The organism is Rhizobium sp. YTUHZ044 (assembly GCF_051123975.1).
Lineage (GTDB): Bacteria > Pseudomonadota > Alphaproteobacteria > Rhizobiales > Rhizobiaceae > Rhizobium.
On the sequence record NZ_CP101426.1, the window covers coordinates 3829986 to 3882500 of the forward strand.

Sequence of the window (52515 nt, forward strand, 5' to 3'; positions counted from 1 at the left end):
GCATGTTTCGACAGCGGATAGGGAAACGTGTGCGGAATGATCGTGAAGGCGTGCGTGGAGGCGATGTTGAGGATGACGCCGCCGCCGCGCTCGATAAACCCGGGCAGCACCGCCTTGCAGCAATTCCAGGCTCCCTTCAGATTGATATCGAAGCAGCGGCTCCACTCCTCGTCGGTCGTGTGGAGCGGTTCGGCAAAGACATTGACGCCGGCATTGTTGACGAGCCCATTCAATGGGCCGATCTCGTCGTTCGCCTGAGCAACCGCTCTCGTGATCGTTCCGGCATCGGTAATATCGGCCGGCAGATAACCAACCTGGCCGCCTGTGCTTGCAAGCACTCCCGCTGCCTGCGCCAGCAGCGCTCCATCGCGATCGACGAGATAAACCGCAGCATTTTCCCTGAGGAAAGCCTTGGCGATCGCAAGGCCGATGCCCTGCGCAGCGCCGGTGATCAGAATATTTTTGCCCTGCAGGCGATCGCCCATCTATCTTCCCTCCGGCTGACCCGGCAGCGCCGACAGATCGATCGTGACCCTGCCTGAAAGAACCTCGCCTGGCTCAAGAGGCTTGAGCCCTCCGAAATCCGGCAGATGATGCCCATTCGGCAGGTGACTCATCGGTTCCAGGCAGAAGAAATCTGTCCGGTCGAGCCGCAGGTACAGCATGAAGCGATTGAGTGCACCATCGGCTTCCAGCGCCGCCTGGATTCCAAGTTCCGGCCAGGTGATGGCTGCCCGTCCGTTCCATCCCTCGAAAGCGTTGTTCATCCATTGCCGCGGCAACGGCGCACCGGACGTGAAATTGAATTCAGCGGGTACCGGGCCGGGTGCATCAGGGAGATGGTCCGACCGTTCGCTCCAGAAGCGGTCGGCTGCGATGGTCAACCGTGTTTCCGGCGTCCGTGTGAAGAAGGGATGCTGCCCCAGCCCGAAGGGCAGGACCGCCTCTCCCCTGTTCTCCACCGAGAGCGTCAGCGCCAGCCGATTGCCGCTGAGACGGATCTCTTGCCGACTAAGATAGGCATAGGGCGAGACCCGGTCGGCATCACGCGAAAAGCAGAGCTGCGCGTGCTTGGAACTCGATTCTTCCACCTGCCATGGGCTGATCCAGCCATCGCCATGCAGGTAGAGCAGGTCGTGGCAATTTCGCTGGAAGGCATAGTCGCATCCGCCGAAGGACATGGCATTGCCTTCCACGCGATTGCCGAACGGGACCAGAGGAAAACTCGCAAAGGTCCCATCCGGGCCACCTGTCGAAACGAGGAAAGGCTTGCCCCGGAATGTTGCGGCAGTGACGGCCGCGCCCTGGCGGCTGATCCTCACGGAGAGATCGCCGTGGCTCAGATCGATGCTGTCCCCGCCATGCCCTTTGCTCATCCGCGCCGCCCCGTTGCCGAAGACCTGAGATTGTCGAGCAGCACGGCGATCAGCAGGATCAGCCCGCGCACGACATACTGATAGAATGCCTGAATATTCAGGAGGTTCATAACGTTTTCGGCAATGCCCATGATCAGCACCCCGACGATAACACCGCTCATTGTCGCCCGGCCGCCGGCGAGCGAAACGCCGCCGAGGACGCAGGCCGAGATCACCGAGAGCTCGAGCCCCGTCGCCGCGTTCGGCTGGCCGGAAGTGATGCGCGAAGCAAGCAGAATGCCGGCAATTCCGCAGACGAGACCCTGCAGTGCAAAGATCCAGACGCGCATGGTGACGACATTGACGCCGGCAAGCCGCGACGCCTCGGGATTGCCGCCGATCGCCAGCGTGTTCTTTCCGAAAACGGTGCGGTTGAGCACGAAGCCGAAGAGGAGGAAAAGGATCAGCATGATCCAGATCGGCATCGGCACGGTCAGGAATCGCGATAGCGCAAGCTGGTAGAAAGCCGGATCGTTGATGCCGACGGCGCGGCCGTCCGAGGCGATCAGCGCCAGCCCGCGCACGATCTGCATGGTCGCAAGCGTCGTGATCAGCGCATTGATGCGGAACCGGGCGATGACGATGCCGTTGACGAAACCGACGACGGCGCCGCAGAGCAGGGCGGCCAAGAGCCCTACGGGAATGGAGCCCGTCGCGTTCGAGACCATTACTGCGGCCATGCCGGAGAAAGCGACGATCGATCCCACCGAAAGATCGAAATCGCGGGAGGCCAGGCAGAACATCATCGTGCAGGCGACGATGCCGATCGTGACGACCGATTGCAGCAGCCCCAGCATATTTCGCTCGGTCAGGAAATTCGGAACGAAGAGCGAGACGATCACGAAGGCGGCGGCGAAGATCACCACCAGTCCCTGTTCGCCGAGAAGGATTTTTTTCAACGAAGTCATCGTCCGTGTTCCCAGTCTTAAATGATGCCTGCGGCGTTCTTGTCGGGGAGTGCCGCCGTCAGGATGCTGCTCTCGTCGAAATCCGGGCGGGCAACATTGGCCGCCACCCTGCCCTGACACATCACCATGATGCGATCGGAGATGCCCATGACCTCGGGCAGCTCGCTTGAGATCACGACGATCGCCATGCCGCCGGCCGCCAGCTCATAAAGGATTTCATAGATTTCCGACTTCGCCCCGACATCGATGCCGCGCGTCGGTTCGTCGATCACGAGAACCTTGATACCCTGCTCGGAGAGCCAGCGGCCAAGGATGACTTTCTGCTGGTTGCCACCGGACAAGTTGATGATGTCCTGCTTGCGCGACGGCGTGCGCACCCGCAGCCGGGCGATGAACTGATCGGCCAGCGCCGCCTCCTTCTTCGGGTTCAATATGCCGAAGGGCGAGAAATGCCGGCGCGACGAGATCGCGATATTCTCTTCGATCGATCGGCCCTGGACGATGCCGTCGAACTTGCGGTCCTCCGGGCAGAGCACCATGCCGGCCCGGATCGCCGTCGTCGGATCGTTCGGCGAAACGGCAATACCGTCGATCGTTACCTCGCCCCGATGCCTGTGGTCGGCGCCGTAAAGCAGCCGCGCCATCTCGCTGCGGCCGGCGCCGACCAGCCCGAAGAAGCCGAGAATCTCACCCTGGCGGACCGAAAAACTGATTGGATTGCGCAGCCTCGGTCCCGACAGGCCCTTGACCTCAAGCCTGACGCCGCCGAGCGGGCGCTCACGCCATCCCCAGACATTGCTGATCTTGCGCCCGACCATTTCGGCAATGATCTGCTCGCGCGTCGTCTTCGCGATCTGGGCATGATGGGCGGCAAGCCTGCCGTCGCGCAGCACGGTCAGGCTGTCGCAAAGCCGAAAAATCTCGTCGAGGCGATGCGAAACATAGAGAATGACCGTTCCCTTCGCCTTCAACCTGTCGATGAGTGAAAACAGGATTTCGCTTTCACGCGAGGAAAGCGATGAGGTGGGCTCGTCGAGCGCGATGACCCGCGCCTCGAACATGACCGCCTTGGCAATCTCGACCATCTGCCGCGCGCCGATCGAAAGCGAAGCGACCTTGGCCGACGGATCGACATCGATGCCGATCTCTTCGAGTTTCGACCGCACCGTCTCGATCAGGGTTTTGGCATCAATCACTCCGCCCTTGCCGGGAAAGCGGCCAAGCCAGAGATTTTCGGCCACCGTCAGCTCCGGAACGAGCTGCAGTTCCTGATGGATGACGATGACGCCGGCATGGAGGGCGTCGCGCACCGAGACATATTTCTGTTCTGCGCCATCGATGAGAATGCTGCCGGCATTGGCGGCCTGATCGCCCGACAGCACACGAATCAGCGTCGATTTGCCCGCGCCGTTCTCACCCATTAGGCCGTGGACGGCGCCCTTCTCGACTGAGAAAGAAACGTCCGACAGCGCCTGTACGCCGGGATAGCCCTTTGAGATATGTTTGAATTCGAGAAAAGCCATCATCACTCCACCGAAGGTTCCGGCGGCACGCTCAAGCGGCCGCCGGAGATGCATTATCGCGGGCGATGATTACTCGATGCCGAGTTCCTTGCGGACCTTCTCATAATCGCCGCGCAACGCCAGCGAACCTGCCGTCAAGGTCAGCTTTTCCGGCTCCTTGCCCTTGGCGATCCAGTCGTACATGTTGAGCGCCGTCTCATAGCCGTGACGCTTCGGCGAGATGATGACCGTGCCGAAGAAGCCCGTCGCTGCCGGCTTCTTGAACTCGTTGATCGCCGATTCCGCGCCACCGATGCCGACACCGATCACGTTGGTCGCCGGAATACCGACCGATTCCGAAGCGCGGACGGCGCCGAGAACGGCTTCGTCGTTGAGGCCGAAGGCCACCCAGTATTTCACGTCGGCATGCTTGTTGAGGACGGTGGTCGCCGCGTTGAGTGCTGCCTCGGTATCCGTCTTCGCCTGCGGCGCATCATAGATGTTCTCAGCCGGGAACCCGGCGGACTTCAGGACCGAGATCGCACCTTCGACGCGGTCGACGGCGGTCGGCAGCTGATCGTAGGAAACCCGGATCGCGCCGACATTCTTCATGTCCCAGCCGCGCTTCTTGATTTCGTCGACGATGGCCTGTCCGACGGTCTCGCCGATCTTGGTGGCGGAAATGCCCATATGCGGCACGTCTTCCAGCGGCTTGCCGTCGGCACTGACGAGGCGGTCGTCGACCGTCATCAGCTTCAACTGGTTGGCTTCGGCCTTGGCGACGATGCCGGGGCCGAGTTTGACGTCGGGCGTGCAGATGATGAAGCCTTGCGCACCCTGCGCGCCGAGATTGTCGATCGCCGACTGAACCTTCTCGCCGTCTTCGGCGCCGATCTTGACGACCGTGAAGCCTTTATCCTTGGCGGCCTGGTCTGCAAATTTCCATTCGTCCTGGAACCAGGGCTCCTCCGGCTGCTTGACGATGAAACCGATCTTGACGTCCGCGGAAAATGCCGAGCCGGTGCTCAGAATGGCGAACGTGCCAGCCAGAATAGCTGCTTTGAACAAGCGCATGTCTCTCTCCCTAAACTCTGAAATCGAGCAGCTGCCTCCCAGGCAGCGCCCAATGAATTATGTTAAATCATCATACCAGTCAATTGCTAATGTATGATGATTAGAATAATAGGGTAGTGGCGAGAACGGATGGACCCGTCGCAAACTGGATCGAATTCGGTTAATCAGGTTCGGTTGCTGCCCGGGAGAGAGCGCGGAGAGGTGAAGTTGGAATCGACTGAGGAACAAGGCCGAACGGAAAGCTCCGGCAGCGAACGCCGGCCGCGCGTACGCCGCAACGTGACGGCGGCCATCGCTCAGGACATCTGCGCCGACCGCTATCCCTCGGGCTCGCCGCTGCCGCGCGAGAACGACCTCTGCGAACTCTACGGCGTTAGCCGCACCGTCATTCGCGAATCGCTGAAAGTGTTGGAATCCAAGGGGCTTGTCCGTGGCAAGCCGCGGGTCGGAACGACCGTTTGCGACCGGGATGAATGGAACATCCTGGATGCCGAGGTGCTCGACTGGATGGGGCCTTACATCAAGGACTTCGACCTGCTGGGATGCATTCTCGAAGCCCGCCGCACCATCGAACCGGCGGCCGCCGAATATGCCGCCGAACGCGCCAGCGCCCAGGAGATCGCCGATCTCGACAGGGCCTGGCGGCAGATGCGCGACAGCGCAGGCGATCCGGAACGCTTCACCGACGCCGACGTGATGTTTCATACGGTGCTGCTGACCGCCAGCCACAACCAGGTGTTCCGCCGCCTGTCAAGCGCCATCCATGCTGCGCTGAAATATGCGCTGCATGCCTCCAACATCGCCGTCGAAAACCGGGAGGATGCGGTGCTCGTTCACGGCGAACTCGTCGAGGCCTTGCGCATGCGCGACAAAACAGGCGCGAGGGAATGCGCCAATCGTATGCTCGACCTTGCGGTACGCGACCTTGCCGCCGCAGAGAAGGCAATCGGCAGGGCGAAATGATCAATCACGAAAAGCCGTGGACGCGCTGCCCCATCGCAAATCCGAGAAGAGATTAAGAACCACGATGAAGATCACCAAACTCACCACCTATATCGTTCCGCCGCGATGGCTGTTTCTGAAGGTCGAGACCGACGAAGGCATCGTCGGCTGGGGTGAACCGGTCGTCGAGGGGCGTGCGCTGACCGTCGAGGCCGCCGTCCACGAACTGGAAGACTACCTGATCGGCAAGGATCCTTTCTTGATCGAGGACCATTGGACGGTGATGTATCGCGGTGGTTTCTATCGCGGCGGCGCGGCCCATATGAGCGCCATCTCGGGCATCGACCAGGCGCTCTGGGACATCAAGGGCAAGGCGCTCGGCCAGCCGATCCATTCCCTGCTCGGCGGCCAGCTGCGCGACCGCATCAAAGTCTATTCCTGGATCGGCGGCGACCGCCCCGCCGATGTCGCCAACAATGCCAGAGACGTCGTCGCCCGCGGCTTCAAGGCGATCAAGCTCAACGGCTGCGAGGAAATGCAGATCGTCGACACCAACGAGAAGGTGGAAAGGGCGGTCGAGACCATCGCCGCCATCCGCGAGGCGATCGGCCCGCATATCGGTATCGGCGTCGATTTCCACGGCCGCGTCCACAAGCCGATGGCCAAGGTTCTCGCCAAGGAGCTCGAACCCTACAAGCTGATGTTCATCGAGGAACCGGTGCTTTCGGAAAACAAGGAAGCGCTGCGCGACATCGTCAACCATACCTCGACACCGATCGCGCTTGGTGAGCGGCTCTATTCGCGCTGGGATTTCAAGCAGGTGCTTTCGGACGGCTATGTCGACATTATCCAGCCGGATCTTTCCCACGCCGGCGGCATCACCGAATGCCGCAAGATCGCGGCGATGGCCGAAGCCTATGACGTCGCCCTGGCCCCGCATTGCCCGCTCGGCCCGATCGCGCTCGCTGCCTGCCTTCAGGTCGATGCCGTCAGCTATAATGCCTTCATCCAGGAACAGAGCCTCGGCATCCATTACAACACCGGCAACGATATCCTCGACTACATCTCCAACAAGGAGGTGTTCGAATATGCCGATGGTTTCGTTTCGATCCCGCAGGGGCCGGGCCTCGGCATCGAGGTCGACGAGGCCTATGTCAGCGAGCGCGCCAAGGAGGGACATCGCTGGCGCAACCCAATCTGGCGGCACGCCGACGGCAGCTTTGCCGAGTGGTGAGAGAATGAAGGGTCGCGCAAGCGGCCCTTTTTCATTCGCAGTGTAGGATATCGGCCACCTCCTGCGTCATAATGGCAGCTCAAAAGGAGGTTTCCCATGGCCAGAGCAATCGTAATCATCATCGCCCGCTTCATCTTCAGCCTCATCTTCTTCATGGCCGCCGGCTTCAAGTTTGCCGATATCGGCGCCACGGCGAGCTACATTGCCGCCGCCGGTTTCCCGATGGCGACCTTCCTCACCTGGGTCGCGGCCCTTTTCGAGATCGCGTTGGCCCTTGCCTTCATATCGGGCGCTTTCTTCACCGAGGCGAGCCTACTGGCAGGCATCTACGTGATCTTCCTTGCCTTCGCCTTCCACGGACCGGCCCACTGGCAACAGAACCAGGCCGAGTTCGGCTTCTTCGTCGATCACTTCACCTTCCTCGCCGGCCTGCTCTTTGCCGCCGTCCACGGGCCGGAGAGATGGGCCTTGGGGCAAACGTTCCTCCGTTAGGCTTTTCCCTCCGGAACGAACTGCCGCGCCAAACATTGGCCTATCTGCAGAACGTCACGGAGGGTCGCCCATGGAGCTGAAGGACAAGGTCGCGCTGGTCACTGGTGCCGGTTCCGGCATCGGCAAAGCGGCCGCATTGAAACTCGCCGCCGAAGGTGCAAAGGTCGCAGTCCTGAGCCGGACGGCAGACGAGGTCGAGAAGACCTGCGCCGAGATCAAGGCCGCCGGCGGCCAGTCGATCTCGCTGACCGCCGACACCAGCGACGAAGGCCAAATGCGAGCTGCGGTGCAGAAACTCATAGAGACCTTCAACGGCCTCGACATCGTTGTCGCCAATGCCGGGATCAATGGCGTCTGGGCGCCGATCGACGATCTGAGTCCGGATGAATGGGACAAGACGATCGCCGTCAATCTGCGCGGCACCTATCTGACCCTGCACTTGACGGTTCCGCATCTGAAGCGCCGCGGCGGTTCGATCGTCGTCGTCGCATCGATCAACGGCACCCGCACCTTCACTACGCCGGGTGCCACCGCCTATACCGCAACCAAGGCAGGCCAGGTCGCCATGGTCCAGCAGCTCGCCCTGGAACTCGGCCGCCACGGCATCCGCGTCAATGCCGTCTGCCCGGGCGAGATTGAGACCAATATCAACGCCAATACCGACAGCCGTCATCGCGAGGAGACGGAGGTTCCGGTGATCTGGCCACAGGGCGACATCCCGATTGCCGGCGGGAAGGCAGGCAAGAGCGAGGATGTTGCCGAAACGATCCTCTTCCTTGCCTCCGATCGGGCCCGGCACATCACCGGCACACCGATCTGGATCGACGGCGGCCAGGGCCTGTTGCGGTAGTCCTCGGAGGTTTCGCGAAAAAGTCAGCCGTTCAGCCGGGCGCTGTCGAGTGTATAGAGTTCCTGGGCACGCTGCACCCCGCGCAACGCATAACGTCCGACGCATGCCAGCGCGGCGCGCTCTTCCGCCGGTATGGCCGCGGCGAAATCGGAGGAGATCAGCAGGTTAAGGTCGACCGAACGGCACATGGAGGCGATCCGGCTGACCTCGTTGACGGCAGGGCCGATGACGGTGAAGTCCAGCCGGTCCTGGCTGCCGATATTGCCGTAGAAGACATCGCCAATATGAAGGCCGATATAGACGTCAGTCGTCGCGCGGCCGTCGGTAGCGCGCGCGGCATTCAGCTTGGCGAGCTTTTCCCGGAGCAGCGATTCGGCGCGAAGCGCCGAACGGCAGGTTTCGGCCGGCACCTCGCCCTTGAAGATGGCCAGCACACCATCGCCGATCAGCTTCAGCACATTGCCGCCGGCCTCATGGATCGCCGAGATGGCGACCTCGCTGTAATCGTTGAGCAGCGGAATGATTTCCTCCGGCGGCACACGGTCGGAAATCTTGGTGTAGTTCAACAGATCCGAAAACCACAGCGCCGCCGAGATCCGCTCCGATTTGCCGCGGCTGATCTTGCCTTCCATCACCTGGCGCGCCGCATCCTCGCCGAGATAGACTTCCGCGATGGTCCGCGCGATGCGCCCCAGCGCAATGCACTTGATCGCCAGTCCGAGGACCGGCACGAGCTTGCGCAGAATGGCGAGATCGTGATCCGAGAAACCCTCGGGATGCTTGGTTGCGAAATGCGAAAAGAAGCAATCCATCTCACCAATCGTGCCGGCTTCGCTGAAACGGTGCATCATTGCTACGAAATCGGTGTTGCCTGCTTCGGCGATCTTGTCGAGCATGGTGAAATCGATCGGATCGCCGAAGCCGATGCGTCGGCGGACCTCCCGCTCGTTTCCCGACCAAAGATAATAGAAGGCAGAGCGCTGCCAGGTCGCAGCCGCTTCGCCTGAGCCCGTCGGGCCATACTCGAATTCGGTTTCGATCTCTTCCACACTGTCCCAGCGGAAGGCCCGGCCCTCATGCACGGGGTGCAGCGTGTCCATCAGCGCCATGCCGCGGTCGAGCGGCAGGCCGGCATCGCGGCAGGCCGCGCAGAAGCCGGTCATGAGCTCCGCTTCCGAAGCGCCCTTCAGCCCCTGTTCCGTAACCCAGGCTGCGATACTGCTGACGTCGCTGTAATCCATGGCGCTCACCTCTACCTGTTCTGAAGCTTTAGCCCAAATGCGTAATGGACGAAAAGCCGATTGGCTCAATCGCCTGCGGGCAAGTTGTAGGGCGTAACGATTTCGATGGACGAAAGCGAGGTCGAAATCGTCCGAACGGAGGCCGCGGTCCGGCTCATGATCGCCCTGAAGGCCGCACGCGCATCGGTTCGGAGATCGTGATGGAGCACGAAGCCGACGCGGCGCGCGGCAAGCAGGGCGCGATTGTCCGCATCCAGATCGTGAGCGACGAAAATGCGGACGGGACGTTCGGCTGCATCGAAGGCCGTCAGCACCGCCCGATTGCCGCCGCCGATCGAATAAACGGCATTGATGGCAGGATCGGTCGCAAGCGCTGCCGCCACAAGCGTTCCCGTCACGGCATCGGTGCCGTGTCCCTCGCTGATTTCTGTGATGCCGATCCCGGGATAACGGGTGCGAATGATGCGGCGAAAACCGATCTCGCGCTCTTCCTCGCCGCGGAACCGTCCGCTCGACAGCGTCACAAGTACCTGACCGCCGTCAGAGCCGAGGAACTCGCCGATGAGATAGGCCGCCGTCTCCCCCGCCGTCCGGTTGTCGGCGCCGGCATAGGCTATGCGCGCCGAATTCGGCAGATCCGTCACGAGCGTGACCACGGGAATGCCGGCCGAATCCGCCCGTGCGACGGCAGCCACCACCTCGGCGACGTCAGGCGCCTTCAGCACGATGCCGTGCGTGCCGCGCAGCCGGATGCGGTCAAGAAGCTGCACAAGTTCGGCCGGTCTCATCACCTCAGCGAAATGGAAGCGGCAGCGGAAGACACCGGGCAGAAAGGCCGCCATCTCTGCCTCGAAGGCCGCACGCACTGCATCGCTAAACCGCTGGGGCGTCTCCATGACGATATCGATCGCTAGCGTTCGCCCGCTGACCATCGTTCCCGTCTGCTGCTTCTCCAGCTCCGAGATCGCTGCCCTCACCCGCATTTCCGTCTGCCGGCGCACACCTGGCCTGCCGTTCAGCACCCGATCGACTGTCGCGGTGCTGAGCCCCGCCTGAAAGGCGATGTCTTTGACAAGAAAGAGATGCGCCATCGGCTCCGTCTGATGGTTTTTTGATGGATTGCTGATCTATATCAGCTTGCGGCCCGGCGTATAGTGCCTCCATCGGAACCAGGGAGGAGCCGCTATTGAAAACCGATGACCTGCAGAAACTGCGCGCCGACCGCGTCTGGCTCAGCGAAGACGCCTGCAATCTCCACGACTTTCGACGGCTTGCGGAAAAACCGACCGTCCTTGCCGAATATCCAACAGCTTCGGCGGTCGAAAAAAACATCCTGATCTATGACAGCCGCAAGGTGGCGGCAGCGGCCGATACGCCGGAAGGCCGGCGCGCCGTGCTGGCGGAAATCTGCGACGCCTTCGGCGAAGGGCCGGGTGTGGTCGTGTTCAAGCGCGCTTACGAAGACACCGGCATCATCGACCGTGCCAGCGCGCTCTTCGACGCAATCATCGAGGAACAGCACCGCACCTCGACTGGAGGCGGCGATCACTTCGCCAAGCCCGGCGCCAACGACCGCATCTGGAATTCGCTGGAAAAACACTGCCTCGCCGATCCGGATAATTTCACCGAATATTACGGCAATGCCATCATCGCGCTCGCAAGCGAAGCCTGGCTCGGCCCGAGCTATCAGATGACAGCGCAGGTCAATCGCGTCAATCCAGGCGGCGCGGCGCAGTCGGCCCACCGCGACTACCATCTCGGTTTCCAGTCGTCTGCGGTCATCGAGCAATTTCCGGCGCATGTTCATCGTCTCTCGCCGGTTCTGACGCTGCAAGGCGCGGTTGCCCATTGCGACATGCCGCTCGAAAGCGGTCCGACACTCTTCCTGCCGCACAGCCAGACCTATGTGCCGGGTTTTCTGGCGCTGAAGCGCCAGGAATTCCGGGATTATTTCAAGGCCAACCACGTCCAACTGCCGCTCGAAAAGGGCGACGTCGTCTTCTTCAACCCCGCCCTCTTCCACGCCGCCGGTACCAACCGCTCGGCCGACATCAAGCGTGTCGCCAACCTCCTGCAGATCTCCTCCGCCTTCGGCCGTGCCATGGAAACGGTCAACCGCGAGAGAATGAGCGCCAGACTCTTTCCCGCCCTGAAGGCGTTGCAAGACCGGCTCTCGCCCAAAGAAATCGCCAACGCCGTCGCCGCCTGCGCCGAGGGTTATTCCTTCCCCACCAATCTCGATCGCGACCCGCCGCTCGGCGGGCTGGCGCCGAAGACGCAGGCACAGCTGATGCACGAGGCACTCAGGGAAGGCTGGAGCGACGAAGTTTTTGCGACAGCACTTGCCGAACAGGCGCGAAGGAAATTGAGTTGACTTTGGAAATCGACCCCCCTCATCCGCCCTACGGGCACCTTCTCTCGACGGGAGAAGGGAGAATCGAGGCGCCGCCACCTGTCTCTTCTCCCCACCGAGCAGAAGGTGCCGGCAGGCTGCTGAGAGGGCCACACGGCACCGACATGCGAGCCTCCCGCACGCGCGGGAGGCCATTCGCACATGAAAAGGGAGGAACCACATGAGCACGGATCACGGCCGCTTCGACGGCAAGATCGCCATCGTCACCGGTGGTACGCAGGGCCTGGGCGCAACCATCGCCCGTCTCTTCGCCGAACGCGGCGCGGCAGGCATCGTCATCTGCGGCCGCAATGAAGCCAAGGGCAAGGCGAAGGCCGCGGAGATTTCGGCTGCGACCGCCGCCAGAGCCGTCTACGTCAAAGCTGATCTCGGCAAGGTCGAGGACGTCCGAAATGTGGTGCAGGTCTGCGACCAGACCTTTGGTCGTGTCGACGCCCTGGTCAATGCCGCCGCCATCACCGATCGCGGCACCATTCTCGACACCAGCCCCGAACTGTTCGATGCCATGTTCGCCGTCAATGTACGGGCGCCGTTTTTCTTGATGCAGGAGGCGGTAAAGGTCATGCGCCGCGAAAAGATAGAAGGCACGATCGTCAATATCGGCTCGATGTCGGCTAAAGCCGGCCAGCCCTTTATCGCCGCCTATTGCGCCTCGAAGGGCGCGCTGGAAACGCTGACGAAGAACACCGCCTATGCGCTGCTGCGCAACCGCATTCGCGTCAACGGCCTCAACATCGGCTGGATGGCCTCCGAAGGCGAGGACCGCATCCAGCGCGAATATCACGATGCACCTTCCGACTGGCTGGAGAAGGCGGCGGCGAACCAGCCCTTCGGCCGGCTCGTCGATCCGCACGAGGTGGCGCGCGCCTGCGCCTACCTGTCATCGGCGGAATCCGGCCTGATGACCGGCTCCGTCATCTGTTTCGACCAATCGATCTGGGGTGCCTACGACGGCTCGCCGCATCCGGTCGCCGCCCTCTGAGAAGACCCAAGCCTGACATTTCCCATTGCCGGGCTCTGGCACCTCGCAGGATTTATCGCTACCAGAAGGACGACCGCATTCAGGGAGGAACTGGCGTGGCCGACAATCCGCTTTACGACATTCGCGATGAGCGCTTCGCTGCCATGGTCATCGGCAGCGCCGCGCTCGAGGAGCTTTATTCCGGCTGCCGCTGGACGGAGGGCCCGGTCTGGTTCTCCGACCTGAACTGCCTGCTCTGGAGCGATATCCCGAACGAACGCATGATGCGCTGGACGCCGGATGGCACGGTCTCCGTCTTCCGCTCGCCTTCCAATTACGTCAACGGCAATACCCGTGACCGGCAGGGCCGGCTCATCTCCTGCGAACATGGCGGCCGCCGAGTCACCCGCACGGAAATGGACGGCAGCATCACCGTCCTCGCCGACAGCCACAAAGGTAGGAGATTGAACTCGCCGAACGACGTCGTCGTCCACTCAGACGGCGGGATCTGGTTCACCGATCCGACCTACGGCATTCTCTCGGACTATGAGGGTCATAAGGCTGAACCTGAGCAGCCGACCCGCAACGTCTACCGCATCGACCCCGCAAGCGGCGCGACAGAGGCGGTCGTGGAGGATTTCATCCAGCCGAACGGCCTTGCCTTCTCGCCCGATGAAACGAAACTCTACATTGCCGATTCGGGCTCGGGCAAACATGAAGTGCCATGCCATATCCGGGTCTTCGATGTCGTCGACGGCAGAAAGCTTGCCAACAGCCGCTATTTCTGCAGCCTCGATGCCGGCCATCCCGACGGCTTTCGTTTCGATGTCGGCGGCAATCTCTGGACGAGCGCGGGTGATGGTGTGCATTGCTTCTCACCCGATGGAACGCTGCTCGGTAAGGTCAAAGTGCCGCAGACGGTGTCCAATCTCACCTTTGGCGGCCCTAAGAAGAACCGGCTCTTCATCACCGCGACCCGTTCGGTCTATTCGATCTATACCAAGACGAACGGGGCACAATATCCGTAACTTATGGAAGCACGACGGCGTGCGTGCGACAGGCATGCCTGACGATATCGCCGCTGGCGGCGGGGCGGCGTTGCCGCCGGCGCGTCATCTGCAAGGGGCGGCAGCGGTTCCGGATGACGACCTGTACGAAAAAAGCTAAAGCGCATCACATGAATCAGATTTGATGCGACGCGCTGGAGCGCTCGCGCCTCGATGCATCAAGGAGGACTACCCGATGATCCGATTTTCACGCGCCAAGGGGAGCCGCACGGCTCCTGGTGCCACGACCGGGAGAGCCTGAGATGCGTTCCGTCGTTTCCTTCAACGAGGGCTGGAGTTTCCACGAGGGCTTCGGCCAGCGCCTGCTCGAAAACTTCGATGCGGCCAAGCCGGTCAGCCTGCCCCACACCGCCGTCGAACTACCCTTCAACTATTTCGATGAGAAGGACTATCAGCGCGCCTTCACCTATCAGAAGGTGCTCCGTTGGCTGCCGGAATTCGAGGATCGCGAGGTTTCGCTGATCTTTGACGCCGCCATGGCGGACAGTGTCGTCTATCTCAACGGCGAGCAGATTATCGCTCACAAAGACGGCTACACCCCCTTCGAAGCCCGCCTCACCGGCAAGCTGGTGAAGGGCGAAAACCTGGTGACCGTCAAGATCGACGGCAGTGAAAATCCCGCCATCCCACCTTTCGGCGGTCGCATCGATTACCTGACCTATGCCGGCATCTACCGCGATGTCTGGTTGAAGGTCACCGACCCAGTCTCGATCCGCAACCTCAAGGTCGAAACATCAGACGTTCTCGCCCCTCAGAAATCGGCGACGGTCCGCGTCGACATCGCCAATCCCGAGCGCCGCAGCTTCTCGGCGACCGTCACGGCTACGCTGAAGCAGGCCGACGGCACGGTGATCGCCACTGCAGCGACTGAAACGATCGGCGACCGCACGACGCTTTCCTTCGGCGGTCTCACCGGCATAGCACTCTGGGACATCACCAATCCGACGCTCTATGAGGTCACGGTCGAAGTCAGGACCGAGCACGGCTCCGACCGCCTCTCCACCCGGTTCGGCTTCCGCACCGCCGAATTCACCCCGGAAGGTTTCCTGTTGAACGGCAAGCCGTTGAAACTGCGCGGCCTCAACCGCCACCAGGCCTTCCCTTATGTCGGTTATGCCGCCGGCCGGTCCGCCCAGGAGCGCGACGCCGACATCATGAAGAGAGTGCTGAAGTGCAATATCGTCCGCACCTCGCATTATCCGCAGTCGAAATGGTTTCTCGATCGTTGTGATGCGATCGGCCTGCTGGTCTTCGAGGAAATCCCCGGCTGGCAGCATATCGGCGATGCCGACTGGCAGAAGGAATCGATCGAGAATGTCCGCCGCATGATCGAGCGCGACTGGAACCATCCCTCGATCATCATCTGGGGCGTGCGCATCAACGAGTCGCAGGATAGCCACGACTTCTACGTTGAGACCAACCGCTTGGCCCGTGAACTCGACAGCACCCGCCAGACCGGCGGCGTGCGTTATATCACCGAGAGCGAATTGCTCGAGGACGTCTACACGATGAACGACTTCATCCTCGGCAATGAGGAATTGCCGGGCGCCAACCGTCCGCGCACCGTGCTGCGCGGCCAGCAGGAAAATACCGGGTTATCCCGCAAGGTGCCGTACCTCATCACCGAGTTCAACGGTCACATGCACCCGACGAAGATTTATGATCAGGAACAGCGCCAGGCCGAGCATGTGCGCCGTCATCTCGAGGTGCTGAACGCCGCCTATGGCGATCCGGATATCTCGGGCGCCATTGGCTGGTGCATGTTCGATTACAACACCCACAAGGATTTCGGCTCCGGCGACCGCATCTGCTATCACGGCGTCATGGACATGTTCCGTGAGCCCAAGTTCGCGGCCTATGCCTATATCAGCCAGTGCGACCCTTCCGAGGAAATCGTCATGAAGCCGGTGACCTTCTGGGCGCGCGGCGAGCGCAATATCGGCGGCGTGCTGCCGCTGATCATCCTGACCAATTGCGACGAGGTGGAACTGCAATATGGCGCGCTTTCCAAGCGCATCGGTCCGGATCGCGAGAACTACCCGCACCTGCCGCATCCGCCCGTCGTGCTCGACCACCGGCACTTCACTGCCGATGAGCTCGGCACCTGGGGGCTCGAATGGATCGACGGCACCTTTACCGGTTATATCGGCGGCCAGCCGGTGGCGAGCCTGACGCTGGCTGCCGATCCTTTACCGACGACGCTTGAGATCGTTGCCGACAGCCAGACGCTGAAAGCCCGCGAACGCGACAGCACCCGCGTCATCATCCGCGCCCTCGACCAGTGCGGTCAGCGCCTGCCGTTCATGAACGACTGCATTTCGCTGAAGGTGCATGGCCCGGCAAAGATCGTTGGCCCGACCAATGTGCCGCTGCAGGGCGGCACATCAGGCTTCTGGCTGGAGGCGACCGGGCTGGTGGGAGACATTACCGTCGAGGCTGTCTCCTCACGTTTCGCGCCGGTGACCCTCAGCGTGACAGCCGTCGCCTGACGCATAAGCCGAACTGAAGGTGTTGGAGCGCTCTTGCCACGTCTTATCGGACACGCGGCGCTCCGCCTTACGGAATCCGCGCCTGTGTTTCCGGGTCGAAGAAGACAGCCTTGTCGAGATTGAAGGCGAGGCGTGTGTGCTGGCCGGGTGCGATGCCGGCATCGGCGCGCAGTCGGGCGACCACTTCCTTGCCGCCGAGCTTGGTGACGGCGAAGGTGTCGGAGCCGGCGGGTTCGACGACCTCGATCAGGCAGTCGCCTTCGGTGAGCGAGCGGGCATTGCGGTCGGCGCCGTCGGGGTCGGTCAGCGCCTCGGGGCGGATGCCGAAGATCACCTGCCGGCCGGCATAGGAGGAAAGACCGTTTGCAGTTGTCGTGACCGGCAGCCTGAGCGGAGCGGCGTTCGGCCGCTCGAGCGAGACGGCGAGCCCACCGGCGCCGTTTTCGACCGAGGCCTTGACCAGGTTCATCGCCGGTGAACCCATGAAGTCGGCGACGAACATGTTGGCGGGATTGTTGTAGATCTCGGCCGGCGTGCCGAACTGCTGGACGATGCCGTCCTTCATCACGGCGATGCGGGTGGCGAGCGTCATTGCCTCGATCTGGTCGTGGGTGACGTAGACGATGGTCTTGCCGGTCGCCTGATGCAGTCGCTTGATCTCGATGCGCATGTCGACGCGCAGCTTGGCGTCGAGGTTGGAGAGCGGTTCGTCGAACAGGAAGAGCTTGGGATCGCGCACCAGCGCCCGGCCCATGGCGACGCGCTGGCGCTGGCCGCCCGACAGCTGGCTCGGCTTGCGGTCGAGCAGATGGCCGATCTGCAGCACCTTGGCGACCTTGTCGATCGCCTGCTTGCGCTCTTCCGGCGGCACGCCGCGCATCTCCATGCCGAAGGCGATGTTGCCCGCCACCGTCATGTTCGGATAAAGCGCATAGGACTGGAACACCATGGCGATGTCGCGCTTGGAAGGATGCAGGCCGTTGACGGCGCGCCCGTCGATCCGGATCTCGCCCGCGGTGATCGTCTCCAGCCCGGCGATGGTGTTGAGCAGGGTCGACTTGCCGCAGCCGGACGGGCCGACCAGCACCAGGAAGCCGCCCTTTTCGAGTTCGAGATCGATGCCCTTGAGGATGTCGACAGCGCCGAAGCGCTTTCTGAGGCCGGAGATTTCCAGGAAAGCCATGGGTTACCCTTTGACTGCGCCCGCCATCAGGCCACGCACGAAGTAGCGGCCGGCGAGGATATAGACGATGAGCGTCGGCACGGCGGCGATCATCGCCGCCGCCATGTTGACATTGTATTCGACCACCCCGGTCGAGGTGTTGACGACATTGTTGAGCGCCACCGTCATCGGCATGGAGTCACCGGTGCCGGCATAGGCCGAGGCAAACAGGAAGTCGTTCCAGATATTGGTGAACTGGTAGATGACGGTGACGACGATGATCGGCAGCGAGTTCGGCAGCATGATGCGGCGGAAGATCTGGAAGAAACTGGCGCCATCGACCTGGGCGGCCCGCACCAGCTCGGTCGGGAAGGCCTCGTAGAAATTGCGAAAGAACAGCGTCGTGAAGCCGAGGCCGTAGACGACATGGACGAAGACCAGATTGACCGTCGAATTGCCGAAGCCGAAGTTAAAGCCGGTGGCGTTCTGCAGCGTCACCCCGAAGCGACCGAGCGAGCCGAGGATGGTCGCCATCGGCAAGAGCACCGACTGGAACGGAATGAAGCAGGCAAACAGCATCAGCCCGAACACCAGCGTATGGCCGGGGAAGCGCCACTTGGTCAGGACATAACCGTTCAGCGCGCCCATGAAGGTGGAGATCGCCACCGCCGGCACCACCATCTTGATCGAGTTCCAGAAGTAGCCCTTGATGCCGGCGCAGGTCAGCCCGACGCAGGCCTCGCCCCAGGCCTTCACCCAGGGATCGAAGGTCGGCGCCTGCGGCAGCGCCAGCATGTTGCCGTTCTGGATCTCGTCCATCGTCTTGAACGAGGTCGTCAGCATGACGAAGAGCGGCATCAGGTAGAGGACGGCGAAGATCACCAGCAGGCCGTAGATGACGAGGCGGCCGATCCAGCGGGCGCTGTTGCCGCGCTCCGCTCCTGCGCCCGCCGCAGCCGATGACGACGTGCCGATCGAAGAGGTGAGGCTGCTCATCGGGCCTTCTCCTTCAGTTCGGAATAGAGATAGGGAACGATGATCGCCGAGATTGTCATCAGCATGATGATGGCGCTGGCCGAGCCGACGGCCATCTCGTTGCGCTTGAAGGTATATTCATACATGAAGTTCGACGGCAGCCAGGCCGAGCCGCCCGGCCCGCCCGAGGTCAGCGCCACCACCAGGTCGTAGGACTTGATCGCCATATGGGCGAGCACGATGAAGGCCGACAGGAAGATCGGCCGCAACAGCGGAATGACGATGCGCCGATAAAGCTGGAAGGGCGACGCCCCGTCGATCTGCGCCGCCTTCATGATCTCGCCGTCGATGCCGCGAAGACCCGCGAGGAACATCGCCATGACGAAGCCCGACGCCTGCCAGACACCGGCGATGACGACGGTGTAGATGACGAAGTCCTTGTTCTTGATCCAGTCGAAGTGGAAGCTCGTCCAGCCGAAGTGGTGCAGCGTCTGCTCCAGCCCGAGGCCGGGATCGAGGAACCACTTCCAGGCCACCCCGGTGACGATGAAGGAAAGCGCCATCGGATAGAGGAAGATCGGCCTGAGCAGCCCCTCGCCGCGGATCTTCTGGTCGAGCAGGATCGCCAGCAGCAGGCCAAGTGCCAGACAGATGCCGACATAGAGGAAGCCGAAGATCGCCATGTTGGTGATCGAAGTGTACCAGGAGGATGGCGGGTCGCTCTCGAAGGTCCAGCGCCACAGCCGCTGATAAGCGCGCGCGCCGGTCAACGCATAGGAGGGGAAGGTCTTGGAATTGGTGAAGGAGAGATAGGCCGTCCAGACGATGAAGCCGTAGACGAAGATCAGCGTGATGACAAAGCTCGGCGCCAGCACGATCTTCGGCAGCGCATCCTGCAGCCGGCCCCTGAGTGAGACCCGCGTCGCTTGCCGCGGCGTCAGAACCGGATCGGTGGTCGCAACTGTGCTCATGGAATGTCATCTCCTCCCTGTATGTCGTCATGGGGGGCTGGCCCGCATGCCCCTCCCCGCATGATCGCCCCGCATATCCGTCAGGGGCTGCAGCTTCCCCGCGACGACGCGGGGAAGCGTGTTCATCGGCGGCGGCCTCAGCGGGCGTCGTCGATCGCCTGGACGAGCTGGGTCACGGCTTCGTCCGAGCTCTTGATCTGGCCGTGGACGAACTTCGAGACGACGTCCTTATAGGCATTGGCGATTGCCGGAGGCGCGCCATAGCCCTGGGCGAGCGAACCGAACAGCGTGCCGCCCTCGTTGGCGGCCTTCAGATCGGCGATGCCCTTCTTGCCGCAGGCGTCGAAGTCGGTGTCGGGAACGTCGGTGCGGGCCGGAACCGAACCCTTGACGACATTGAAGGCCGACTGGAAGCTCTTCGACAGCGTCGCCGTCGCCAATGCCACCTGCGCCGCCTTGCGGTCGTCGGGAACGTTGAACATGCCGAACATGTCGGAGTTGTAGATCACGCTGCCTTCGGTGCCGGGGAAGCGGTAGCAGAGGAAGTCTTTATCCGGCGTCTTCTTGGCGGCGACGAATTCGCCCTTGGCCCAGTCGCCCATCACCTGCACCAGCGCGTCACCCTTGATGACCATCGCGGTCGCCAGGTTCCAGTCGCGGCCGGAGAAGTTCGGATCGACATATTTGACGATCTTGGCGAGGTTGTCGAAGGACTTCTTCATCGTGTCCGACTTCAGCGACGCCTCGTCGAGGTCGTTGAAGGCCTTCTTGTAGAACTCCGGCCCACCGGTCGACAGCACGATGGAATCGAACATCGTCGCCTCCTGCCAGTTCTGGCCGCCGAGCGCCAACGGGATGACACCGGCAGCCTTGGCCTTGTCGAGCAGCGCGATCAGGTCGTCGAAGCTCTTCGGCTGGGTGCCGCCGATCTTGTCCATGACAGCCTTGTTGATCCACAGCCAGTTGACCGAATGGACGTTGACCGGGGCTGCGACCCACTTGCCGTCATAGACGGAGAACTTCTGCAATGCCGCCGGCACCGACTTGTCCCAGCCTTCCTTCTTGGCCGTCTCCGTCAGGTCACCCATCACGCCGGCCTGGGCATAATCGAGCACGGTGTACCCCAGCATCTGAGAGGCCGTCGGATAGGTGCCCGCCGCCACCATCGCCTTCAGCGCCGTCATCGCCGCATCACCACCGCCGCCGGCAACCGGGACGTCCTTCCAGGCAAAACCTTCCTTCGATAGATCCTGCTTCAGGACGTTCAAAGCCGCTGCCTCGCCCCCCGACGTCCACCAGTGCAGCATCTGCACTTCCTTCACGTCGGCAGCATGGGCCACACCCAAACCAGCAACCATCACGACAGCAATCGCCGCCGAGCTCATGAACTTGCGCATGAATTTCCTCCCGTTTGAAATTGGCGGCAGGACCCTCCCCGCCACCAGATGCGTCCCGCCATTGCAGCAGTCGGCATGAAGCCGCGCTCCTCCGCGCGGTTAACAATTTAAAACGTTATAAGCTCTTGGTCGTCAAGCCCTTTCTCGACTCCCGAGAAAAATATGGCTATTGCAATAACCTGTTGAATTACATTCAAATAGTCCAAAAGGATAATGAGGCGTTAAAATTTAAATCGTTTTCATTGCCAGATTGCGCACCTGAGTCATCGTGTTATTGTATCGGCAATTCCAGCATGGAAAGCCCAGAGTGACCGAACCGTCCCGGCCGCATCGCGGTGAAAATCTCGATCTCGCCCGCAAGCGCGGCAAGCCGACCTTGCGGACGATCGCCACCATCGCCGGTCTGGCGGTGACGACGGTGTCACGAGCACTTTCCGATGCGCCGCAGATTTCGCTCGAGACCCGCCAACGCGTGCACCGCATCGCCCGCGAGATCGGTTATCTTCCGGATCGGGCGGCGCAGCGTCTCAAGACGGGCCGCACCAATGTCGTCGCCATCCTGCTCGATCCCCACGAGGAGGTGGTCGGTTTCACCACCTCGATCATGTACGGCATCGCCAAGGCGCTGAAAGAAACGCCCTACCATCTTGTCGTCGCCCCAAACTTCTTGTCGACGACCAACGCCGAAGCCGCCGAATACATCATCCGCAACCACCTTGCCGACGGGCTGATCTTCACGCGGACCGAGCCGCTCGATGCCCGCGTCCGCCTGCTGCTCGAAGCCGGCTTTCCCTTCATCTGTCACGGCCGCACCGAATTTTCGACACCGCATCCCTATGTCGACTACGACAATTTCACCTTTGCCTATGAAGCGACGCGCCGGCTGATCGCCAAGGGCCGCACCAAGGTGGCGGTGATCCTGCCGCCGAAACGGCTGACCTTCTGCCAACATATCCTGCACGGCTTCATGACGGCGGTGCGCCAGGCGGGCGTCGCCTATGATATCCCCGAGACAGTCGATCTCGACACGCCGGCGGATGTGCTTCGCGACTTCATCCGCAACCGCGCCGCCGCCCCGGGGGCTTCCGATGGCTTCGTCTGTCCCGGCGAAGTTTCGGCGCTTGCGGTCATCAGCGGCATGAACGATGCCGGCCGCACACTCGCCGGCGACTACGACATCGTCGCCAAGGAGACATCCCGCCTTCTCACCCAGTTGCACCCGAAGGTCGACACGATCCACGAGGATTTGACGGCGGCAGGAGAGGATCTCGGCCGCATGCTGCTGCAGCGCATCAATAATCCCGACGCCGAGGATTTGCACCTCCTGCTGCCGCCGCAGATCAACTTTCCGATCGAAGGGCGGTCATATTAAAACTGTTTTCATGGCGCGTGATTTGACTTAGAAGCACCACGTAATCCGGTCGCAGCCCACCCGGTCAAAACAAGGGATCCAAAATATGAAAACCATCGTTGTCTGCTCCGGCGGACTCGACTCTGTTTCGCTTGCCCACAGAATGGCGGCGGAAGAACAGCTTATCGGCCTCGTCTCCTTCGACTATGGCCAGCGGCATCGCAAGGAACTCGACTTCGCCGCCAAATGCGCGGCGCGGCTTGCCGTTCCCCATCATATCATCGACATCGCCGCCCTCGGCGGCCATCTCAGCGGATCGGCCCTGACCGACAATGTCGATGTTCCGGACGGCCACTACGCCGAGGAAACCATGAAGGCCACTGTGGTGCCGAACCGCAACGCCATCATGCTGGCGATCGCCTTCGGCTTGGCGGCCGCACAGAAAGCGGATGCCGTTGCCGTCGCCGTGCATGGCGGCGACCACTTCATCTACCCAGACTGCCGTCCGGGCTTCATCGATGCTTTCCAGCGCATGCAGAACGAGGCGCTCGACGGTTATGCCAGCGTCAAGCTGCTCGCACCCTATGTCGAGGCTTCCAAAGCGGCGATCGTGGGCGATGGCGCAAAACATGGCACGCCCTTCGCGGAAACCTGGTCCTGCTACAAGGGCGGCAATTTCCATTGCGGGCGTTGCGGAACCTGCGTCGAACGCCGCGAAGCCTTCCATCTTGCCGGTGTCGCCGATCCCACGGAATATGAGGACAGCGACTTTTGGAAAGCGGCGGTGTCGCAATATGCCACGACGGAGGTGCGTTGATGTACCGCATCACCAAGGAATTTCATCTCTCTGCCTCGCATCAGCTGGACCATCTGCCGGGCGATCATCAATGCGCCCGGCTTCACGGCCACAACTATATCGTGGTCGTCGAGCTCTCTGCCGAAACCCTCAATGACGACGGCTTCGTTCGCGACTATCACGACCTCTCACCGCTCAAGCGCTATATCGACGAGGCTCTCGATCATCGCCATCTGAATGACGTGTTCGGTCATTCGAAAGTCACCTCCGAGTTCCTGGCCAGGCATTTCTACGACTGGTGCAAGCAGCGCTTCCCCGAAACTTCGTCCGTCCGTGTCAGCGAGACGCCCAAGACCTGGGCGGAGTACAGACCATGAGCGCGGAGACCATCCGCATCAGCGAGATCTTCGGCCCGACCATACAGGGCGAAGGCGCATTGATCGGGCTGCCGACGGTGTTCGTCAGGACGGGCGGCTGCGACTATCGCTGCTCCTGGTGCGATAGCCTTCACGCGGTCGACAGCGCGTTCCGAGATCAATGGATGCCGATGTCCGTCGAGGCGATCTGGCAGGAGGTCACCAGACTTTCCGGAAGCAGACCATTGACGGTTTCCCTTTCCGGGGGCAATCCCGCTATCCAGCCCCTGGGGGCGCTGATCGAACTCGGTCATTCCCAGGGATATCGCTTCGCGCTGGAAACGCAGGGAAGTGTGGCGCGGAACTGGTTTGGCGATCTCGATGTTCTGGTGTTGAGCCCCAAGCCGCCGTCGAGCGGGATGCAAACCGATTGGGGTGATATCGACGACTGTCTACGGCTGTCCGCCGGCGGGCCGGAGATCGCGCTGAAAGTCGTCATCTTTGATGATGTCGACTACGCATTCGCGCGAGAGGTGGGTCAGCGCTACCCTTGTATTCCCCTGTACCTTCAACCGGGCAACCATACACCGCCGCCGCCCGAAGACGACGACGCGCGCATCGATGTCGACGGCGTGATGGATCGCATGCATTGGCTTGTCGAGAAGGTGACGGTCGACCGATGGTTTGCGCCGCGCGTCCTGCCGCAGTTGCACGTGCTGCTTTGGGGAAACAAACGAGGCGTCTAAGCCCGCCTAAAGGGTGTCGCGCTCTTTCGATTCGCTCCACGCTTTAGGGTCTTCGTTCTTACGCAATTCGGCTTCGCAAAATCGCTGCGCACTTTTGCGCGACATGCTCTAGCGTGCCGGAAAAGCGAAGACATCGACAGGCTCTCCGAGCCCGCGCAGCGGGAAGGTGCCGAGACTGTCCATGTCTTTCGCGCAACCCGCCATTTCGACGAAGGCGCGCGACAAGAGCACCGGACGCCTGACCTCCTTGGTCAGGCTTTCCAGCCGCGAGGCGACATTGACCGCCGGGCCGATGACGGTGAAATCCAGCCGTCGGCGCGACCCGATATTGCCGTACATGACGTCACCGACATGCACACCGACGCCGTAACGCAGCGGTTCGCGTCCCGTGCGGCGGTGCTCCTCGTTCAGCTCGGCCATCGACGCCTGCCCCTCGCGGATCGCCTGCAGCAGATCGAGACAGGCCGTTTCCTTGGCCAATGGGAAGATCGCCAGCAGCCCGTCTCCCATGAATTTCAGGATTTCCCCGCCATGCCGTTCGATCGGGTCCGACATGGCGTCGAAATAGTCGTTCAGCAGATGGATCACGTCGTCGCGCGGCCAGAGATCCGAGATCGCCGTGAAGTCGCGCAGATCGCAGATCATGATGGCCGCGCCGACGGTCGCGCCGCTGCCGCGGGTCGTGACACCCGACAGGATATGCTCGCTCGCATGCGGCCCCACATAGGTCTGCAGCAGCGTCCGCGCCATGATGTTCTTCAGCCTGATCTCGCTGACGAGCGTTAGCGCCGGCAGGAGATCGCGCAGGAAATCGGTATGCTCGCTCGTAAAACCGCCAGGCCGAGACGTAGAAAATGTCGCGACGTGGCGTTTGCCGAAAGTGTGCTCGATCGGCCAGGCGATGTACTCCGTAAGGCCGTCGTTACGCATCTCCTGAAAGAACGGATCCTCGTCGGCGTCGGCCTTGCCTTCCAGCTGCCTGCGCACCTCCTCTGCCCCCTGATGGATCGCGTTGACGGGGCTCTTCAGGAACTCCGGCGTGTTTTCGACACCATAGGCGAATGTGTTGATCTTCGCCTCCGCCATGCCCTCCTTCCAGAGGATGCGGGCGCCTATCCATTGTGGATGGTTCGTCCTGAAATGCAGCGTCGCGCGCGCCACAGGCACTCCGGCCGCCAACAGCTTCTCGCACATTGCCACCAGGATGTTGTCGATAAAGCGCTCGCCGCGCGTCTCGTTCACCAGCCAGTCGAGGATCCGCCTCCTGCGGATCGGCCAGGTGCCTTCGTCCGTTTCAACAACAGCCCCGGCATTGTTCAAAAAAGAGGACATCGAAACCCCACTACGCCGCATCACCGACGAATACCGAATTCAGTTTCCGTGAATGTGGTCGATGGCGAAGCAAAAGATAAGGGGAGACTGCAATTAAGTCTCAGAAATCCCAGTCTTCATCTTCGGTAGCCACTGCCTTGCCGATGACATAGGAGGACCCGGAGCCGGAGAAGAAGTCGTGGTTCTCGTCGGCATTCGGCGACAGCGCCGACAGGATCGCCGGATTGACCTTGCAGGCCTCAGTCGGGAACAGCGCCTCGTAGCCGAGGTTCATCAACGCCTTGTTGGCGTTGTAATGCAGGAACTTCTTGACGTCTTCGCTGAGCCCGACGCCGTCATAGAGCGCCTCGGTATATCTCGCCTCGTTGTCGTAGAGTTCGAGCAAGAGGTCGAAAGCGAAATCCTTGATCTCCTGCCGGCGCTCTTCGGACAACAGCTCCAGTCCGCGCTGAAACTTGTAGCCGATATAATAGCCGTGCACCGCCTCGTCCCGAATGATCAGCCGGATCATATCGGCCGTATTGGTGAGCTTTGCCCGGCTCGACCAGTACATCGGCAGATAGAAGCCGGAATAGAACAGGAAGCTCTCGAGGAAGACGCTCGCGACCTTCTTCTTCAAGGGATCGCCGGAGGCATATTGCTCCATGATCAGCGCCGATTTCCGCTGCAGGAATTCATTCTCTTCCGACCAGCGATAGGCATCGTCGACATCTGGCGTCAGGCAGAGCGTCGAGAAGATCGAGGAATAGGAGCGTGCATGCACCGCCTCCATGAAGGAGATATTGGAGAGCACTGCCTCCTCGTGCGGTGTTGCCGCGTCCTCCATCAGCTTGACGGCGCCGACGCCGTTCTGGATCGTGTCGAGCAGCGTCAATCCGGTGAAGACCCGGATCGTGAGCTGCTGCTCGGCCGCAGTCAGGGTTGCCCAGGAGGGGATATCGTTCGACAGCGGCACCTTCTCCGGCAGCCAGAAATTGCCGGTGAGGCGATTCCAGACTTCGAGATCCTTGTCGTCCTCGATGCGGTTCCAGTTGATGGCGCGGACGCGGCTGATCGGCTTTACGGCTATGTTCATGATGATGATGTCTTTCCAATAGATTGTTGGCGTTCGCAGCCGCCTCACCCTACCCTCTCTCCGAGGGGAAAGGGGATGTCGCGCCTGCCGCAGATGTCTTCTCCCCATCGGGGAGAAAGTGCCGGCAGGCGGATGAGGGGCCACTCGCGCAAAGGCTCGCGGCCGAAATCAAATCACAGCGTACAAGACACACACCCCTGCACCTCGGTGCCCGACAGCGCCATCTGGCGAAGGCGGATGTAGTAGATTGTCTTGATGCCCTTCTTCCAGGCGTAAATCTGCGCCTTGTTGATATCGCGCGTCGTCGCCGTGTCGCGGAAGAACAGGGTCAGCGACAGGCCCTGATCGACGTGCTGGGTCGCCGCCGCGTAGGTATCGATGATCTTCTCCGGCCCGATCTCATAGGCGTCCTGGTAAAAGTCGAGATTGTCGCTGGTCATGAACGGCGCCGGATAATAGACGCGGCCGATCTTGCCTTCCTTGCGGATCTCGATCTTCGAGACGATCGGATGGATCGAGGAGGTCGAGTGGTTGATATAGGAGATCGATCCCGTCGGCGGCACCGCCTGCAGGTTCTGGTTATAGAGGCCGGAGGCCATCACCGCCTTCTTCAGCGCAAGCCAGTCTTCCCTCGTCGGAACGGGGATGCCTGATTTGTCGAACAGCGCCTGCACCTTTCCGGTCGCCGGCTTCCATTCCTGCTCCGTATATTTGTTGAAATATTCGCCCGAGGCATATTTCGAATTCTCGAAGCCCTTGAAGCTGGTGCCGCGTTCGACCGCAAGCAGGTTCGAGGCGCGGATCGCGTGGTAGGTCACCGTATAGAAATAGATGTTGGTGAAATCGACGCCTTCCTCGGAGCCGTAAAAGATGCGTTCGCGGGCGAGATAGCCGTGCAGGTTCATCTGGCCGAGGCCAATCGCATGGCTCTCGTCATTGCCTTTCTCGATCGAGGGAACCGAGGCGATATGGCTCATGTCCGACACCGCCGTCAGCGCCCGGATCGAGGTCTCGATCGTCTTACCGAAATCGGCCGAATCCATCGCCGCTGCAATGTTCAGCGAGCCGAGATTGCAGGAAATGTCCTTGCCGAGATCCTTATAGGAGAGGTCGCCATTATATTCGCTCGCCTCACTCACCTGCAGGATCTCCGAGCAGAGATTGCTCATGGAGATGCGGCCGGCGATCGGGTTCGCCCGGTTCACCGTGTCCTCGAACATGAGGTAGGGGTAACCGCTCTCGAACTGGATTTCGGCGATCACCTGGAAGAATTCCCGCGCCTTGATCTTCTTCTTCGAGATACGGGCGTCCGCCACCATCTCCCGGTACTTTTCCGTCACCGAGATCTCGGTGAAGGGTACGCCGTAGACCCGCTCCACGTCATAGGGTGAGAACAGGTACATGTCCTCATTGTTCCTGGCGAGCTCGAAGGTGATATCAGGCACGACGACGCCGAGCGACAGCGTCTTAATGCGGATCTTCTCATCGGCATTTTCGCGCTTGGTGTCGAGGAAACGCATGATGTCGGGATGATGCGCGTTGAGATAGACCGCGCCCGCGCCTTGGCGCGCGCCGAGCTGGTTGGCGTAGGAGAAGCTATCTTCCAAGAGCTTCATCACCGGGATGATGCCGGAGGACTGTTTCTCGATCTGCTTGATCGGCGCGCCGGCCTCGCGGATATTCGTCAGCGACAGCGCCACGCCGCCGCCGCGCTTCGATAGCTGCAGTGCCGAATTGATCGACCGGCCGATCGATTCCATATTGTCCTCGACCCGCAGCAGGAAGCAGGAAACGAGTTCGCCGCGCTGCTTCTTGCCGGCATTCAAGAAAGTCGGCGTCGCCGGCTGGAAACGCCCGGAAATGATCTCGTCGACCATGTCACGGGCAAGCGCCTCATCGCCCCGCGCCAAGGTCAGCGCCACCATGCAGATGCGGTCCTCATAGCGCTCGAGATAGCGCTTTCCGTCGAAGGTCTTCAGCGTATAGCTGGTGTAATATTTGAAAGCGCCGAGGAAGGTCGGGAAGCGGAATTTCCGCGCATAGGCCTGATCGAAGAGGCCGCGGACGAAATTGAAGGAATACTGGTCGAGAACCTCCCGCTCGTAATAGCCCTCGGTCACGAGGTAATCGAGCTTTTCCCGGAGATTGTGAAAGAACACGGTGTTCTGGTTCACATGCTGCAGGAAATACTGCTTGGCCGCCATGCGGTCCTTGTCGAGCTGGATCCTGCCCTCATCGTCATAGAGGTTCAGCATCGCGTTCAGTGCGTGATAGTCGAGTGTTTCGGCCGCTTTAAGTGGTTTTGCGCCTGTATCCCGCGTCAGATTTGTTCCCGTGTCCAAAATCGTCCCATCCCGTCTTTGACATTGGCGACATCCTCGGCTGTTCCCAGGAGCTCGAACCGGTAGAGGTACGGCACCTGGCACTTCTTCGAGATGACGTCGCCGGCAAGCCCGTAGGTCTCGCCAAAATTGCTGTTGCCCGCGGCAATCACGCCGCGGATGTTGGAGCGGTTTTCCGCCTCTTTGAGGAAACGGATCACCTGCTTGGGCACGGCGCCCTTGACGATCCCTGGGCCGCCGTCCCCACAATAGGTGGGCGAGATCAGCACATAGGGTTCGCGAATGTGGATGTCTTCAGCGCCGACGGGAATGCGCGTCGCGCGCAATCCCAACTTCTCGACGAAACGATGGGTGTTCCCGGATCGGCTGGAATAATAGACGATCAGCCCCACCGCTTTTCTCCGGTCAGGAGAGCGCGCTGATCATGTCGGGGCGGAAGCCCGCCCAATGCTGCTCGCCGGCAACGACGACCGGAACCTGCATGTAGCCCATGCCAAGCACGCGATCGAGCGCTTCGGCATCCTCGGAAATATCGACGATCTCATAATCGACGCCCAGGCGATCGAGGGCGCGGTAAGTGGCCGTGCATTGGACACAGGCCGGCTTGCTGTAAACGGTAACGCTCATCATCTTCCTCGTGATGTCAGTGAATGCAGGACACAGGACTGGGATCGGGCGCCGTGCGACGTCCGGGGCAATGCTTGATAATGATCTGGCAAAGTTGGCGCTTTAAACGCCCGACATCATCCCTCGCAGGATGTGCACGGGCGGCGGCTTTGATGTTCTCGACATGACTTCAAACCCCCGAAATGCTCATGCGGACGTTCGGGGCAGCGCAACAGACACGGATCATTCCGCTTCATGCACGCGACCTTCCGGACACCCCGCCCGTGGACGTTTCGTTCGAGGCAGGTCTCCTGGCTCACGGGTCGAAGCACCCTGCCCCAGCCTTCCCGGAGCATCATGCTCCAGTGACCTGAAATCGGACAGTTGCTCGCCGCTTACAGTTGCGGGGGCAGCTCCGGCATTGTCGCACCATGATGGCGCAGCGCACCGTATTCCCGTCTTAGCCCGCGATCCTCACGAATCGAAGGAACCTTGAACACTAGATATAGTACGCGAATCGTAATTCACGTCAACGGATGGTTTGTGCATTGCGTTACGGCAGGTTTGAAATCGCTGCATTCCTGTGAAAAACATGGACAACGAAAGCTTAACGAAAACAGGCTTGGAGATGACCGTGGTGGGGCTGGCCTATAGCCAGCTGCCAGGCTGCGGATAGACGACGCAAAACCCGCGACGTCATCCTCGGCCTTGTGCTGCCTTGTGCCGACGATCCACCCAGGTCCATTCTGAAAATAAGAGCTTTCCTGCCAGATAATTGCAGTGGTGAGATGCTCGGCACAAGGCCGAGCATGAGACCTTGTCAGCAAACTGAGCGCCGACCTAACGGATGACCGGCCCCGAATCGCTGGTCTTCAAACCGCCACCGGCAAAACATTCATCCCCGTACACGAAGCAGCCTGAGCGCGTTGATCGTCACCAGCACCGTGGCACCGGTATCGGCGAGGATCGCCGGCCAGAGCCCGGTCATGCCGGCGATCGTCGTCACCAGGAAGACAGCCTTCAGCCCGATCGCAATGGTGATATTCTCAAGGATATTGCGCATCGTCCGCTTGGAAAGCGCGATCATCCGCGCCACGTCGCCGACGCGTCCATGCAGCACGGCGGCATCCGCGGTCTCCAGCGCCACATCGGTGCCGCCGCCCATGGCGATACCGATGTCGGCGGCGGCGAGCGCCGGCGCGTCGTTGATGCCGTCGCCGACCTTGGCGACGACGAAGCCCTGACGCTTCAATTCGCCGACGACCCGCTGCTTGTCTTCGGGCATCATCTCGCCGCGCCAGTCGATATCGAGCATGCCGGCGACGGCTGCCGCCGTCCGCTTGTTGTCGCCGGTCAGCATCATCGCCTTGACACCGGCCAATTTGAGCGCGGAGAGCCCCGCCCCGGCATCCTCGCGCGGCTCGTCGCGCATGGCGATCAGGCCGGCCGCAGTGCCATTGACGAGCAGCACCGATACGCTCTTGCCCTCATCATTGAGCCCTGCAATACGCGCTTCCTGCTCCCCGTTCAGCGCCCCGCACTCGCGGGCGGCGGGCGGCGACAAGAGATCCAATGTCTCGCCGCCGACCTTGCCGGTGACACCCTTGCCCGGCAGCGCTTCCAGTTCGAAGGCCGGCGGCACGGGCACGCCGTCCGCCTTGGCGCGGTGGAGAATCGCCAGTGCCAGCGGATGGCTGGAGCCCTGCTCGAGCACAGCCGCGCGCGACAGGAGCTGCGCCTCACCCAATCCGAAGGAAACAATGTCCGTCACCCGAGGCTTGCCTTCCGTCAACGTGCCTGTCTTGTCGAAGGCGACCATCGTCACCGTGCCGAGCGTCTCCAGCACCGCGCCGCCCTTCATTAAGAGCCCGCGCCGCGCGCCCGCCGACAGCGAAGCGGCGATCGCCGCCGGCGTCGAAATGACGAGCGCGCAGGGGCAGCCGATCAGCAGGATGGCAAGGCCTTTGTAGATCCATTCACCCCACGCGCCGCCGAGAAACAACGGCGGAACGACCGCGACAAGTGCGGCGACGACGACCACGCCCGGCGTGTAATAGCGAGAGAACCGATCGATGAAGCGCTCCGTCGGCGCCTTCGATTCCTGCGCTTCTTCCACCAGCTTGACGACGCGGGCGATGGTATTGTCGGCAGCGGCCGCCGTGACGCGAACCCTGAGCACCGCATCACCGTTGACCGTACCGGCATAGACGCCGGCATCGACGCCCTTGCGCACCGGCGTGCTCTCGCCCGTCACCGGGGCCTCGTCGATCGCACTCTCGCCTGAGACGATGACGCCGTCCGCCGAAATGCGGTCGCCGGGGCGAACCATGATGACCGCGCCGACGGCAAGGCTTTCCGCCGGCACCTCCCGCATCTGGCCATTGTCTTCGAGCAACGCGGTTTTCGGCACCAGGGCCGTCAGCGACTGGATGCTTTCGCGCGCCTTGCCCGCCGCCACGCCTTCGAGCAACTCGCCGACGAGGAACAGGAAGACGACGGTCGCCGCTTCCTCGCCCGCATTGATGATGACGGCGCCGACGGCGGCGATCGTCATCAGCATCTCGATCGAAAACGGCGTGCCGGACAAAGCCGCCATGACGGCTCGCCGCGCAATCGGCAGCAGACCGACCAGTATCGCGACGAAGAAGGCGTAGGACGCACTCGCCGGCACCACATGGCCGACGGCATAGGCGGCAACGAGCGCTCCACCCGAAAAAATGGTCAGCCGGCCCTTCCTGCTCCGCCACCAGCGACCGGCCATCGGCGCATGGTCGTCCCCATGCCGGCCGTCAATTTCCTTCTCGTCGTCATGGGCATGGTCGTGATCATGAGCGGTATGATCGTGATGATGGTGCGGGCGGTCTTCACGCGCGAGCTTCGCATTTCCGGTAAAGGGCGAGACGGAATAACCAAGCCCCGTCACCTTCCTCTGGACTGCCTTGAGATCGCTGCTGCCGTCATGCCGGACGGTCATGGTGCCCGTTACCACCGAGACGGAGACATCGACAACACCTGCTACGCGCCTGACCGCGGTATCGATCTTGGTCGCGCAGGCAGCGCAATCCATGCCGCCGACCCTGTATCGTGTCTCGCTCGTCTCAACCATGATGCGCTTCCTTGTCAAACAGAAGCACCCCTCCTACATCCTCTAGCGACTAGAGGTGCAAGAGAAAATCATGAAAAAGATTACGATTGGCGAAGCGGCCCGCCGAAGCGGCGTCAAGGTGCCGACGGTGCGCTATTACGAGAGCATCGGCCTGCTCGCGGCCCCGAGCCGCAGCGAAGGCAACCAGCGATCCTTCGAACCTGCCGATATCAGCCGCCTCACTTTCATTCGTCATGCCCGAGAGCTCGGTTTCGAGATCGAGGCAATTCGCACGCTGCTCACATTGCAGGATGATCCAAACCAGTCCTGCGCCTCGGCCGACGCCATCGCCAAGGCTCGCCTCGCCGAAGTCGAGCAGCGCATCCGCAGCCTGATGGCTTTGAAGGCCGAGCTGGAAATGATGGTGGAGAGCTGCGGCCACGGCCGCGTCGACCAATGCCGCGTCATCGAGGTTCTCGCCGACCACGGTCAGTGCACACATTCTCACCATTGACGAACCTGTACTCTTGCAGGTGATCGGCGCCCGCGGCAAAACTGCGCCGGAAGGAATCGGGCGAAGACATCATGAGCCAGAAACGGATTGCGATCATCGGCGGCGGCCCCGCGGGTCTTGCAGCTGCCGAGCTGCTGTCGCTCTCCGGCCATGCGGTAACGATCTATGACGCCATGCCGACCTTCGCTCGCAAGTTCCTGCTGGCCGGCAAATCAGGCCTCAACATCACCCATTCGGAGGACTATGCCCGTTTCGTTACGCGCTTCGGAACGGCTTCAGCCCGTCTGCGTCCCGCTCTCGATGCCTTTACTCCCGGTGATATCAGGGATTGGGCCGCAGGGCTTGGTACCGAGACCTTCGTCGGCTCCTCCGGCCGGGTTTTCCCGAAGGTGATGAAGGCTTCTCCTTTGCTGCGTGCCTGGCTCAAACGGCTGGAAGAGCGGGGGGTTGCGTTGCGCACCCGCCACCGCTGGACCGGCCTTGTCGAAGACGGTTACGTTTTCGAAACGCCGGAAGGGCGTAGCATCGCCCATTGCGACGCCGCCCTGCTGGCGCTTGGCGGCGCAAGTTGGCCGCGCCTTGGCTCGGATGCGGCCTGGCTGCCGTGGCTGACCGAGAGAGGCGTCGAAATCGACGCCTTCCGGCCCGCCAATTGCGGCTTCGTCGTCGGCTGGAGCGCCAGCTTCAGTACGCGTTTCGCCGGCGAGCCCGTCAAGTCGGTCACCGCCACATCCGAAGCCGGCACCTTTCCCGGCGAGTTCGTCATCACCGGCAGCGGCATCGAAGGCAGCCTGGTCTACGCCCATGCGGCCAGCCTCCGCGACCGGCTGCAGCACCACGGCAACGCTGCCCTGACGCTTGACCTCGCCCCGGGCCGGACGACAGAAAGGCTGGCGCGCGACTTGAGGCGGCAGGACACCAAGTCGAGCTTTTCAAACCGCCTGCGCAAGGGCGCTGGGCTTGACGGCGTCAAGGCGGCATTGCTGCGCGAACTCGCGCCCGCCCGCGACTGGACCGATCCCGAACGTCTCGCCGGCGCGATCAAGGCTCTGCCGGTACCGGTTCTCGATACGAGGCCGATCGCCGAGGCGATCTCCTCTGCAGGTGGCATCCGCTGGACCAGCATCGACGAAGGCTTCATGCTGAAGGCGCTGCCGGGCACCTTCGTCGCCGGCGAGATGCTCGACTGGGAGGCGCCGACCGGCGGTTATCTCCTCACCGCCTGCCTTGCGACCGGCAGGGCAGCCGCGCGCGGCATCGAGGCCCGGCTGTCGCGATAGACATCGTTGGTCTTGAACCAGATCTAGATCAATGAAGTGGAGCACGATGTCGTGCGACCATCCTTGAAGCTTTTCAGCACTGCGTCTGATCACCAAGGGCGAAGAGGGAGGCCGCCGAGCGTGCAATTGCAAACCGGCCGCTTTTCCATCAGACTATGCTGAAGTTCCGTGGGAGGAGCAGATGCAGGAACAGTCAGCACATGCGGAGCATGTCTATACCTCTGCGCAGCGGAATTCCGCTGCTGCGAGTTCTCCGATCGTCGCGTCGTGGCGGAGGTGTATGACCATGCATCGCCTCGTTCCCGAGGACGAACGCCCGCCGGTGCGTCTTACCGACCAGGAATTTCTTGACGCTCGTAAACAGTCGGAACAGCTGATCGCCGGCGCAACCGAGGAACTTGACCGCCTCTTTACCACGGTCGGCAGGGCCGGCTGCTGCATTCTTCTGACGGACAGGAAGGGCATTGCGCTGGAGCGCCGGGGCTCTGCCGGCGACGACAAGGATTTCTATGATCTTGGCCTATGGACCGGCTCGGTATGGACCGAGGCGAGCATGGGCACCAACGGCATCGGAACCGCCCTTGCCGACGAGCGTTCCGTCGCCATTTTTCGGGATCAACATTTCTTCTGCTCGAATATCCGCCTGAGTTGCACGACGGCCCCGATCCGCGATCATCGCGGCGAACTGGCCGCTGCACTAGACATCTCCACCTGCCGCGACGAGGTCAACGAGATGACGCTGGCGATCCTCACGCAGACCGTGCGCGACGCGGCGATGCGCATCGAGCTCAATCTCTTTCGATCGGCCTTTGCCGGCGCCCGTTTCCTGATGGTCCCGACGAGCGCGAATTCCGCCGCCGCCCTGCTTGCCGTCGACAGGCATGACCTTGTCCTTGGCGCCACCCGCGCCGCCCGGATCGCGCTGCAATTGGACGACAAACGGATCGCGGCCGGCATCCCCGCCGCCGATGCGCTCCATGAAGCCGCCGTCTCACAACAGGAAGAGATTGTGGAAGCGGAAAAAGCGGCCCTGCTGCGAGCGCTGTCGCGCACCAGCGGCAATGTCTCACAGGCGGCGATCGCCCTCGGGATCAGCCGCGCCACGCTCCACCGGAAGATGAAGAAGTTGGGCCTGCATTAAACCAGGCGCCAGCGGTTCCATAGGACATCGCAATCAAAACGCGACCCTGTCGCATGTCTGCGACAGTGTGCGCTGCGGTATTAATCCTCCACCCTGTTCCCTTCGGCAAAACGCGCACATTTTGCTCCCACTGGTTCGATTGGAACCTGGATCATCAAGGGAGGATGACATGCTTCATCAGAAAATCGTGGAATCGCCGTTCAAGCTGAAATACGGCAACTATATCGGCGGCGAATGGCGCGAGCCGGTCGAAGGCAGATACTTTGAAAACGTGACGCCGGTCACAGGCGGAAAACTCTGCGACATCCCGCGCTCCGATGAAAAGGACATCAATCTCGCGCTGGATGCGGCCCACGCGGCCAAGGAAAAATGGGGCCGGACTTCGGCTTCCGAGCGCTCCAATATCCTCATGAAGATCGCCCAGCGGATGGAGGACAAGCTGGAACTGCTCGCCCAGGCCGAAACCTGGGACAACGGCAAGCCGATCCGCGAAACCATGGCGGCCGACATTCCGCTGGCCATCGACCACTTCCGCTACTTCGCCTCCTGCATCCGCGCCCAGGAAGGTTCGATCGGCGAGATCGACCACGACACCATCGCCTATCACTTCCACGAGCCGCTCGGCGTTGTCGGCCAGATCATTCCGTGGAACTTCCCGATCCTGATGGCGACCTGGAAGCTGGCGCCGGCACTTGCCGCCGGCAACTGCGTCGTGCTGAAGCCGGCCGAACAGACCCCCGCTTCGATCCTGCTCTGGGCGGAACTCGTCGGCGACCTGCTGCCGCCCGGCGTGCTCAATATCGTCAACGGCTTCGGCATCGAGGCCGGCAAGCCGCTGGCGACCAGCCCCCGCATCGCCAAGATCGCCTTTACCGGCGAAACGACGACCGGCCGGCTGATCATGCAATATGCCAGCCAGAACCTCATTCCTGTGACGCTGGAGCTCGGCGGCAAATCGCCGAACATCTTCTTCGCCGATGTGATGGCCGAGGATGACGACTTCCTCGACAAGGCGCTCGAAGGCTTTGCAATGTTCGCCCTCAACCAGGGTGAAGTCTGCACCTGCCCGAGCCGCGCCCTCGTGCAGGAATCGATCTACGACCGCTTCATGGAAAAAGCCGTCAAACGCGTCGAGGCGATCAAACAGGGCAACCCGCTCGATCCGGAAACGATGATCGGCGCCCAGGCATCGACGGAGCAGCTTGAGAAGATCCTCGCCTATCTCGACATCGGCAAGCAGGAAGGCGCCCAGGTTCTGGCCGGTGGCTCGCGCAATGATCTCGGCGGCGAACTGGCGAACGGCTATTACGTCAAGCCGACGATCTTTAAGGGCCACAACAAGATGCGTGTGTTCCAGGAAGAGATCTTCGGGCCGGTGGTGTCGGTCGCGACCTTCAAGACCGAGAAGGAGGCGCTGGAAATTGCCAACGACACGCTCTACGGTCTTGGCGCCGGCGTCTGGAGCCGCGATGCTAATCGCTGCTACCGGTTCGGCCGCGAGATCCAGGCCGGCCGCGTCTGGACCAACTGCTACCATGCCTACCCCGCCCATGCCGCCTTCGGCGGCTACAAGCAATCCGGCATCGGTCGCGAAACCCACAAGATGATGCTCGAGCATTACCAGCAGACCAAGAACATGCTGGTCAGCTACAGCCCGAAGGCACTGGGTTTCTTCTGAGAAGCTTTCTGAATGATGGGAGGGAGTGTCAAAGCCCCTCCCTAACCCCTCCCCACAAGGGCCCTTGTGGGCAGGGGAACCGAGACCTTGGAGGAAGAACCATGGAAACGACCGTCAACGGCGAACCGCGTGTTCTCGCCACCGATGCGGCCCTCGATCTGATCGCGGAAATCAAGCGGGATCATCCCGATATCCTCTTCCACCAGTCCGGCGGCTGCTGCGATGGCTCTTCGCCGATGTGTTATCCTGCCAATGAATTCATGGTCGGCGACAGCGACGTCAAGCTCGGCGAGATCGGCGGCGTGCCGGTCTATATCAGCGCAAGCCAGTTCGAGGCATGGAAACATACGCAGCTTATCATCGACGTCGTGCCGGGCCGCGGCGGCATGTTCTCGCTCGACAACGGGCGCGAGAAACGCTTCCTCACCCGTTCCCGTCTCTTCGGCGGCGGCGAGGCCTGTGCCGTCCCGGATGCGACGGTCAGGACGGTTTGATATCTGCCGCTTGATGGACGCAACCGTTTTACATCCGGAAAGGGATCCGAGAACGCTCCCGTCGCGATGCTCACCTGGTTCCGGCCGAGAATTTCGCCTGTAGTATTCCCATAGTACCTGCTGCTGGGCGGTCTTTGTTAATCTTCGTCTGTTGGTTTCCAAGGAGGATGCGATGCCAGCTTCTAAGATCCTGATGATCACGGGTGACTTCACCGAAGATTATGAAACGATGGTGCCGTTTCAAACGCTGCTCGCCTGCGGCTATACGGTCGATGCCGTCTGCCCGGGCAAGAACGCGGGTGAGACCGTCGCCACCGCCATTCATGATTTCGAGGGCGATCAGACCTACTCGGAAAAACGGGGCCATAATTTCGCACTGAACGCCACTTTCGACAGCGTTCGGGCGGAGGATTACGATGCCCTGGTCATCCCAGGCGGCCGCGCGCCGGAATATCTTCGCCTCAATGCCGACGTCATCCAATCGGTCCGGCACTTCTTCGATGCCGGAAAGCCTGTGGCCGCCATATGCCACGGCGCGCAGCTGCTTGCCGCCGCCGGCGTGTTGAAGGGCCGCACCTGCTCGGCCTATCCGGCCTGTCGGCCGGAAGTCGAACTTGCCGGCGGCATTTACGCCGATATTTCCATCACCGATGCGGTCTCGGACGGCAACCTGGTCACGGCGCCGGCCTGGCCGGCGCATCCCTCCTGGCTGCGGCAGTTCATGGCCGTGCTCGATGCCTCGTCATTACCTGAAACCAACGCCGCCTGACGAGGCGGCGCCGGGAGGGCGACATGTGTGAACTCTTCATCAAGGCGGATGCGCGGCTATGGGAAAGCACCACCCGGTCGTTGCGCATCGATGGCATGGTCACCAGCGTCAGGCTGGAGAACTTCTTTTGGTCGAAGCTTGAGGAGATTGCCCGGCGCGACGGAATGAACGTCGTGCAGCTGATTACTCGGCTGCACCATGAATCGATCGATGCCGGCCATGATCTCGGAAACTTCACATCCTTCCTGCGCGTCTGCTGCGCTCGCTACCTGGACCTGCAGCTCACCGGTGACATCCCGGCAGATGTCACCCGCCCGATCTCTGGGTTGGATGCGCCGGTCATCCTCGGCCGCGAACGGGAAAAGTATCACTGAAGGTTAGTAGACGAGACCGGGATGATGTCGGGCGGAGCTTTCAGCTCCGCCCGCATTCTCAAGATACCTGACTGGCGCGGCTGCGCAGGGGTTGCGTTGCGGCGCAGCCTGGACCAACAATGCGCGGCGTCCAGCACCGGCACCGTCAGGAGATCGCTTGCCATGAATGACCAGAAAGCCGTGATCGTCACGGGAGCCGGCGGCAACCTCGGCAGCGCCGTTGTCCGGGAGCTTGCCGGCGCCGGCGTAAAACTCGTCTGCATGAACCGTTCGAGCCAGGAGCTGGAAGCTTTGGCCGGCGAGCTTCCTGCGTCCGCCGAGTTTCTCTCGATCGCCGGAACGGAGCTCACCGATTACGCTTCCTGCGCCGCCGCCGTCGCCCGAGCCGTCAAGCGCTTCGGCGGCGTAGGCGCTCTGGTCAACACCGTGGGCGGGTTTCAGATGGGCCCGGTCGGGCCGGAAGCCCCCGCGCAATGGGATACCATGATGACGGCAAACGCCCGCACCGCGCTGACGATCAGCGCGGCGGTTCTCCCGACGATGAAGGCGGCAGGCTACGGCCGCATCGTACACGTCGCTGCGATGCCCGGCCTGAAGGCCGGTCCTAACCAGGCCGCCTATGCAGCCTCGAAAGCTGCCGTCATCCGGCTGACGGAAGCGCTTGCCGCCGAATGCCGCGACGACCGCATCACCGCCAACTGCATTCTGCCAGGCACGATCGATACCCCCGAGAATCGGGCTGCCATGCCCAATGCAAAAACGCACGCCTGGGTATCGCCGCAGTCGATCGCCCGGCTCATCGCCTTCCTGATCTCGCCCGCCGCAGCCGTCGTCACCGGCGCTGCGATCCCGGCGACCGGCCGCGAATAACAAAGTCCTGCCTGGCTTGCAGAGTCTGCGCCTCGATCACGTGGCATCTGGCGTGAGGTACGGTCCTTTTGTATTCTGGATGGCGACAAGGGCCGGGCTTGGGTCGAGCTTGTTTCAATGACAAAGGCGAAATGGCTTTCCGCATGAAGGTTGGGCTGTCTGGTTTTTGGACGGCCTCGTTCGATTCCTTTTATGTGGCGGGCAGGACAGCGGGCGGGACACCATGGTGTTGATGATCGCATTGCGGCGGAATTTGCGGAATTGCGGCGGTCTTGATGACTGACAGGCCCGCACTGCGCACCATCGGCGAGACCGGTCTGCGCGAGGAATGGTTCCTCGGCGTCAGCATCGCAACCAGCCTGATATTTCTCGCCTTTCCGGAGCAGCTCTTCCGTCGGCTTCCCGATCCGCTTTGGTTCGCCGTGGTTTTCGGATGGCTGTTTGCGGTCGTTCTCGGCTCCGCCCTGTCTGTCGTCCGGCATGCGGATCATCTGGCCGAGCGGCTGAAGGAGCCGTACGGCACGCTCATTCTGACGCTTGCCATAACCTCGATCGAAGTCATGGCGATCTCCGCCGTCATGATTCACGGCGAGAACAATCCCACGCTTGCGCGCGACACCTTGTTTGCGGTCGTCATGATCATCCTTAATGGCATGGTCGGCCTGTCATTGCTGCTGGGCGCCTGGCGGCGGCCGGAACAACAGCATAATCTCCAGGGCGCCAACGCCTATCTCGGCGTCATCGTGCCGCTGGCGACGCTCAGCCTCGTCATGCCCACATTTCTTGCCGGCCCGGACGGCCAGCATCCATCGGCGCCGCGGCAATTGATACTGGGCATCGTCTCGGTCGGCCTTTACGCCACATTCCTGTTTCTCCAGGCTGGCCGCCATCAGGATTATTTCACGACCGACGCCAATCGCCACGCACATCCAGGCGAACACGCCCTTCCGCACCGGCCAGTCTGGCCGCATGCCGTTCTGCTCTTCGCCTACATGGGTCCGGTGGTCTTTCTGGTCGAACAGCTTGCGCGGCCGATCGATTACATCATCGAAACCCTGCACGCGCCGACCGCCTTCGGCGGCGTTGTCATGGCCATCCTTGTCGCGACGCCCGAGGCGATCAGCGCCGTGCGCGCATCCATCGCCGATAATCTTCAGCGCGCGGTCAATATCTTTCTGGGTTCAGTCCTGTCGACGATCGGGCTGACCGTACCCGCGATGCTCGTGGTCAGCCGTCTTTACGGACACCCGGTCACCCTTGGGCTGGAACACAGCGATCTGGTGATGCTCCTGCTCACCCTTGCCGTCAGCATCATTACCTTCGCCAGCGGTCGCACTCATCTCATGCAGGGTGCCGTTCATCTGGTGCTTTTCCTGGCTTACGTGCTTCTCATCTTCCAGCAGTGATCTCCGCCCGAGAACAGAGAAGTAAAGAGTTCCACGCTCCGTCGGTCCTCCGCTATGATGACCGCATTTCTTGTATAGAGCTTGCAAGCATCGCAGCTTGCAGGATCGTTAAGATTATATGGAGACCGGAGTTGAGCTCACTGTTGCTTGGCGGGATTGTATTTGTCTTTCTGTCGGCGGCAACATCGATGGGAATGATGGTGCGCGGCCGCTTGCCGGATCATCATCTCAGCCCGGAATCCAAGGATGCCATCAGGCTCGCAACCGCGGTGGTCGGAACGCTGTCGGCCTTGGCCCTCGGTCTGCTGATCGCATCCGCCAAATCGAGCTATGACGATGCCGAAGTCGAGATGAGGACGGCGGCTGCGCGGGTTCTGCTGCTGGACCGCGTCATGGCGCAATACGGCCCGGAGACCGATCATGCCCGCCAGTTACTGCGCCAGCTGATCGAGAGGCGGCTGAGCCGCGGCTGGAGTGCCGAGACCACCGACGAGCCATCGCGCAAAGCGCCCGGGGAATACCAGGACATTGAGGCGGTTCAAGGCGACCTTCGATCGCTGTCGCCGCGCGATGCCATGCATCATTCCCTCCAGGCGCGCGCTCTCGATGTGAGCGGCACGGTGGCCGAAACCCACTGGCTGCTGGTCGAATCCGGCAGCGAGGGCCTGCCCTGGGCCTTCCTTGCCGTTCTCGTCTGTTGGCTCTCGCTGCTTTTCACGACCTTCGGACTCCAGGCACCGCCGAATCCCACAGTGCTGTCCATTCTCTTCGTCTGCGCCTTATCCGTCGCCGGCGCCGTCTTCCTGGTTTCGGACATGGCCAATCCTTACATCGGCCTGGTCCGCGTTTCCGACGCACCGTTGCAGTCCGCCCTCGAACGGCTGGGTAAACCGTAGCCGGCTTACGATCTCCGATGGGACTGGCAGACCTTCACACTGCTCCTTCGACACTGCGAAGCAGTTCAATTGTGCATCAAGGACTATTGCAATTTTTAGCAATGCCGCGACATAATATCGCATGCCTTGAAACCTTCGGCAGGCCGGTGGGGGCCGCCGTCGAGGCACGCAGCGAAAACTGGGCTCTTGACATGTCGAGGCGGCGGCAATGCGTGGGGGATTGCATCAGGGTCTGCGATTTTTTCTGACACTTGCCGGCTTGGCGCTTTTCGTCGGCTGTGAGGAAAGCGGGAACACTTATGTTCCTCCTCCACCTGCCGTGGTTCGGGTCGCACAGCCCGTCCAGCAACCGGTCACGCTTTATTTCGAGCTCACCGGCAATACGGCGCCGCTCAACGCCGTCGATATCGAGGCGCGTGTCCAGGGCTATATCCAATCCATCGATTACCAGGACGGCATGATGGTGAAGAAGGGTACCAAGCTTTTCGGCATCGAACGCGACACTTATCAGGCGCAACTGGATCAGGCGAAGGCGTCACTCGCCTCACAACAAGCCTCGCAGGTCGGCGCGAAGCTGGAATATGACCGTCAGCTCAATCTGTCGAAGCAACAGGTCACCACCCAGACCGCGGTCGACAGTGCCAAGGCAACTCTCGACGAGGCGAATGCCGCCATTCTCAACGCCCAGGCCAATGTCGATCTGGCGACGATCAACCTCGGCTACACGGAGGTGCTCGCTCCCTTCGATGGCATCGTCACCGATCACCTCGTCGACATCGGCACGCTGGTCGGCGTGTCCGGCCCCACCAAACTCGCCAGCATCGTCCAGACCGATCCGCTTTATGCCTATTTCAACGTCAGCGAAACGCAGGTGTTGATGATCAAGGAAACCCTGGCAAAGCAAGGACATACTTTCAGGCAGACGGACCTTCCAAGCATCCCCGCGGAGATCGGTCTGCAGACCGAGGAAGGCTATCCGCACAAGGGACATCTCGACTACGTGTCGCCTCAACTCGATGCCTCCACAGGCACGCTTCAGGTGCGCGCGCTGTTCGACAACAAGGACCACGCCATGCTGCCCGGCCTCTTCGTCAGAGTTCGGGTGCCGGTCGGCCACGATGACAAGGCTCTACTGGTGCGCGACGACACGATCGGAACGAACCAGCTTGGCACCTACGTACTGGTTCTCGGGAAGGACGATGTCATCGAGCAGAAGCAGGTCAAGATCGGGCAGCGTGAGGGCGCGCTCCGGGTCATCCAATCCGGCCTCGATCCGGCTGACTGGGTGGTGACCCAGGGAGTTCAACTGGCCATACCCGGCAGCAAGGTCAGCCCCGAGAAGATGGAAATGAACCCGACGGCCAACGCCGCTGGCGATGCCAAGGCCGACACCACCACGCAATGAATTCGCCGTCACGCTTCATCTGAACGTCTGAGGACAACAGCATGATCTCGCGTTTTTTCATCGAGCGTCCGGTGCTTGCCAACGTGCTGGCATTGGTGTTCGTTTTGGTCGGCGCGGTTGCCCTGTTCCAGCTGCCAGTGGCGCAGTATCCAAATGTCGTCCCGCCGACGGTGCAGGTGACGACCCGCTTTCCCGGCGCCAGCGCACAGACCCTCGTCGACACCGTGGCGCTGCCGATCGAGCTGCAGGTCAACGGCGTGCAGGACATGCTGTACATGCAGTCGACCAGCGCCAGCGACGGCACCTATTCGCTGATCGTGACCTTTGCCATCGGAACGGATCCGGATCAGGCGCAGGTTCTGGTGCAGAACCGGGTCGCGATCGCAATGTCATCGCTTCCCGAAGCGGTGCAGCTTCAAGGCGTGACGACGCAGAAGAAATCGACCGCCATCCTCGGCTTCGTCAGCCTGGCCTCGCCCGACAGCCGCTATGACAGCCTGTTCCTGTCGAATTACGCCGTCATCAATCTGCAGAACGAACTCGCCCGCCTGCCTGGCGTCGGCAACGTGACGGTGTTCGGCGCCGGCCAATATGCCATGCGGATCTGGATGGATCCGAACCTGCTGCAGGCACGCGGCCTGACGCCGCAGGATGTCGTCAATGTCGTGCAGCAGCAGAGCCAGGAGGTCACCGCCGGCCAGATCGGCATTCCGCCGGTGCCGAAAGGGCAGGTCTTCCAATACACGCTGAATGTCAACGGCCGGCTGAACGAAGCGGCCGACTACGAGAACATCGTCGTCAAGGTCGAAAGCGGACAGGGCGGCCGCATCACGCGTGTGCGCGATATCGGCCGCGTCGAACTCGGCGCCCAGACCTACAGCCAGTCCTTCACGCAAAACGGCCGGCCGGCGGCCGGCATCGGCATTTTCCAGCTGCCGGAAGCCAACGCCATTGCCGTGGAGCAGGCGGTGAATGCGAAGATGGCGGAACTCTCGAAGAATTTCCCGCCGGGCCTCGAATATCATCTGCCGTTCGATACGACGAAATTCGTCAAGGCCTCCATCGACGAGGTTTACGTCACCTTGATCGAGGCGGGCGTGCTCGTTCTCATCGTCATTCTGGTTTTCCTGCAGGATTGGCGGGCCATGCTCGTGCCGGCGACCACCGTTCCCGTCACCATCATCGGCGCCTTCGCGGCCATGGCGGCCTTGGGCTTCACGGTCAATCTGTCGACGCTGTTTGCCATCGTTCTGGCGATCGGCATCGTCGTCGATGATGCCATCGTCATCGTCGAAGGTGTCGCCCGGCACATCGAGGCCGGCATGTCGGGCCGCAAGGCGGCAGAGAAAGCGATGGAGGAGTTGCTCGGCCCCGTCATCGGCATCACGCTGGTGCTGATGGCCGTTTTCATTCCGGCCGCCTTCCTGCCCGGCCTGACCGGGCAGCTCTATCGGCAGTTCGCGCTGGTCATCGCCGCCACCGCATTGATCAGCGCCGTCAATGCCGTGACGCTGAAACCGACGCAATGCGCTCTTTGGCTGCGAGCACCGGTGCCGCCCGAGAAACGCAACGTCTTCTATCGCGGCTTCAATCGGGGCTATGACTGGGGCGAACGCCACTATGCCGGATTGGTCGGAGCGATGACCCGTCACAGCGGCATCATGGCGATCGCAGCACTCGTGCTGATCGGCGTCGCCGTCTGGGGGCTCACGCGCCTGCCGACGGCATTCCTGCCGATCGAGGATCAGGGCTATGTGCTGATCAGTGCGCAATTGCCCGATGGCGCCTCGAAAGAGCGGACCGATGCCGTCATGGAAGAGGTCGGCAAGATCGCCGAGGCCGCCCCTGGCGTCGATCAGGTGCTGACCATCAGCGGCCTTTCGGTTCTCGACAACAGTGCCAGCCTGCAGAATGCCGGCGTCGCCTATGTCATTCTCAAGGATTGGGACGAGCGCGGCAAGGAGAAAGGGCAGGACCTGCTGTCGATCTATCAGCATCTGAACGACGCGCTGCAGCATGTGCTGACCGCCAAAACGCTGGTGGTCGTACCGCCTCCGATACAGGGCATCGGCAATGCCAACGGCTTTACCATGCAGGTCGAACTCCGCAACGGCGTCTCCGACTATCCGCTGCTGCAATCGCTTGCCGATACGATCGTGAAGAACGGCAATGCCCAGTCATCGCTGCAAAGGCTGAGCACGCCGTTTCGCTCGAACGTGCCGCAGCTTGCGGTCTCCGTCGATCGCATCAAGGCGGAGACGCTGGGAATTACCGTGGGGCAGGTTTTCTCGGCACTCTCCGGCTATGTCGGATCGAGCTATGTCACCCAGTTCAACAAATTCGGCCGCACCTTCCAGGTCTATGCGCAAGCCGCCTCCGATTTCCGCGTCAGCCCCGACGATATCCGCAATCTGAAGGTCAAGGCCGGCGACGGGACGATGGTGCCGCTCGGCACGGTGATCGATGTCACGACGACAGAAGGCCCCTCGCTGATCAGCCTCTACAATCTTTATCCCACCGCCACCATCGTCGGCGGACCGGCCGCCGGCTTCAGTTCCGGCCAGTCGCTCGAGGTCATGGAGCAGATCGCCGACCATACATTGCCGCCCGGAGCCGGCTTCGAATGGACCGCGCTCTCCTATCAGGAAAAAGCCGTGGGCGGGCAGATCTACTTCATCTTCGCGCTCGCCATGCTGCTCGTCTATTTCGTGCTCGCCGGCCAATATGAAAGCTGGATCCTGCCGCTGGCAGTCATACTTGCCGTGCCGCTCGCCCTGCTCGGCACGGTGGCGGCACTGACGGCAGCAGGCGTGGCCAACAATCTCTATACCCAGATCGGCCTGATCCTGCTGATTGCGCTGGCGGCCAAGAATGCCATCCTCATCGTCGAATATGCGCGTGAAAAACGGGCGGAAGGCATGGAAATCCTGGAAGCGGCCGTCGAGGCCGCCCGGCTGCGTTTCCGGCCGATCCTGATGACGTCCTTCGCCTTTATCCTCGGTGTCCTGCCGCTTGTGCTGGCGACGGGCGCCGGCGCATCGGCCCGCAAGTCGATCGGAATATCGGTCTTCAGCGGCATGATCGCTTCGACCTGCCTCGCCATCCTCTTCGTTCCTTCCTTCTACGTGCTGCTCCAGCGCCTAGAGGAATATTGGAAACGACGTGGCGCGACCGTAAAGGCGGCCGCGCCCATGGCGGAGGCAGAGATATCGAATCTCGGGTAAAGCAATCGCAGCTTTATTGGACGATCACCTGTACATAAACGCTCCCGCTCTTGGCGTAATAGGACGACCCGCACCGATAATAATAGCCGCCATAATAGGCACCGTAGAGACAGCCTGCCGGAAGCACGGCGATGGTCGTCGCCGTCCGCGTCACGACCCGCCGCGTCGTTCTGCGGGCAACGCCCGCATAAGAGAGCGGCGTCAACGGCCTGCCGATGACGGCGCCCGCCGGCGTGGCAAACCCGATCGACAGCGCCATGGAACCTTGGCCCTCGACGCGAAGGTCGGTAAATGTCAGGACACCGGCCAAGCCGAGAATGAACAGCAGCTTGTTATAGGTCATTTCGCTTCTCCCGCATCGGCAGCCGCTGGAAGCTCATCGAGCGATTGCAGCTCGCTGAGATCGACCGTCTTGGCACTGCCGGGAATCTCGATGTTGTAGGAAACGGCCGCGACATCTGCTCCACTCTTGAAATCGCTGATTTCGAGCATGTATTGCGGCGCCTGGACGACGTGCTTGCTGGTGATGACGTAACGGCGCGGGATGGGCTGCGCGCCGGTCTGTATCCAGATCTGCCAGTCGATCTCAGGCGTTCGGAAGGCCAGATATTCGCATTCGACGCCATCCACGAAAGCACTGGAAATATGCTTGGCCTCCGTCACATCGGACATGAGCTCGCCGTAGACGTTGGAGGATAAAAGATCGGCGCCCGGCGCTTCGACACCCGCTGTCATCAGGCGGTCGATAAGATCATCGAGCGAACCCTTGCCATCGATCTTCGCATAGGCGTCGAGATTCTTGCCGTGTACCGTCAGCGACGAACCATCGAAACTGACGTCGATATCCGCGAAGCCGCCGGTCCTCGTCACGCGCAACTTATCGGGACGGGTCAGGTTCACGGTCCCCGAGCTCACGAACTGGAGCTTCTCAAAGGCAGGCGTCACCGCTTCGAGCGATGATTGATATGTAAAGGAGATCGTCCTCTGCGCCGTCAGAAAATCGGACATCTTCTTGAGCAGCTCTTTTGCATCATCCGCCCAAGCGCTCGTCGGCAGCACCAAACCGGCAGAAACCGACGCATAGATAAGCATCCGCTTCAATAGCGGAAAAGGGAAAGTCGATGACATGGCAATGCCTTTCGTTCGTGTCGTCATTGATTTCATCGAATTGCAGATGGCCGCTGATGGATATTCCGCAGCCGGACTTGAAATGTGAGAGATGCCATGCAGCCGGCAGGCAACGCGTGCTTGCCGGTCTTCGTGGGGTCGCGCACCGAATTCTCGCCGGGGCGCGACGACCTCTTTATGAGATCAAGCGTCGAACGGGCGCTACAATCCCGAAGTGAGCACGCGGTGGCACTCCGGCGATACGCGCTCTAGATTGTCGCGCAGGCAGGCGATGCCCCGCCCTCCGCCTAGAGGGACCATGCGGCACAAGGCGCGGAAGTCCGCGCCGCAGGTTTCCCGCAGGATCATCACTTCCTCTCGCGGCGAGAAGGCCGGCATCATTGCTCGTGGGGCCGGGGTGATCGCACCGGTGGCAGCCGCATCGTTGGTTGTCGGTGCCGCCGATCCCCCCAATGCGGCGACGGCTTGCTGACATGGCATCGATAGAGCGGCGTTATGTTGTTGCAGACAGCTGAGAGCCGCCGCACCTCCCGGAGTGACGCCGGAACATTGCGCCATGAAATCGCGCTGGCAGGCCGATTTGAGGGCATTCCGCTGCGCCTCAGTCGGCCGGTGCGGCGGCGCGCCGGTCGCTGGCGCCGGCGTTGGCTCCGCGGATGTCGATTTGGGTTTGACGTTCACCGCCGAAACCGCTTTCTGGCAGCCGGCTGAAAGTGTGGCGCTATGCTGCTGGAGGCAGGTGAGCGCCTCGATTCCTCCCGGCGTCACCCCCGAGCACTTCGCGATGAAATCGGAGCGGCACTCTGCCCTGATCGCGTCACGCTGTTCGTCGGTCGGCGCTTGCGAGGACGCAACCCCGGCTAAAAACAGCAGCGCGCAGAACGCGGGCAACGCGGAGATTGCCGATAGAATACGACGCCTCCCATGCGGAGACGTCAGTAGAGAAGATCCCCATTTTCGCATGATTCCCCCCTATAAATCTTATCTACTTCATGAAATCGAACTGCTCGCTGAATAGGATAATAGGCGCCGCCGGATGGACGGACGTTGCTTGCTACTACGAAAATATAAGGTGCGCCTGAACTAGGTATATTAGAATATTATCCTTTTAGCAACTATCTCGTCATCACTTGAAAATCGATGGCAACTTGGGGGACTACCGCTCCTGTCTCGCAGAAACGCAAAAAGCCCGCTATTTTGCGGGCTTTAGAGGATGGTATAGTGTCGGTTCGGAAGAATTATTCAGGAATTTTTCGTCCGGGCTGCGTCGGCTTTTCCTTCTTGCGGGCCGCAGATGAGGCGTCAAATTCTCGAGCTGTTACCAAACAAAAAGCCCGCACGAGGCGGGCTTTTTGGGAAGATTGGTTGCGGGGGCAGGATTTGAACCTGCGGCCTTCAGGTTATGAGCCTGACGAGCTACCGGGCTGCTCCACCCCGCGATATTTCATTCCGGACGTTGTGCCCGGGAGCGATGTCAGGCGTAGCCTGACGAGGTGAGGCCGTTTGGAGATCGATCCGGTGGATCGATCTTAGGCCGAACGGGCTGCTCCACCCCGCGGAACTATTATAACACGAAAGGCCGCTTGTGAGCGGCCCTTTGTTTCGGCCTTGGCCGTTTGGGTTTGTTCAGAGAAGATTTTTATCAACTGAGTTGCGTTTTGCAGACCTGGCAGCGACCTACTCTCCCGCGTCTTAAGACGAAGTACCATGGGCGCAGGGGCGTTTCACGGCCGTGTTCGGAAAGGGAACGGGTGCAGCCACCCCGCCATAACCACCAGGTCGGCAAAGCGCAACTTATTGATTTGAGAAGCTGGCAGGCGTTGGCCTGTTTTTTTGAACACGTCTTTTGGATCTCTTCCGGCTGCGGGTGCTTGTGGCACCCATACAGGCCAGAGGCCGTCGCCAATCGTTTGGCGGGCCGTCCGCAGCGCCCTTGGCGCGTCAGGACAAAGGTCAGGCATCATCAGCCTCTGGCTGATGAGCATGAACAATGAGAACGATCAAGCCGATCGAGCTATTAGTACCGGTAAGCTTCATGCGTTGCCGCACTTCCACACCCGGCCTATCAACGTGGTCGTCTTCCACGGCTCTGATAGGGAACACTCGTTTTCAGGTGGGTTTCCCGCTTAGATGCCTTCAGCGGTTATCCCGTCCATATATAGCTACCCTGCTATGCCCTTGGCAGGACAACAGGTCCACCAGAGATATGTCCATCCCGGTCCTCTCGTACTAGGGACAGATCCTGTCAATATTCCTACACCCACGGCAGATAGGGACCGAACTGTCTCACGACGTTCTGAACCCAGCTCACGTACCGCTTTAATTGGCGAACAGCCAAACCCTTGGGACCTGCTCCAGCCCCAGGATGCGATGAGCCGACATCGAGGTGCCAAACAACCCCGTCGATATGGACTCTTGGGGGTCATCAGCCTGTTATCCCCGGCGTACCTTTTATCCGTTGAGCGATGGCCCTTCCACGCGGGACCACCGGATCACTATGACCGACTTTCGTCTCTGCTCGACTTGTCAGTCTCGCAGTCAGGCGGGCTTATGCCATTGCACTCGACGACCGATTTCCGACCGGTCTGAGCCCACCATCGCGCGCCTCCGTTACTCTTTCGGAGGCGACCGCCCCAGTCAAACTACCCACCATACACTGTCCCGGACCCGGATGACGGGCCGCGGTTAGACATCCATGACGATAAGGGTGGTATTTCAAGGATGGCTCCACGGAAACTGGCGTCCCCGCTTCAAAGCCTACCACCTATCCTACACATGCCGACACGAATGCCAGTGTAAAGCTATAGTAAAGGTGCACGGGGTCTTTCCGTCTGACCGCAGGAACCCCGCATCTTCACGGGGAATTCAATTTCACTGAGTCTATGTTGGAGACAGCGGGGAAGTCGTTACGCCATTCGTGCAGGTCGGAACTTACCCGACAAGGAATTTCGCTACCTTAGGACCGTTATAGTTACGGCCGCCGTTTACTGGGGCTTCGATTCAAAGCTTGCACCTCTCCTCTTAACCTTCCAGCACCGGGCAGGCGTCAGACCCTATACGTCGTCTTGCGACTTCGCAGAGCCCTGTGTTTTTGATAAACAGTCGCTACCCCCTGGTCTGTGCCACCCCACAAGAGTTGCCTCATATGGGGTCACGCTTCTTCCGAAGTTACGCGTGCAATTTGCCGAGTTCCTTCAACATAGTTCTCTCAAGCGCCTTGGTATACTCTACCTGACCACCTGTGTCGGTTTCGGGTACGGTCTATACGGTGGAGCTATTTCCTGGAACCGCTCCGCTGCCCATCCAATCCAATTAGAATGAACAACTTGTGCAATCCGTCACTACCACCAGGCCCACGAATATTAACGTGGTTCCCATCGACTACGCGTGTCCGCCTCGTCTTAGGGGCCGGCTAACCCTGCTCAGATTAACTTTAAGCAGGAACCCTTGGTCTTTCGGCGAGAGGGTCTCTCACCCTCTTTATCGTTACTCATGTCAACATTCGCACTTCCGATACCTCCAGGAGCCCTCACGGGTCTCCCTTCATCAGCTTACGGAACGCTCCGCTACCACGTGTATTGCTACACATCCTCAGCTTCGGTGCATGGCTTCAGCCCCGTTACATTTTCGGCGCAAAGACCCTTATTTAGACCAGTGAGCTGTTACGCTTTCTTTAAATGATGGCTGCTTCTAAGCCAACATCCTGGTTGTTTTGGGATCCTCACATCCTTTCCCACTTAGCCATGACTTGGGGACCTTAGCTGGAGGTTAGGGTTGTTGCCCTTTTCACGACGGACGTTAGCACCCGCCGTGTGTCTGCCGAGTAGTACTCCCCGGTATTCGGAGTTTGGTTAGGATCAGTAAGACGGTGAGTCCCCATAGCCCATCCAGTGCTCTACCCCCGGGGGTATTCGCTCGACGCTCTACCTAAATAGATTTCGCGGAGAACCAGCTATTTCCGAGTTTGATTGGCCTTTCACCCCTAGCCACAAGTCATCCCAATCTATTGCAACAGATGCGGGTTCGGTCCTCCAGTTGGTGTTACCCAACCTTCAACCTGCTCATGGCTAGATCACTCGGTTTCGGGTCTAATGCAACAAACTATATCGCCCTGTTCAGACTCGCTTTCGCTGCGCCTACACCTACCGGCTTAAGCTTGCTTGTTACACTAAGTCGTTGACCCATTATACAAAAGGTACGCCGTCACCCTTGCGGGCTCCGACTGTTTGTAGGCATCCGGTTTCAGGTTCTATTTCACTCCCCTTGTCGGGGTGCTTTTCACCTTTCCCTCACGGTACTTGTTCGCTATCGGTCATGCACGAGTACTTAGGCTTGGAGAGTGGTCTCCCCATGTTCAGACAGGATTTCTCGTGTCCCGCCCTACTCTAGGACAATCATGATATCTACGCGTACGGGGCTGTCACCCACTACGGCCGCACTTTCCAGAGCGTTCCACTTTAATCACAATTGCCACTGGCCTGGTCCGCGTTCGCTCGCCACTACTTGCGGAGTCTCGGTTGATGTCCTTTCCTGCAGGTACTTAGATGTTTCAGT

At 61.1% G+C, this 52515-nt stretch carries 44 protein-coding genes, 1 tRNA gene, 2 rRNA genes and 1 riboswitch (2 of these 48 running past the window's edge); of the genes, 24 read left to right on the forward strand and 23 right to left on the reverse strand.

Features of this window, described 5'->3' with window-relative positions:
• From NL154_RS18795 to NL154_RS18815, 5 genes are all read right to left on the reverse strand, one after another.
• Positions 1-485, reverse strand: partial view of an SDR family oxidoreductase gene (locus NL154_RS18795; RefSeq protein ID WP_434733184.1) — the 5' portion only. 295 nt of this gene lie to the left of the window's left edge; only the first 485 of its 780 coding nucleotides appear in the window; it begins with the start codon at positions 483-485; the stop codon falls past the left edge of the window.
• On the reverse strand, positions 486-1376 hold the full coding sequence (locus NL154_RS18800; protein WP_434733185.1) for an aldose 1-epimerase: 891 nt from the start codon (positions 1374-1376) through the stop codon (positions 486-488).
• Entirely contained in the window at positions 1373-2323 is a 951-nt protein-coding gene (gene araH, locus NL154_RS18805) for an L-arabinose ABC transporter permease AraH (protein WP_221122960.1), read from the reverse strand. Before araH ends, NL154_RS18800 begins: the two co-directional genes overlap by 4 nt.
• 17 nt (positions 2324-2340) lie before the next feature.
• Positions 2341-3846, reverse strand: a complete 1506-nt coding sequence (araG, locus tag NL154_RS18810) for an L-arabinose ABC transporter ATP-binding protein AraG (protein WP_434733186.1) — start codon at positions 3844-3846, stop codon at positions 2341-2343.
• Positions 3847-3915: 69 nt separating this feature from the next.
• Complete coding sequence (locus tag NL154_RS18815; RefSeq protein ID WP_210629738.1) at positions 3916-4899, reverse strand: arabinose ABC transporter substrate-binding protein; 984 nt, start codon at positions 4897-4899, stop codon at positions 3916-3918.
• Positions 4900-5106: 207 nt separating this feature from the next.
• Between NL154_RS18815 and NL154_RS18820 the strand changes: the two genes are divergently transcribed.
• The 4 genes from NL154_RS18820 to NL154_RS18835 all read left to right on the forward strand — a co-directional run bounded on the left by NL154_RS18820 (position 5107) and on the right by NL154_RS18835 (position 8417).
• On the forward strand, positions 5107-5862 hold the full coding sequence (locus NL154_RS18820; protein WP_259665203.1) for a FadR/GntR family transcriptional regulator: 756 nt from the start codon (positions 5107-5109) through the stop codon (positions 5860-5862).
• 64 nt (positions 5863-5926) lie between these two features.
• Positions 5927-7075 carry a galactonate dehydratase gene (gene dgoD / locus NL154_RS18825; protein ID WP_210629736.1) on the forward strand — a complete coding sequence of 383 codons (1149 nt, stop codon included), beginning with the start codon at positions 5927-5929 and terminating at the stop codon, positions 7073-7075.
• Between the two features lie 96 nt (positions 7076-7171).
• A complete protein-coding gene (locus NL154_RS18830) occupies positions 7172-7567 on the forward strand; it encodes a DoxX family protein (RefSeq protein ID WP_434733187.1) in 396 nt (131 codons plus the stop codon).
• 70 nt (positions 7568-7637) lie between these two features.
• Complete coding sequence (locus NL154_RS18835; protein WP_210629734.1) at positions 7638-8417, forward strand: SDR family oxidoreductase; 780 nt, start codon at positions 7638-7640, stop codon at positions 8415-8417.
• Positions 8418-8440: 23 nt separating this feature from the next.
• Here the strand turns inward: NL154_RS18835 and NL154_RS18840 are convergent, their stop codons facing one another.
• Together NL154_RS18840 and NL154_RS18845 are read right to left on the reverse strand one after the other, a co-directional pair.
• Positions 8441-9658 (reverse strand): adenylate/guanylate cyclase domain-containing protein, encoded by a 1218-nt coding sequence (locus NL154_RS18840; protein WP_221122956.1) that lies wholly within the window; start codon positions 9656-9658, stop codon positions 8441-8443.
• 65 nt (positions 9659-9723) lie between these two features.
• The gene (locus tag NL154_RS18845; protein WP_210629732.1) at positions 9724-10749 is read right to left on the reverse strand and encodes a LacI family DNA-binding transcriptional regulator; all 1026 of its coding nucleotides are present in this window, start codon (positions 10747-10749) and stop codon (positions 9724-9726) included.
• Positions 10750-10844: 95 nt separating this feature from the next.
• On the opposite strand from NL154_RS18845, the gene NL154_RS18850 reads away from it, so the two are divergent.
• The 4 genes from NL154_RS18850 (at position 10845) to NL154_RS18865 (ending at position 16588) form a co-directional block, all read left to right on the forward strand.
• Entirely contained in the window at positions 10845-12032 is a 1188-nt protein-coding gene (locus NL154_RS18850; protein WP_430961721.1) for a phytanoyl-CoA dioxygenase family protein, read from the forward strand.
• Between the two features lie 199 nt (positions 12033-12231).
• Complete coding sequence (locus tag NL154_RS18855; protein ID WP_221146336.1) at positions 12232-13053, forward strand: SDR family oxidoreductase; 822 nt, start codon at positions 12232-12234, stop codon at positions 13051-13053.
• Positions 13054-13148: 95 nt separating this feature from the next.
• Positions 13149-14060, forward strand: coding sequence for an SMP-30/gluconolactonase/LRE family protein (locus NL154_RS18860; protein WP_434733188.1), 912 nt, complete (start codon positions 13149-13151; stop codon positions 14058-14060).
• Between the two features lie 281 nt (positions 14061-14341).
• Positions 14342-16588, forward strand: coding sequence for a glycoside hydrolase family 2 TIM barrel-domain containing protein (locus NL154_RS18865; protein WP_434733189.1), 2247 nt, complete (start codon positions 14342-14344; stop codon positions 16586-16588).
• A gap of 67 nt (positions 16589-16655) precedes the next feature.
• Here the strand turns inward: NL154_RS18865 and NL154_RS18870 are convergent, their stop codons facing one another.
• The 4 genes from NL154_RS18870 to NL154_RS18885 form a co-directional block, all read right to left on the reverse strand.
• Positions 16656-17771: an ABC transporter ATP-binding protein gene (locus NL154_RS18870; RefSeq protein WP_434733190.1), complete on the reverse strand. Its 1116-nt coding sequence runs from the start codon at positions 17769-17771 to the stop codon at positions 16656-16658.
• A 3-nt stretch (positions 17772-17774) separates the two neighbouring features.
• Positions 17775-18746 carry a carbohydrate ABC transporter permease gene (locus NL154_RS18875; protein ID WP_434733191.1) on the reverse strand — a complete coding sequence of 324 codons (972 nt, stop codon included), beginning with the start codon at positions 18744-18746 and terminating at the stop codon, positions 17775-17777.
• Positions 18743-19696, reverse strand: coding sequence for a carbohydrate ABC transporter permease (locus tag NL154_RS18880; protein WP_210628221.1), 954 nt, complete (start codon positions 19694-19696; stop codon positions 18743-18745). The genes NL154_RS18875 and NL154_RS18880 overlap by 4 nt, the downstream gene beginning before the upstream one ends.
• A gap of 137 nt (positions 19697-19833) precedes the next feature.
• Positions 19834-21093, reverse strand: coding sequence for an ABC transporter substrate-binding protein (locus tag NL154_RS18885; protein ID WP_210629726.1), 1260 nt, complete (start codon positions 21091-21093; stop codon positions 19834-19836).
• 307 nt (positions 21094-21400) lie between these two features.
• Between NL154_RS18885 and NL154_RS18890 the strand changes: the two genes are divergently transcribed.
• From NL154_RS18890 to queE, 4 genes are all read left to right on the forward strand, one after another.
• Positions 21401-22465, forward strand: coding sequence for a LacI family transcriptional regulator (locus NL154_RS18890; RefSeq protein WP_210629725.1), 1065 nt, complete (start codon positions 21401-21403; stop codon positions 22463-22465).
• An 85-nt stretch (positions 22466-22550) separates the two neighbouring features.
• Positions 22551-23261 carry a 7-cyano-7-deazaguanine synthase QueC gene (queC, locus tag NL154_RS18895; protein WP_221147807.1) on the forward strand — a complete coding sequence of 237 codons (711 nt, stop codon included), beginning with the start codon at positions 22551-22553 and terminating at the stop codon, positions 23259-23261.
• Positions 23261-23617 carry a 6-carboxytetrahydropterin synthase QueD gene (gene queD / locus NL154_RS18900; RefSeq protein ID WP_210629723.1) on the forward strand — a complete coding sequence of 119 codons (357 nt, stop codon included), beginning with the start codon at positions 23261-23263 and terminating at the stop codon, positions 23615-23617. The genes queC and queD overlap by 1 nt, the downstream gene beginning before the upstream one ends.
• Positions 23614-24342: a 7-carboxy-7-deazaguanine synthase QueE gene (gene queE / locus NL154_RS18905; protein ID WP_434733192.1), complete on the forward strand. Its 729-nt coding sequence runs from the start codon at positions 23614-23616 to the stop codon at positions 24340-24342. Before queD ends, queE begins: the two co-directional genes overlap by 4 nt.
• 108 nt (positions 24343-24450) lie before the next feature.
• On the opposite strand, the gene NL154_RS18910 is transcribed toward queE, so the two are convergent.
• From NL154_RS18910 to NL154_RS18935, 6 genes are all read right to left on the reverse strand, one after another.
• Positions 24451-25674: an adenylate/guanylate cyclase domain-containing protein gene (locus NL154_RS18910; RefSeq protein WP_221156773.1), complete on the reverse strand. Its 1224-nt coding sequence runs from the start codon at positions 25672-25674 to the stop codon at positions 24451-24453.
• 100 nt (positions 25675-25774) lie between these two features.
• Positions 25775-26749, reverse strand: coding sequence for a class 1b ribonucleoside-diphosphate reductase subunit beta (gene nrdF / locus NL154_RS18915; RefSeq protein WP_210629720.1), 975 nt, complete (start codon positions 26747-26749; stop codon positions 25775-25777).
• A gap of 173 nt (positions 26750-26922) precedes the next feature.
• Positions 26923-29091 carry a class 1b ribonucleoside-diphosphate reductase subunit alpha gene (nrdE, locus tag NL154_RS18920; protein ID WP_434733193.1) on the reverse strand — a complete coding sequence of 723 codons (2169 nt, stop codon included), beginning with the start codon at positions 29089-29091 and terminating at the stop codon, positions 26923-26925.
• Entirely contained in the window at positions 29070-29483 is a 414-nt protein-coding gene (gene nrdI / locus NL154_RS18925; protein WP_210629718.1) for a class Ib ribonucleoside-diphosphate reductase assembly flavoprotein NrdI, read from the reverse strand. The genes nrdE and nrdI overlap by 22 nt, the downstream gene beginning before the upstream one ends.
• A 13-nt stretch (positions 29484-29496) precedes the next feature.
• Entirely contained in the window at positions 29497-29718 is a 222-nt protein-coding gene (gene nrdH, locus NL154_RS18930) for a glutaredoxin-like protein NrdH (RefSeq protein WP_210629717.1), read from the reverse strand.
• 263 nt (positions 29719-29981) lie between these two features.
• Positions 29982-30207, reverse strand: a riboswitch (cobalamin riboswitch).
• A 385-nt stretch (positions 30208-30592) separates the two neighbouring features.
• Positions 30593-32803, reverse strand: coding sequence for a heavy metal translocating P-type ATPase (locus NL154_RS18935; RefSeq protein WP_221165112.1), 2211 nt, complete (start codon positions 32801-32803; stop codon positions 30593-30595).
• Positions 32804-32873: 70 nt separating this feature from the next.
• Between NL154_RS18935 and NL154_RS18940 the strand changes: the two genes are divergently transcribed.
• From NL154_RS18940 to NL154_RS18995, 12 genes are all read left to right on the forward strand, one after another.
• On the forward strand, positions 32874-33296 hold the full coding sequence (locus tag NL154_RS18940) for a MerR family transcriptional regulator (protein WP_210629715.1): 423 nt from the start codon (positions 32874-32876) through the stop codon (positions 33294-33296).
• Between the two features lie 71 nt (positions 33297-33367).
• Complete coding sequence (locus NL154_RS18945; protein ID WP_210629714.1) at positions 33368-34576, forward strand: TIGR03862 family flavoprotein; 1209 nt, start codon at positions 33368-33370, stop codon at positions 34574-34576.
• A gap of 181 nt (positions 34577-34757) precedes the next feature.
• Positions 34758-35717, forward strand: a complete 960-nt coding sequence (locus NL154_RS18950) for a helix-turn-helix domain-containing protein (protein ID WP_210629713.1) — start codon at positions 34758-34760, stop codon at positions 35715-35717.
• Between the two features lie 169 nt (positions 35718-35886).
• Positions 35887-37395 (forward strand): aldehyde dehydrogenase, encoded by a 1509-nt coding sequence (gene adh / locus NL154_RS18955; protein WP_210629712.1) that lies wholly within the window; start codon positions 35887-35889, stop codon positions 37393-37395.
• Between the two features lie 101 nt (positions 37396-37496).
• Entirely contained in the window at positions 37497-37889 is a 393-nt protein-coding gene (locus tag NL154_RS18960; RefSeq protein WP_004677349.1) for a DUF779 domain-containing protein, read from the forward strand.
• 172 nt (positions 37890-38061) lie between these two features.
• Complete coding sequence (locus tag NL154_RS18965; RefSeq protein WP_210629711.1) at positions 38062-38658, forward strand: DJ-1/PfpI family protein; 597 nt, start codon at positions 38062-38064, stop codon at positions 38656-38658.
• A 23-nt stretch (positions 38659-38681) separates the two neighbouring features.
• Positions 38682-39032: a ribbon-helix-helix domain-containing protein gene (locus NL154_RS18970; protein WP_210629710.1), complete on the forward strand. Its 351-nt coding sequence runs from the start codon at positions 38682-38684 to the stop codon at positions 39030-39032.
• A 162-nt stretch (positions 39033-39194) separates the two neighbouring features.
• Positions 39195-39902, forward strand: coding sequence for an SDR family NAD(P)-dependent oxidoreductase (locus NL154_RS18975; protein ID WP_210629709.1), 708 nt, complete (start codon positions 39195-39197; stop codon positions 39900-39902).
• A gap of 275 nt (positions 39903-40177) precedes the next feature.
• Entirely contained in the window at positions 40178-41308 is a 1131-nt protein-coding gene (locus NL154_RS18980; protein ID WP_434733194.1) for a calcium:proton antiporter, read from the forward strand.
• Positions 41309-41439: 131 nt separating this feature from the next.
• Positions 41440-42204 carry a DUF4239 domain-containing protein gene (locus NL154_RS18985; RefSeq protein ID WP_221147812.1) on the forward strand — a complete coding sequence of 255 codons (765 nt, stop codon included), beginning with the start codon at positions 41440-41442 and terminating at the stop codon, positions 42202-42204.
• Positions 42205-42412: 208 nt separating this feature from the next.
• Complete coding sequence (locus tag NL154_RS18990) at positions 42413-43609, forward strand: efflux RND transporter periplasmic adaptor subunit (RefSeq protein WP_221123659.1); 1197 nt, start codon at positions 42413-42415, stop codon at positions 43607-43609.
• A gap of 41 nt (positions 43610-43650) precedes the next feature.
• Positions 43651-46833: an efflux RND transporter permease subunit gene (locus NL154_RS18995; RefSeq protein WP_434733195.1), complete on the forward strand. Its 3183-nt coding sequence runs from the start codon at positions 43651-43653 to the stop codon at positions 46831-46833.
• A 13-nt stretch (positions 46834-46846) separates the two neighbouring features.
• Here NL154_RS18995 and NL154_RS19000 read toward each other — a convergent pair whose 3' ends face one another.
• The 6 genes from NL154_RS19000 to NL154_RS19025 all read right to left on the reverse strand — a co-directional run.
• The gene (locus tag NL154_RS19000) at positions 46847-47176 is read right to left on the reverse strand and encodes a hypothetical protein (protein ID WP_210629704.1); all 330 of its coding nucleotides are present in this window, start codon (positions 47174-47176) and stop codon (positions 46847-46849) included.
• Entirely contained in the window at positions 47173-47961 is a 789-nt protein-coding gene (locus NL154_RS19005; RefSeq protein ID WP_434733196.1) for a DUF2092 domain-containing protein, read from the reverse strand. Before NL154_RS19005 ends, NL154_RS19000 begins: the two co-directional genes overlap by 4 nt.
• 201 nt (positions 47962-48162) lie before the next feature.
• Entirely contained in the window at positions 48163-48924 is a 762-nt protein-coding gene (locus NL154_RS19010) for a cysteine rich repeat-containing protein (protein ID WP_434733197.1), read from the reverse strand.
• A 399-nt stretch (positions 48925-49323) separates the two neighbouring features.
• Positions 49324-49400: transfer RNA gene (locus NL154_RS19015), tRNA-Met, on the reverse strand.
• Between the two features lie 225 nt (positions 49401-49625).
• Positions 49626-49740: ribosomal RNA gene (rrf, locus tag NL154_RS19020) — 5S ribosomal RNA — on the reverse strand.
• A 217-nt stretch (positions 49741-49957) separates the two neighbouring features.
• A 23S ribosomal RNA gene (locus tag NL154_RS19025) occupies positions 49958-52515 on the reverse strand (it continues 321 nt past the right edge of the window).

Bases quoted from the DNA above. Each gene is read 5' to 3' on its own strand.
- NL154_RS18800 (WP_434733185.1), bottom strand. From the start codon at position 1,376: ATGAGCAAAGGGCATGGCGGGGACAGCATCGATCTGAGCCACGGCGAT.
- araH (WP_221122960.1), bottom strand. From the start codon at position 2,323: ATGACTTCGTTGAAAAAAATCCTTCTCGGCGAACAGGGACTGGTGGTG.
- araG (WP_434733186.1), bottom strand. From the start codon at position 3,846: ATGGCTTTTCTCGAATTCAAACATATCTCAAAGGGCTATCCCGGCGTA.
- NL154_RS18815 (WP_210629738.1), bottom strand. From the start codon at position 4,899: ATGCGCTTGTTCAAAGCAGCTATTCTGGCTGGCACGTTCGCCATTCTG.
- dgoD (WP_210629736.1), top strand. From the start codon at position 5,927: ATGAAGATCACCAAACTCACCACCTATATCGTTCCGCCGCGATGGCTG.
- NL154_RS18830 (WP_434733187.1), top strand. From the start codon at position 7,172: ATGGCCAGAGCAATCGTAATCATCATCGCCCGCTTCATCTTCAGCCTC.
- NL154_RS18835 (WP_210629734.1), top strand. From the start codon at position 7,638: ATGGAGCTGAAGGACAAGGTCGCGCTGGTCACTGGTGCCGGTTCCGGC.
- NL154_RS18840 (WP_221122956.1), bottom strand. From the start codon at position 9,658: ATGGATTACAGCGACGTCAGCAGTATCGCAGCCTGGGTTACGGAACAG.
- NL154_RS18845 (WP_210629732.1), bottom strand. From the start codon at position 10,749: ATGGCGCATCTCTTTCTTGTCAAAGACATCGCCTTTCAGGCGGGGCTC.
- NL154_RS18855 (WP_221146336.1), top strand. From the start codon at position 12,232: ATGAGCACGGATCACGGCCGCTTCGACGGCAAGATCGCCATCGTCACC.
- NL154_RS18865 (WP_434733189.1), top strand. From the start codon at position 14,342: ATGCGTTCCGTCGTTTCCTTCAACGAGGGCTGGAGTTTCCACGAGGGC.
- NL154_RS18870 (WP_434733190.1), bottom strand. From the start codon at position 17,771: ATGGCTTTCCTGGAAATCTCCGGCCTCAGAAAGCGCTTCGGCGCTGTC.
- NL154_RS18875 (WP_434733191.1), bottom strand. From the start codon at position 18,746: ATGAGCAGCCTCACCTCTTCGATCGGCACGTCGTCATCGGCTGCGGCG.
- NL154_RS18880 (WP_210628221.1), bottom strand. From the start codon at position 19,696: ATGAGCACAGTTGCGACCACCGATCCGGTTCTGACGCCGCGGCAAGCG.
- NL154_RS18885 (WP_210629726.1), bottom strand. From the start codon at position 21,093: ATGCGCAAGTTCATGAGCTCGGCGGCGATTGCTGTCGTGATGGTTGCT.
- queC (WP_221147807.1), top strand. From the start codon at position 22,551: ATGAAAACCATCGTTGTCTGCTCCGGCGGACTCGACTCTGTTTCGCTT.
- queD (WP_210629723.1), top strand. From the start codon at position 23,261: ATGTACCGCATCACCAAGGAATTTCATCTCTCTGCCTCGCATCAGCTG.
- queE (WP_434733192.1), top strand. From the start codon at position 23,614: ATGAGCGCGGAGACCATCCGCATCAGCGAGATCTTCGGCCCGACCATA.
- NL154_RS18910 (WP_221156773.1), bottom strand. From the start codon at position 25,674: ATGTCCTCTTTTTTGAACAATGCCGGGGCTGTTGTTGAAACGGACGAA.
- nrdF (WP_210629720.1), bottom strand. From the start codon at position 26,749: ATGAACATAGCCGTAAAGCCGATCAGCCGCGTCCGCGCCATCAACTGG.
- nrdH (WP_210629717.1), bottom strand. From the start codon at position 29,718: ATGAGCGTTACCGTTTACAGCAAGCCGGCCTGTGTCCAATGCACGGCC.
- NL154_RS18935 (WP_221165112.1), bottom strand. From the start codon at position 32,803: ATGGTTGAGACGAGCGAGACACGATACAGGGTCGGCGGCATGGATTGC.
- NL154_RS18940 (WP_210629715.1), top strand. From the start codon at position 32,874: ATGAAAAAGATTACGATTGGCGAAGCGGCCCGCCGAAGCGGCGTCAAG.
- NL154_RS18945 (WP_210629714.1), top strand. From the start codon at position 33,368: ATGAGCCAGAAACGGATTGCGATCATCGGCGGCGGCCCCGCGGGTCTT.
- NL154_RS18950 (WP_210629713.1), top strand. From the start codon at position 34,758: ATGCAGGAACAGTCAGCACATGCGGAGCATGTCTATACCTCTGCGCAG.
- adh (WP_210629712.1), top strand. From the start codon at position 35,887: ATGCTTCATCAGAAAATCGTGGAATCGCCGTTCAAGCTGAAATACGGC.
- NL154_RS18960 (WP_004677349.1), top strand. From the start codon at position 37,497: ATGGAAACGACCGTCAACGGCGAACCGCGTGTTCTCGCCACCGATGCG.
- NL154_RS18965 (WP_210629711.1), top strand. From the start codon at position 38,062: ATGCCAGCTTCTAAGATCCTGATGATCACGGGTGACTTCACCGAAGAT.
- NL154_RS18970 (WP_210629710.1), top strand. From the start codon at position 38,682: ATGTGTGAACTCTTCATCAAGGCGGATGCGCGGCTATGGGAAAGCACC.
- NL154_RS18975 (WP_210629709.1), top strand. From the start codon at position 39,195: ATGAATGACCAGAAAGCCGTGATCGTCACGGGAGCCGGCGGCAACCTC.
- NL154_RS18980 (WP_434733194.1), top strand. From the start codon at position 40,178: ATGACTGACAGGCCCGCACTGCGCACCATCGGCGAGACCGGTCTGCGC.
- NL154_RS18990 (WP_221123659.1), top strand. From the start codon at position 42,413: ATGCGTGGGGGATTGCATCAGGGTCTGCGATTTTTTCTGACACTTGCC.
- NL154_RS18995 (WP_434733195.1), top strand. From the start codon at position 43,651: ATGATCTCGCGTTTTTTCATCGAGCGTCCGGTGCTTGCCAACGTGCTG.
- NL154_RS19000 (WP_210629704.1), bottom strand. From the start codon at position 47,176: ATGACCTATAACAAGCTGCTGTTCATTCTCGGCTTGGCCGGTGTCCTG.
- NL154_RS19005 (WP_434733196.1), bottom strand. From the start codon at position 47,961: ATGTCATCGACTTTCCCTTTTCCGCTATTGAAGCGGATGCTTATCTAT.
- NL154_RS19010 (WP_434733197.1), bottom strand. From the start codon at position 48,924: ATGCGAAAATGGGGATCTTCTCTACTGACGTCTCCGCATGGGAGGCGT.